The following is a 42,684-nucleotide window of genomic DNA, read 5'->3' as shown; positions in this document are numbered from 1 at the left end:
CTTGATAAGTACATCTTTGAGAATATCGACCAAGTAAGAGAACAAACACAAGATTGATGTATGATTATAACCATCATGGACCCCATGACAGACTGGGTAGATAATCACCGATAAAATACGCAGAAATTAATTCTCTTGGGGCTAGCCCCAAGAGAATTAAAAGTTATAATTTTATGAAATATTAGAAATTTATGCAGTTCTAATTAGGGGAAGCTTACAGAATAGGAGCCAATATCTTCTTCTTAACAAAAGTATTAACTAAAGATTATATAGAAGATTCTGTAAAAAGTAGAATTATAACTATAATTGATAATGCTATACAATTCTTTTTAAAATACGAACAACAAATTAATGAAAAAATCTTCAGCTTTTATCCGGTAAAAATGGAATATGAAGATTACGTTAATAAAAATATTGTAATTCAAAATTCTAGACTAGGATGGTGTTATGGAGATTTGGGTATTTTGTATACATTATTGTTTGCATCCAAAAAAATTCATAATGAATCTTATGTTTCTAAAATAGTAGAAATGTTAAAACATGTTGCGAGTCGAAAATTTGAAGATGAAAATCATAAAAAATTTATTATTGACGCCGGATTTTGCCATGGAACAAGTGGAATAGCAATTCTCTTTCGTAATATTTATGATATTACAGGAGATGATTTATTTTTAAAAACATCTAATTATTGGATAGAAAAAACACTAGTACAGAGAAAGAAAGAACAGGGAGAGGATTCGATAGACTACGGTCTTGATATAAAAGGTACAGACAAGCAAAATATCTCAGTTTTAGAAGGGCTTGCTGGAATATTATTATGCTACAATAAATTTCTAGGAAAAGACACAACTGCATCAGAAGAATTATTAATGATTAAATATTAAAACTAAATGAATTTCAAGAAAATTATAGTTTTAAATATATGGTGTATGCTATATGTTTTTCAAGCCAATGCTTTTCAAAATGAATTTCAACAAACTACAAAATATAAACAGTTCGGCCTTGTTTGGGGATTGTTAAAATATCATGATCCTGATATAAGTAAAGGAAAATATGATTGGAATGCTGTATTTCTAGAAAACATTAACAAAATAGAAATCGTTAAAAATCAAGGTGAGTTAAATAACTTTTTGTTTGGATTTATTTCTGAGTTTTGTAGTAAGAATGAGTTGTCTTATAAGAAACAACAGGAGGAATTATTTGAAAAAAATAAGGATTATGAATGGATTCAAAAACTTCCTTTTACTCATGAAATTAAAAAAAAATTAGAAGCCCTAAGTAACAATTCTGATATAGGAAATTATTACCCTTCTATATCAAAGTTGGCTATGATGCCTTCTTTTAAGAATGAAACAGAGATTGCCAATTTTAACTCTGCTAACAAATCTCACAGATTACTTACTTTTTTTAGTTTTTGGAATGCTATACAATATTATAATGTAAATAAATATTTGATGGACATTCCTTGGTATGAGCAAATTGATAATTATATACCTCACTTTTTAGTTGCAGATTCAACACTAAAATATGAAAAAGTAAAATCTGAATTCATTGCCGCTTTAAATGACTCACATGCGTTTTATGTTTCTCCAGTGGTTAATGATTCACTATTTCAATATAAACCTGCATTTGGTGTAAAAATGGTTAATGATACCTTAGTTGTAAATTCCATACGTAATAAAGCACTTGCTCAGGTAAACAATATTAAATTGGGAGATTTGATTGTTGAAGTAAATGATCTGGACATTCCGTCAAGTCTTAAAAAAAGAGTAGGATCTATAATTTCACACTCTAATAATTCTTTTTTAAAAAAATGGGCTACTTGGATTTTCTTTAATCAGTACGATTCTATTAAAATAAAACTAAAAAGAGGAAAAGATATTGAAAGTCGTTATATCAAATTGTATAATAATATACAAACAGAGGACTATTCCTATTTAAAACCAAAACAAATTCTAACAAAAAAACAGTTGGTTAATGATGGTATAGGATATATAAATTTAGGTTCAATTTCAAAAGAAGAATTAAAGGCAGCATTTAAAAAATATGCAACAACAAAGGCTATTATTATTGATTTAAGAAATTATCCAAAAAATATTTTGGAAAGAGATATTGTAAAATATTTATATCCTACAAAGAAAAGATTTATAAAAGTTCTTTTTCCTCTTAAAGGGCAACCTTCTTATGCGAATTTTGAAAAAACAGCACTTAGCTACATTAAAGACCCTTTTATTGCAGGGTCTAAAAACTCCAATTATTATAAAGGTAAAGTTATCCTATTAGTAAATCACACTACTCAGAGCAAAGCAGAATTTATAGGAATGGCTATTCAAGCAGCTCCTAATTGTATTACTGTTGGTGAGCAAACTGCTGGTTCTGTAATGAATATAACTACGTATAAATTGCCTGATGGTACCCCGGTTAACTTTACTAGTTTAGGTGCTTTTTATCCAAACGGAGACGGAGCACAAAAAAAAGGTCTCAAAATAGACTATGTTGTTAATGAAACAATAACTAATTTTCTTAACGACCCTTACATGATAAAAGCAATAGAATTAATTGAAAAAAAGGACTAATTGAATGTATAAAATTTTTGACACGTATATACTTAGAACCCCTTTATTTCCAATAGATTTTTTTCTAAATATTACTAGGGATGAAGAAGTTTCTGATAATCAACTTAAAGAGGTTTTTCAGAATCCTTTAGTAAAGGAATCGATTTACTTGGCATCTCCTATTTTATTTGAAGAAATTAAAAAATGGACTGAAGGAAAAAAGACAGATGATGCTAATAAAATAAAAATTTCTTTTCTAAAATATTTGTCTAGAATGAGTTCTAGACCCACTCCATTCGGATTGTTTTCCGGTTGCTCAATAGGCGCGTTTGATCAGCAAAATAATATTGAAAGAAAAAACGTACTGAATAATAGACATACAAGACTTGATATGGATTTAACAGGAATCATAGTAAAACGTATCGAGAATAATTTAGCCTTAAAAGAACAGCTACTTTTTTATCCTAATAATAGTTTATATACTATTGGAGGTGTAATTAGATTTGTTGAATCAACCTATAATAGTAGCAATAAATTAATCCATAAAGTTGTAGAAGTAGAAACATCAGAATATTTAGAAAATAGTATAGAATTTTCTAAGGAAGGTAAAACAATTACGGAATTAGCAAATCGACTTGTTGAGCCAGAAATTAGTATTGATGAAGCCAAGGAATATATTTTTGAACTCATAGATAGTCAAATATTAACTAGTGAGCTTCAACAAACCGTATCAGGAACTGAGAATCTTGAAAATATTATTTCAACATTAAAAAAACTTAAAGATGTTGATCAGATTTTGGTTGTTCTTGAATCCATAAAGAGTAAAATTACGGATTTAGATCATCATGTTCAAAACGAAGTATCGCTCTATTATGATGTTTTAGCATTATTACAACAACTGGAAATTAATGTAAACCCTAAATATGTTTTTCAAACCGATCTTGTGATTGGTAATGAGTATAATACATTGAGTGATGAGTTTATTAATCATATTGAAGAAGGTCTTAGAGTTATTAACAGTATTAGCTTACAAAAAAATCATAGTCAAAATACAGACTTGAATAAATTTAAAGAAGCTTTTTATGAAAGATATGAAACTCAAGAAGTACCATTATCTTTAGTCTTAGATAAAGAATTAGGGTTAGGATATCCGGTGAATACCGGAACAGGAGATGTAAATCCGTTAATTGATGATTTAAATATACAAAGCGTTTCTGGGAAAAGCTCAGATCAGTTTAGTTTGTCTTCTTTTGAAAAAATGCTTTTAAACAAAATTATAGAAGCAAAAAACAATAAGGAAATTACAATTGAAATTAAAGAAGATGAAATTCCTGAAGAGGGAAATCTAAACGATTTAACAGATACGTTTTCTACATTAGCACAAGTAGTTAATCTTGAAAAAGAAAACTATGTACATCTTAACTTTTTTACAGGATCAAGTGCAGGAAACCTGATTGGTAGATTTTGTAATGGAGATGTAAAAATGAATGAATTTATTAATGAAATAGTAGAAGTTGAAAAAAAAATAAATTCAGATAAAATTTTAGCAGAGATTGTTCATTTACCTGAAGATCGATTAGGAAATGTATTAATGCGTCCTTCTGTCAGAAATTTTGAAATACCTTATTTGGCAAGGTCTCTAAAAAATAATGAACATCAAATACCTATAAGCGATTTACTAATTTCTATTAGAAATAATGCAATTTGTTTAAGATCTAAAAAGCACAATAAAGAAGTTTTACCAAGATTAACAACAGCTCATTATTTTAAATCGAGCACACTTCCTATTTATAGATTTTTATGTGATCTTCAAGGAGAAAATAAAAGAACTATGATTAGATTTGGTTGGGATTCTTTGAGTAATTTTTCAGATTTCTTTCCTAGAATTATTTATAAGAAGATTATAATATCGACGGCTAAATGGAAAATGAATATAAAAGATATTAAGCATTTATACGATATTAAAAATAATAAGATCCTTTTAAAAGAGATGCATAAGTTTAGAACAAATAAATCAATTCCTAAAATTGTTTATTTTGTTGAGGGAGACAATAAAATTTTATTAAATCTTCAGAATACCTCTTCGATACAAACACTTTTTAATCTTGTTAAACATAAAAGTAATTTCTTGTTAGAAGAATGTCTTTTTAATGAACATACGATTTGTACGAACTCAGAAAAGGAACATTATGTTAATGAATTTATTTTTTCATTTTATAAAAATCAAATATAGATATGGAAACTTCTGGCATTAAAAGAACTTTTATTTTAGGAGAGGAATGGGCTTTTTTTAAGATATATACAGGCGTAAGAACAGCAGATGATATTTTAGTTAATCAAATTTCAACATTGATGACTAACTGGTTGGAAAAAAAATACATTGATCAGTGGTTTTTTATCAGATACTACGATCCTAAATTTCATTTAAGATTACGTTTTCATCTTACAGATACTAAGTATATAGGAGAATTAATTAAAGACTTAAATGTTGTTTTTTCACTGTTAATTCAACAAAATTTAATTTGGAAACTACAATCAGATTTTTATATAAGAGAACTAGAAAGATATGGTAGTAACAGAATAGCAAATGTTGAAAACGTATTTTTTTATGATAGTAACATGGTTATCCAATTATTGGAGTTAATAGAAGACACGGAAAGTCAAAACTATCGTTGGTTAATAGGTTTGTTAATAATAGATGACATATTTGACTCATTTAACTTATCTGTTGAAGAAAAACAAGAAATGACAGAGACATTCATTCATTTTTTTAAAAACGAGTTTGTTTACGATACAAACCTAAAAAAACGATTAAGTCTTAAGTATAGAAACAATAAGAAAAATATTGAGGAAATACTTTCTAGAAGTAATACGTATGAAAACATCTTAAATATAGTAAACTACAAAAGTCAAAGTATTAAGCCATATATTAATGAAATCAAATCTACTGTAACAAGTAAAGAAATTTCTTCCAATTTAATTTTTAGTATATGTCATATGAGTTTAAATAGACTTTATAGAACAGAGAGCAGAAAAAATGAATTTGTGTCCTATGATTTACTTTTATGTTACTACAAATCAATTTTAGCTAGATTAAAGTATGATAAAAAAAGCTCATTAAAGTTAAAAGATAGTACATTAATTACTAATTAATAAACTTATTTTAAGATTATAAAAAGTTGAAGTGTTTTTTCTGATAAGGAAAATATTTCAACTTTTTTATGAAGTTATAAGAGCATTCATTAATTTCTAACTATAACTAAAGCTATATTTTTTTTAAAAAGGTGTAATTAGTTTGTACACCTTTTTAAAAAAAAATAAATTTTAGGTGTACAGAACTGTACAAACATTTAATCTTTTTTTATTTTCATTGTACAAACAGGTAAAAACTTTTTTGTACAACAAAATATTTTTTTTGATAATAAATTGTACAAAAAGCTACAATATCTGCTGTACACCGTTTTTCTAAAATAAATTTTAAGGTGTACAATTTTGAATAAGTATAAAACAAACAAGTCAGTTTTTAATATAATACTTAAAAAAGCTGCTTATAATAGTAATATGGTTATAACAACGGTTTGCATATGGTTTGTGATGGTATTAAAGTTAATGTTTTCGGTTTAACATAGACTTTAACAATTATAAGTGGAAGTAGATTCAGACATATCCGAATCCGCCGTAATTGCGGTTATATATTGTTGTGTGTAGTTTTTATTCTTTTCACATTTATATACTCAATTAATTTTCCACCAATAAAGACAAAAAAAGTTATAATTCCAGAAAATATCAGTCCAGTAATAAATGAGAAATTCCGTCCTGTATCTGAAATCACATTTCGCATTGCTTCTTTTTGTTCAGGTGTGATTTCATCTCCATTAAAAAGTCCATCTTTATTCAGGTCAAATTTTTGTAGAGCTAACTCCGATGAAATATCAGAGTAAGTTGCTCCTCCAACAATGAGGAGATAAATTCCGAAAAATATAGATGTGCTTATCCAAAACCATTTCCATTTTACATTCAAAAATAACTTTTTTCTATTCAGAAAGATTACTCCTAAAATCAGAATTGAAATTAGACTTGGAATAATTAAATGATATGGTAAACTTTTTTCGTTCATTTAATTCGGGTTAGGTTTGGTAAATTACTGCCAACGTATTTATGTATGATTTTTCGCAGGAAAAGGATGCGAGTTCATTTCCCACGAAAAATAATTAATTGTAGTGTGTTATTTTTCTAATTCATTTATAATTTCCATAGGAAACTCAGAGTTAGCATAATTATAATGACCTCTAATTGAGTATTAATCTAGCAATTATTTTTATACAGTGTTAGCAAATGTTAATATCCAATTGTAGTTTCGTTACTTTCTATTTTTAGTTTAGTTAATTTATCTTTTAACTTACTTTGTTCGGTACCTATTTTATTCATAATCCATTCAGATAGCTCTTTGGTGGAATCATAAATCACTTTTACTTGTGTTATTTTTGAACTATTACAAATTACGTCGTATAAATTCCCTTTTAATTCTAATTCAATTTCTGATTTTGCTTTGACTGTAATTATATCTGTTTCTGCCCTTTTTATTATTGGAGGCTCAGATGCTTCAGTTATACTTTGGTCTTCACATTGATATTTAACATTAAAGAAATCCATTTGATACCCATATTCAGTAGAGGGTTTTAATATTGTTATATCTTGGTTAGAATCATTTTTAATGGTAATATATAGTTTAACCCAATGATTGCTTTTAAATGAAGTTTTTTCAGTTTTTAAATTTATAGAAATATCCTTATAATCAATGTTTTTTGTGTTTTTATGAAGTGCACAAGATGTGAAGATTAAAAGAAAAATTATCAATTTTATTACTTTCATAATAGTTTGTTTATTATTTATAAATGGCCTCGTATAACCGTCAGTTACGGCTAAATTAGCGATAATTTTTGGTTTGATACTGATGTTAGCAATTCCGAATGGATTCGGAAGTAGTCGAATCCGTCATAATTGCGGTTATATATTGTTGTGTACTGTTTTTATTTTTAATCATTTTCAATTAGTCTTCTATGATAATTTATTTGTCCTAAATGATAGGTCAAATGAGTTGTCAGATGCACTAATAAATACCCGGTCGAAGTCTTACGGTCAAATACTAAAATTGGATATTCGTTTTCTAAAATATTTTCATCCAAACTGTCCAATGTTTTGTTAATCATTTCGATAGTATTTTCAATCATTTGAATTAATTCTTGCCTTGGAACATTTTTTAAAGAAAACTCCAACTCTCGTTTTCTTACATAACCTGTATAGCCTAATTCTCCTCCAACGTAAGTGTTTAAATTGCCTATCAAATGCAAACAAAGATTACCTGCTGAATTATTTACTTGTCCTTTAATCTTCCAGATATCTGCTTCGATTTTATATTGTTCAACTTCCGTTATCAAACGTTTCAAATCTCTGTTGAATAATATTTTTAAAGTGTCAATAATCATATCTATAAAATAAATTATCCTTCTAAAACTGTTACTGCTTCTCCCAAAATAAAAATTTTGTCTTGTAAAAATTCTGTACTCATTGTTCCAGTTCTTAATGAGGACTGATAAGCGTTTAATTTTGATTTGTTCAATTTTGTCGCCCAATATTTTGTCAAGAACGTTTGGATAGCACCAGTTACAGGGCCTTCATTGATTCCCGCCCAAGGCCAAAAATATCTGTAATGAAAATCAAACTTTGGGCTATCAGAAATGGCTGTTACTAAGACACCATTTATTCCTGTATATGAATTTATTAATGTTGCAAAATCAGGTTTTAAATTAGCCAATTCTACTGCACTTTTAATCTCTATTAAAATTATTTTATTATTCGGGCTGTATCTTTTATTTACAATTTGAGAAATTCCAAGAGCCTCTAACATTTTTTGAGGTACGTCAATTTCTTCTGTGTCATAAACAGGAAATAGCATTTTGATTTTACCCTCTACTTTCTCAATAAAAAGTTCAACATTGTTACAGTTGATAAATTTTATACTCTCAAATGAAGTTGTGTCGAAAATAATTTTTGATGATGCTAACGTGGCATGACCACATAAAGGAATTTCAATTTTTGGAGTAAAAAACCTAATGCTATACGTGTTGTTAGCAATTTGTTTAATAAATGCAGTTTCAGAAAAACCAATTTCAGTAGCAATTTTTTGCATTGTGCTAACTGTAAGTTCTGTGTCAGGAAGACAAACAGCTGCTGGATTTCCTTTAAATTTTTCATTTGTAAAAGAGTCAACGAAATATGTTTTCATTTTAGAAATTTTCTATGGAATTTAAAGTTTGTTCAAAATAGCACCCAACGGTTTCGGCTATAAGTAGTTGCGTGGGTTAGTACTTACTTTTGCAAGTACACACCAAACTGAAAATTCGCGAGGATTTTCAGAAGTAGGCGAGAACAAGCAATTACTTATAGCCATTGTTGTAAACAGTTATTTTTAGTTCAAATTTTGTTTAAATTCTTGAATTTCTGATATATAAATCTCATTCAAAAACTCGTTATAAACATCATCACGTTTGTAATGAATATTATTTTCTGCTTTTAATAAATTCTCTTTTGCTTTTTCGATTTGTCTAAGTTTTTGGTAGGCTTTTGCCATTCCAAAAAAAGATTCAGGAACATATTCCGATTGTTTTAAAGCTCGTTCAAATTCTGAAATTGCTTTTTCGTAATTCCCGAGTTCGTATTCGCAAAGTCCGAGATAAACAAATGATTGAACGTCTGCCCAATCCTCTTTTTGGTTTTGGATGTTGCGATTAAATAGTTCAATTGCTCTTTGATATTCCTTTTTTCCGAAAAAACATTCTCCTCGCAAAAAGTCGATATCTTCTCCCCAAGGTGCATCTACGAAGTTTGGTGTCAAACTGTCAAGTCTGTCAAAATCTTCGAGAGCTTTGTCAAAGTCTCGTATTTTTCTTAACCTTATCCAACCTCTGTAACCTAAATGTAATTTTGGGTCGAGTTCTACTGCTTTATTTAAAAATTTAAAGCCTCTTTCAAAATCTCCAGCTTTGTTTAAATGGACAGAGTATTCCATATATTCATTACTGTCTTGTGATTCAAAATTTTCAATCCGTAGGGATAATTCTTTAGATTTCACAATCCTATTTTCGTTCCAAAAATAGACATAGATTCCAAAACCTATTGCAATGACTAAAATAGCACCAATTATGTAGCCAAATATTTTAAAAAATTTCTTCAATTTGTCCGTCTTTAATTTTTAGCCTAATTAGGTTGTACGTGTTATAATATTTATCTCTTTTCCAATTCGTTAGTCCTATTGCAATTTGTTCTAATTCTTTAACTAATTGTCCATTATTAAATTCAGTACTTTTATAATTTTCGTCAATTTGAAATGTTTCAATTTTGCAAAGGTTTCCTGTTTTCGAAATATTTAGTCTCAATGTTATAAATCCACTTTTTGGTTCAATTTCAGTTTCGGATAATTGAATTTCTTTGAAGGCTTTTCTTAAAGTTGGGCTTTCGCCATCAATTCTACTGTTTGTTCCATTCCACCAATAAGGCACAATTCTATCATCGCAATCATTCTTTTCTTGCGAAAAAGATTGAATAGAAAAAAGTAATATTGTTAGGACGAGAATTTTTTTCATAATTGGTTATAACTTGCTTATATAAACATAAAATACATCGTTATACCTTCCTTTTAGGTATTAAAACGATATGTTTACATGTTGTTATATAACAAATATAAAAGTTAAATATTGAAACCATCAAAAAGGCTTTTTTATTTTTTGAAGACTTGTAGCATTAACATGAGTGCACATTACATTTTTTTTTAATAAGGTATTCATCGTTAAAAAAACAATCTCTCTTTTAATAATTTATTGAATATTTTTTCAGAGCTAAATTTAAAGAATAACTCAATTGATGAGGTCTTTCAGATTTTAGTTTCTTTGATAGAATGCTATTGCCCTATAACTTTTTGTACAAACATTTAATCTTTTTTTATTTTCATTGTACAAACAGATAAAAACTTTTTTGTACAACAAAATATTTTTTTTGATAATAAATTGTACAAAAATTTATAATATCTACTGTACACCGTTTTTCTAAAATAAATTTTAAGGTGTACAATTTTGAATAAGTATAAAACAACAAATCAGTTTTTAAAATAATACAAAAAAAGCTGCTTATAATAGTAATACGGTTATAACAACTATTATTACACTTATACTCTTATATATTGAGTTTCAAGAAAAAAAGGAAGAGTAAGTTATAGTTTGGGGTATATTTATCTCATAATCAGAGTTAAAGTTTTAACAACCCCCGCAAAAATAATTCAATTCATCATGAGTGGACAACAAACCTTAGCAGGGTATGATATGGTATTAACGCTATCTCAAAATACTATAAACTACCAGTTTCAACAGTTACATAAGCTAAACATTATTCATAAAAAATGGAGTGTTTTAGCTGGCAATACTACTACCGGAGATAAAAAACCTTTTCATATTTCTAATGAAGATAAAAACTTTACAACAAAACTCAACCGATGGATTTCTTTACAAGAAGAAATAAATCAGGCAAAAACAACTAATAATTGGACATTGGTTGGGGAGTTAGTTAAAAAAGTTGAAGAAGAAGGTGTTAATTTTAATTTTGGCTGGGATGCAAATTTAGAAGCACCAATTGTTCATATAAAAGAAAAAGAAAGCCAAAGTTTATTATTAGAAATTCGATTTAAAAGCGGGAAACTCTATTACAGACCGGAAGCTATAGCGGCCGTTACAGAGTATGAACTTAAAAATATAGTTTATGCCTTTACAGTTCCCATTGGTCAATTAAAAATTAATAAGAATGCAATGATTTTAGATGCCGGAGAAAAGGTGTCAGAGATTATTCGAAATAGCGGGTTAACAGAGCAGGATTTTACTATTGAAAGCTTGTTTTTAAATTTTGAAAATGCAAATATTTCTACATTTGATAAAGCCAGAAGTACGTTGCCGCAACAAGCAGCGGAAGCATTTCAAATAGCTGTAGAAAATTATTTTAATCTAACATTAAAGAATAGTGATAACCCATATGTGTTAGGTTATGGAGTACACCGTAAAAAAATTAAGGAGACAGAAAAAGCAATGTTTCAACCAAGTTCTTTAGGCTTTTCAACTTCTTATAGTTCACATCAAAAAAAGCAAGGAATGTTTAGCGGTCTTAATTTTTTAATGATGTTGAATGATACTAAGCCACCTAATAGTAGTACATCCGGAATTTTACCTCAGAGTTTATTAGAATTAGAAAAAGATCTTACCAGTACAATAGATGGTGTTTTTGCAATTCAAAAAGAACATTTTAATAGTTACGTCTATTTTTTAGATACATATGTTCAGGAAACATTTGCAGGTCTTGATAATATGGAAATAACAAATGGTTTTTCTGATGGAAAAATGACAGCTCAAAAAAATGAAACCAGAGGAGATGATACAATTCGTAGCGTATATACAATAACCCGTGAGCGAATTAAAGAAGACGAAACAGAATCTAGTATTACGGTTCGATATAAAATTGAAATTTCAATTGATGTAAAAATTTATGCATGGTTTTTAAAGGTAGGAGAAAAAACACTTTCAACATCCGGTCAGTACACAAAAGATAAGATAAATCAAAAAGGAGCTCCCGGATATTTAGATTTTACCATTAAAGCAGGAAAAACAGGACGTTTTGATTTAGATCATACCCTTACAAAGCCTAGAGTTGCTTTTAATGAAAACCCGGACTTGTTTGGAAATGGATTTTTACAAGATTTATTAAAAATTCTTACACTTATTTTAGCTTGGATTGTTGTGGTTATTGAAGGAATTATTAATCAGATAGCAGTAGATTTAGGTAAAGAGAGCGTAACAAGAAACAATGAATTGATTAATAAATTGAATGCTATTGATGTATTAAATCAAACCAATAAAATTATTTTACCCTTAGGAAAAGTTTACACGTTTAAAAACCTACGCTTACTGTCTGATAAAGATATTGTGGCCTACGATGTGGCTTATGCACCTGTTGTAGAAAAATAAAAAGATACCTCATGAAAACAGATACTCAATTTAGAATCACCAAAGAAGATAATGTTACGGTTGACTGTTACAGTGAATTAATGAATAATTATTTTCCTGAATCTTCTATTGAAGCAAAAGAAGATATCAGATCCTTAATGATAGGTCCTGAAAAACCTATGATTTTTTACCTAACCAAAGAGCGCAAATTAAATGCTGTTGTTAGAAGTGAGGGAGTAACTTCAGGATGGACGCAATTAAGTTTATCACAAAACGAGGTAGCTTCTTTTGAAATAGAATACAATGTTGAAGAAGATTCGTTTCAAATTGCAAAAGTTGAAGATAATAAAGTGTGGATATCGCACGAGATTACTTTAGGAACTACTCAATTTCAAACGTTAGATAAAAGTATAACTTGGACTAGCTTAACGGCAGCAACCAAAGAAGAGCAAATTAATAAAGTATCTTTAGGAGTTGAACATGTGCTTTTTGCAACAACTACTAAAAATAAAGATGCTACATACTACATTTCCCGATTAGATGAAATGGAAGTTAAACAATATACACTTCCGGAAAATGGAATGAAAGTAGCTCAGTTTGAGCTAGGAAATTTTTTATACAATAAAGGAGTGTTTTTATTGTATGACTTAGGTAAAGAACGCTCGTTGTTATTTCAATCATTTCCGGATCCGATATATGATAAAACTTCTAAAACTCGTTTTGAGCTAAATGAATTTATCAATTGTTTTACGTTACTAGAAGATAAAGAAGGAAATGATATTGTGTATGCTGCCGGTAATACCATACGCGAATTTGCAACCATGGAAGGGAGTGAAGATTTTAACGTAACAGATCTTCCGGTCGCTTTAAATAAAATCCATAAAATAAGAGCTGCTAGGCATGAAAATGAACGTAGTGTATGGGCGTTGGATTCACAAGGACTACACTACCAAACAAATCATTTTTTTGATCAAAGCACCCATGAATTTGTACACAATACATGGACGCAACCTATTTTAATGGTAAAAGAGGCAGAACAGTTTAGTTGTTTGAGAGGAAAAGATATTCGAAATCAATTGTTCTCTATCAATACAACTCATGGAAGTGAAGTAACGTGGTTATGGCAAGATGCTGTTACAACACTATGGAATCAACAAAATATTACGGTAAAAGCCGCAGACAGTATAAAAGAAATAGAAACGTATTCTGCACATATTCGTTTTAAATCTACCACAGTAACCAAAACATTTGCCGGAACTAAGGTAAATATAAGTGCAGATACTAATTTGTTTGTTTACATTGACAGTGAAAGTTATCGTATAGGACCTAATCAACAAGCAACAATAACACTAGGAGTTGTACCGGAATTTACAGTTATCTGTCCGGTTTCAGATATAGCATCATCAAATATTGTATTAAAAGCTGACTTTTTAAAAAATGATAAAGCTATTAGTTTAAACGGAAAAGTTTTAGACCGATTACAGGAAAGAATAGATTCCGGAGGAGGCTTAGAAGGACTTAAAAAACCTAATGGAAGTACTTTGGTACCTGAAGGAACAGATTCAGGAACCTTAAAAAGTGCTGCGGAAGGTTTAAAACAACTATTTTCTGTAACCAAAAACATGGAGGTAGAAGAAAAAAGTAGTATGCAACGAGCCACTTTTAATATACAACCCACTAATACAGGAGCTATTTCTTTATCACAAAATGCATTAGCTTTTAACGGAATTACTTTAGGAGACTTTTTTCATTCAGTTTGGGACACCGCCAAATCAGCATTTGAATTTGTAGTTGAAAAAATAAAAGAAGGCGTAAAGATTATTATTAAAGTAGGAGAACAGGTTTTTAATTGGATAGTAAAAACACTGCATGAAATAGGGAGGTTTATTCAAAAAGTATTTGATTCTATAAAAGTGTTTTTTAAAGACCTATTTGAGTTTTTAGCTTTTCTGTTTGATTGGGATGCTATATTAGAAACTAAAAACGCTTTTAAAGCTTTTGCTAACAATGCCATTATTAGTTTAAAAGATGAAGTAAAACATATTAAAAAGTTTATAGACGATACCTTAAATAAAGAGATAGAAAAGTTTTCTCCGGAATTGGTAAAAGTACCGGATACTCTATCTGAAGTAGATCCGTCTCAACCAGCAGAAGAACGAGAGGCTGATCCTCGCTCAAATTGGTTAAACTCTAAGAAAGATTTTATCAGGGGAGGACAAAATTCCTCAACAACTCCACAAATACCAACAGAGTTTTCTGATGTGTTGGAACGATTTTTTAAAGAAATGGGAAGTATCTTGGCTGAAGCCGGTAACGGATTTAAATTACAGGTTGATATTGTTTTTGATGGTTTTAAACGAGTCATCAACGGGCAACTCCCTTTTGTAGACTTCTTAAAATTACTACTTCAAAAATTAGCAGGACTTAGCTTGTTTTTAATTAAACAGTTAATGGATGCAGTGTTAACTTCTTTGGTTGCATTATTAGAAGTGGCTCAGGTAGGATTAAATAAAGAATGGAATATTCCTTTAATCTCTGATTTGTATAAAACCATTACTAAAGGAGATTCCTTAACATTTATTGATGTAATTTGTTTATTTATAGCCATTCCTACTACTGTTTTATATAAAATAGGAGAGGGAGAAGCTCCTTTTAGTAACCATAAATCGAAAGAAGCTTTTATAGCTTCAGGCACTACCATTTTTAAACTAACCTAAATCAATTTAATTATGTCAAATGAAGATGATGAAATACTAGATGATATTTCAAAATTTGTAGCCTATACAGGAGTAGGGTTATCTGCATTAGGAATTTTATTTTATCCTGTAGAAGAAGTTGGTAATGTAACTGAAACTGATTTAGGTTTTATACCAACCGTATCTAAAGTAATTACCGGGTTAGGTTTGGTAACTAGCACTTGGGGAGTAATAATGCTTTATAAAAAGCATGTAAACCTTCCGGATTCTGTAAAATGGATTTTAATTCCTTTACTTATTTTAGATGTAGTACTTTTAGCAATATTAGTGGCTGTAATGCTAGGCCTGAAAAAATTAAAAATAGCAGGAAATTTTGTAAGTAAATATTTACAACCGGCGGTTTTTAGTTTAGGAGGAGCCGGATTAATAGTAGGAATGGCGGTTTTTCCGGAATACTTATTAAAAACTTCATGGATAGGAAAAATAATTCATTATTTACCGGCAGGTTTAGGGTATGCACCTATTAATAAACATCCGTTTTATGCCATTGTGATTCTTGTTCGTACAGGAGGTTTAATAACAGCAACCGCAGGAGGTTTAATAGAAGAAATGACCGAAAACCAGTAATTTGTAATGAATAATAAAAAATAAAAACTCTCAGTATTTCTGGGAGTTTTTTGCATTCTACAGTATTGTTAGGTTGATAGTTAAGTTTTTTTAGTAAATTTAAACATTAACCCTTATGGATGGACTTAGAACTACTAGTTAAGAAATTTAGAGAAAAAGATGCGTATGCATTTGAAACCTTATATGAAATGTATTACCAAAATATTTCAGGGGTAGTATTTAATATTGTTAGAGACTCTGAAATAGCAGAAGAGGTAACACAAGATGTGTTTATAAAAGCATGGAATAATGCTGCTTCTTACTCCGAACAAAAAGGACGATTTTTTACATGGATGTTAAACATAGCACGTAATGCCGCTATTGATAAAACCCGCTCTAAAGAATTTAAGAAGAAATCTCAAAACCTTGATGCTCAAATTTTCGTAGATATAATACAAGACCATGAAAATTTAGATGAGCGAACCAATGCTATTGGTATTAGAAACTTTGTGAATAAACTGGCAGATACCTGTAAAAAGCTAATAGAGCTTTTGTATTTTAAAGGATATACACAAAAAGAAGCTTCTGAAAATCTTGAAATACCGTTAGGAACGGTAAAAACAAGAAGCAGAAATTGTTTGAACACTTTAAGAACGATGTTGGAATAATATGAATGTACAAGAATATATAGAATCGGGTATTTTAGAATTATACGTAGCAGGTTCTCTTACCGAAAGAGAAAATGCTGAGGTATATGAAATGCTACAAAAATACCCGGAGTTATTGAGTGAGATTGAAAAGATTGAACAAACAGCCTCTGTGTTAACGTCAAGTGTTGCTCCTCAACAAAATAAAGCTTCGTTTAAAAAGCTTTTAATAAAAATGATTCAAGAACAAGAAACGCCTGCCAAAGTAGTTTCTATAGGAAAAACACCATCTAAATGGATGCAATATTCAGGTTGGGCAGCTTCTGTACTTGTGGGAAGTACCCTATTGTTTACGGTACTTAAAAATACTTCTTTAAAAGATGAGTTGAAAGTAAGTACAGTTGAAAAGAAACAGTATGAAGAGTTGTTAAATGAAACTAAAACAACGTTGCAAATCAATGAGGATTTATTAACAGCACTTAGAGATAAAAACATAATTACCATTCCGTTGCAAGGACAAAAAGTAGCGCCGGAAGCCTATGCTAAGGTATATTGGAATAAAAGTAAAGAAACACTGTATGTTGATGTACAAGGATTACCGGAACCGCCAAAAGGAAAAGTATATCAATTGTGGTCTTTAAAACTCGATCCGTTAACTCCTACAAGTTTAGGAACTATGGATACTTTTGTAGGCTCGCATAAAATATTTACAGTGAAAAACCCAAATGATTCTCAGGCTTTTGGAATAACATTAGAACCTGAAGGAGGTAGTGTTTCTCCTACCTTGGAACAACTCTACACTTTAGGAGCAGTAACCTCATAAAAATTGAAATAGCCGTTTGTAAAATCGGCTATTTCTTTGGGTTAATTATAAATCCCCCCGATTTATAATTAACAATTGTATATATCAAAAAACGAATACAAACATTTTAAAAACGATAGGTTACCGTAGCTTTTGCAAAAAATGGTGTGCCGGGAGTAAAATGTATTTCAGTTATCGGAGCTGGTTCATTTTGTAACCTTGAAGTCGTGGCAAACTGTGTTTCATTCCAGGCTACATCAAAAATATTATCAATAGAAACACCAAAAGAAACCTGTTTTCTATGGTAATTAATCGAAAAATCATTTACAAAATACCCTTTAGCAACAATACTGTTATCTTCATTAGCAGGTCTGTTATCAATATACCTAAAATTAAATCCTCCGGAAAAAGCACCTAAATTAGTAACGTAAAGTCCTCCGGTAACAGTTACATCCGGAGCTAACGGAATATAATTTTCTCCGGTTTTATCTTCTACACTTCTGGCATTGGTATAGGTAGCATCAGTATTTATATATAACCATTTAGCTATTTGGTAGCGTATGCCTAAATCTATTCCGTAACGTCTGGATTTTCCTGAAGGCTCTACAACACCGGCATCGCCCACATAAACCATTTCTTCTTCAGAAAATAGATACCAAAGAGCTGAGTTTAAAATAATATTTTTAGTAGGTTTCCAAATACTACCTATATCTACTCCGTAAGCTCTCGGTAGCATTTTTTTGGTATTATCCTGTAAAATAACGCGAGCGTCATTAGAATGAAAACCTATTCCTGATTTTATAAAAAACTGTAAATCGCTATGCATGGTGTAGGTAATATTCAGTTTTGGATTAAGAATAGCCTTGTTTTTAGACAAAACGGTATATTCCGGTTGTAATTGATCGTTATATAAAAACTTAAAATAATCTAAACGAAGCGAAGGGTTAATCGTTAACTTTTCAAAGTCAATTTCTGTATTAAAAAAAGCATACATATTAGTTTGTTTGATATTTCCTAATTGTACCTTTTCTAGGATTTCGCTTCTGTTTTTTGTTTTTGAAAGTGCTATGTTATTAATTTTGTCGTATCGAATACCTAAACCAGCATGGTAATTAATATGACTGTCAGCATAGTTTTTAGTGTTTTTTATAACGGAGTTAAACCCGTAAATTTCTCTGTTTTCTTGCTGTTTTATTTGATCACCGTTAATAGGATCTTCTAAGAAAAATGTAAAGTTTGAAAACAATTCAAAGTTGTATTTTGTATAAAAAACATTGCTTTGTACTACGGTGTTTTCTTGTAAGTTTTTAAAATATTCAAGGTTAACATTACTTCTAGATGTTTTTCCGCCTTCTGTATCATCAATAGCTCCAAAGCGAGTTATGTTTCCGTTGTCAACTTCTCTTTGTGGAATTTGTCCTGAAGCATCCCAACTACTGGTAAAGTGAGAAGCTGTTAAAGTTACTTTGTCAAAATTACTAAGCGTTGTAGTATATTTTCCGAAGATATTAGTTCGATTGAAGTTCTGTGGCGATTCAAAGGGACCGTCATTTTCTATATATTCAAAGGCTATGTACGCATTTTCATTGCTTTGAGGTTGCATGAGATTAAACATACCTAAAGTACGCAGTGAATTAAAATTACCGTAGGTAACACTAACCTGACTTTGGTCAAGGCTTTTTTTGGTAGAAAAATCTACATAACCCGCAGTATTAAAATCACCCTGATTGGCTGTATAAGGCCCTTTACCATAGTTTATCTTTTGAATTGTTTCAGGAATAATAAAATGTAAATCGCTATACCCTTGTCCGTGAGCATGAGATACCATATTTACCGGCATTCCATCTACAGAAATTCGAACATCGGTTCCATGATCTACGTCAAATCCACGTAAAAAAATTTGTTCAGCTTTTCCACCTCCGGCATGTTGTCCGATAATTAACCCCGGAACTTTTCGTAAAATTTCCTGAGATGAATTTACCGGGTTTGTTTGTAAATCTATTTTGGTAACCGATTGTAAGGGGTTAGGAACTTGTTCTATAATTAATTCTTCTAATTCTATTGATTTAGGAGTTAAAGGGATGGTAACAACCTTGTTAAAATGGTCTTTATCTAACAAAAACTCAAGTTTTTTATAACCTAAAAGCCCTATATGAACAGTATTACCTATAAAATTATCTTGTAAAATAAACATTCCGTTACTATTTGAATGGGTATGCTTACCGGTAGAAGAGTTATAGATATAAACGTTTTCTAAAGGAATATTTTTAGCATCCGTAATTTGCCCTTTAAAAGGTTGTCCGCTTTTGGTTTGAGCGCAAACAGTAACAGAAATTAACAGTAATAAAACTATGTGACTAACCGTCTTCATATTTTAAATATTTTGAATTTTAGCAATCATTGTAGGGCCTAATTCATAGCTGCTTTCTACTAATTCTTTCTTTAGTTGAAAAGCTTTTTCAGGTAAATTATTGGCCTTGTAAATTTGAGCTAAATTATATAAAACTTCTGGCTCGTGCGTTTTTTTAACAATAAATTGATCGGCTATTGCCAGGGCCTTTGAATAGTTACCTTCTTTATAAAATAGCCATGCTAATAAATTATAAGTTTCAGGAGTGGGTCTGTTAATTATTTCTTGCTCAATTATAGGTAAAGCTTTCTCATTTTGATTAAATTCATTTAGGTATAATTTGATGAGGTGCTGGTTGTACATAGCTCCGTAAAGTTTGTTTTGTACAGAGGTTAAAAAAAGCTGAATATTTTTATTTTTCATAGCTTCATTATTCATATACTCTGCAATCTCAGCTTTTAATAAATAATAATCCGGAGAGTAATGTGTTTCCTGCACTTTATTAATAATTCTAAGAGCTTCCTCAGCATTTTTTTCATGAGAAAAAACAATCCAGGCAATTCCTTTTTTAGCATAAGCATTATCCGGATCGATGGCTAATGATTTTAAATAGAAAGTATAGGATTTTTCTAGTTCATTGTTATGACCATAAAAGTCGGCCAGATTGGTATACGTCCATAAGAGCAATGATTTATTTTTAGATGCCTCGGCTATTTTTAAAGCTCTTTCTAAAAAATGAATGGCTGTTTTTAAATCTCCTCGGGTATCGTTCCATTTAGAAGCACGTATATAGTAATCAAAATCATTGTTTTCTATTGTAGTTAAATAGTGGTGTGCTTGTTCATAAGCTCCTACTTCTAAATACACATCAAAAAGCATTTTTTGAGTGTCAAGTATTTTTTCACCGTCAGCTTCTGCCTTTTTTAATAAGCTTAAGGCTTCCTGAAATTTATGTTGTGAAATATAATTTCTGGCTAAGGCTCTTAAATAGGCTGCGGAAGATGCTTTTTGGTTAATCTCTAATAAATTGGTCTCTGCATTTTTTAAATATTGAACCTCTCCTGTAAGAGAAAAAAGAGAATTATTAACCGTTGCAATTTTAGATAAATAGGGGTATTGACTAGGTTGTTGCTCTAGCTTCTGTGTCCAAAAATATAAATTAGCCTCTTGCTCTTTAAACGCAGTAGGGGTAGTATGGTTTAAATACGCATTGTAATCGTTGGTATTCGTAGAAAAAGGGGAGGTATTATTGTGAGTGCAACTATACAATACCAAAGCTGAAATTCCGAAAATAAGTTTTGTAAGTTTCATAATATTGTTTTTTTGATATATATAAAATAGGTGGTGAGGTATTGGGGGCTCACCACCGTGGTTGTAATCTTACCAAGGAGAAGCAAGATAAGGGAATGAACTTAGGAAGGTTTTATCATTCTGGTCTACATGATCATCAGATAAAGAAGGATTTTCAGAAAAATCTTCTCCACCAAAGATTAAAAGAAGCTCTACCGTAATTACATCATCAGCTAAAGCCCTTCCGGTAAGTACATTGGTACCATCATAAAAAGTAGTAGTTCCGTCTAAAGAAACACTTAACACATCGGTAGCTAATACCGTAGTAAAAGTAGTTGCATCTAACCCTAAAGCATTTTTATCGCCATCATTTGCATAGGCAGGGCTTAAGGCTTTTAAGTTGGTTTCAAACATCATTTGAAAACCGGCTTTTTGTTGTGACGGAATGGTGGTGTTAAAGTTGTCTTTTTGACCCGAGTTTACAAAAACAGTATTAATGGCGGGTCTTCCCATTTGGTCTTTTTGTACATAGGTTCCTGAAAAATCAGGGTTCGGATTTTCCGGAATCATAGTATCATTATCATTACTACAGCCAATAAATGCTGCTATTGCTAAAAAGGTTATAAATAAATATTTTGAATTCATAATTGTAAGATTTAGAATTGGAAGTTTTACGATTTAGTTTTTGATTCTACCCAAGTGTTAATGGTTCCGGTGCTACCAATTTTATTTTTAGGCACCTCAACAACAATTGATAAAACATTGGTTCCGGCAAAAGTGTCGCTACCCGGGTTGTTGAATCCGGAAGCTTTTCCTGAAATAATTTCACCGTATCTGGCAAAATCCATAAAGAAAGGATCGTCTCTAGGGCCGGCAAAAAACATCATACCATTGCTGGTGGTAATTAAAGGTTCTTTACCGTAAGGGGTAATTGTAGCGGTAGCAGTAGGTGCTCCGGTATTAATGGTACTGTTTAAGCCTGTAGTAGCAGGTTGGTAAGGACCAAAGAAATACATTTGACCATCTCTGGGAGTTGCCTGAATAACTAAATCTTCTATATAATCTCCATCAGTGTCAATGTTAAATTCAATTAAAACATTTTCATCAAAAGAAGCAGAAGCCGTTTCAGAAGGACTCATTAATCCTTTTACGTTGGCTACAAATACAATATTATTGGTGTCTTCACCCTGGAAGGCATAATAATCAGTAATGTCTGAATAACTACTGGCTACATCCGGAGCATCAATATGGTCTGCTGCGATAAGCAAGCCAACAAAAGCCGCTAGTATAAAAGCTTTTCCTAAATGTTTTGTTTTTTTCATAATGGTAAAAATTTTAAAGTTAATTACTTATTTCAGCTTTATATACGAGGTAATTCACCAGTCGGTTTTTAAAACATGAAAAAAAATGTAATTTTTTATAAAAAAGAGAAGATAAGGTAGGGAAGGTACTTCTATAATAGTAGGTAGTTAGAAGGCTTAGTGAAATAAACTAATTGATTTTCTTTTTGTTAGCTGTTAAGTTTTGATATCGTTTATTAAATACGTACCTTTGTGCCATATGATAGGTTCTCTATATAAAAAAAGAAATCAGCGAGTTTTCACATTTAACTACTTAGTTTTTCGTGTCCAGTCGGACAAGTTTATCCCACCGGGATTATAAGTTGTAGTTTGACTCTTCGTTTATAGCGACTTAATTTTTTAATCCTATTTGTAATACCGCTTATTAATTTGATTATGCGGTTTTAACCTTTTATTACCTATACAAATACTAAAAAAGTATTTGTATATAACTTTTAATTTAAAAATAAGCCATGAAAATACTATATATCAAAAGAAGAGTAAAGAAAAGTTCTTTGCAAAAACATGAAGATTTAGGAGTACGAACTACACAGATAAAAAAATACTTTTTAGGAATTCCTTTAAAAACTTTATATAAGTATCAGGAAGTATTTCCTAAAGAATTAAAAAACAACCATAACTATCATTTATTCATATAAAACTAAAAGCATGACATTAAAAACTTACGACGCATTTAATCGTATAAGTCCACTAGAAATGGAGAGAGTAACTAACTTTCTTTTTACTCACCTAGAAAATTACGGTGATAAAAAAAGTGCTATCAGAAAAGCTATTGACTATGCGGCAAAAGAACGAACCGGTTTGGGCGGCTATGTATTTACAATGGAAGAAGCTAATGAATTAGTAGGAGCAGTAGTTATTAATAAAACCGGTATGGATGAGTATATACCGGAAAACATTCTTGTTTATATAGCCACTCATAAAGACTATCGAGGAAAAGGACTGGGGAAAAAAATAATGAAACATGCCATAGAGAATTGTAGAGGAGATATAGCACTTCATGTAGAAAAAGATAATCCGGCTAAATTTTTATATGAAAAGTTAGGGTTTACGAATCCGTATTTAGAAATGAGATTAAAACGATAGTATGAGACAGCTAAAAATAATAAAGCAGGTAACCAATAGAGAATCCAGATCTATAGAAAAGTACTTGCAAGATATTGCCAAAATAGGCTTGATTACTGCCGATGAAGAAGTAGAGTTATCACAAAAAATTAAGCAAGGAGACCAAAAAGCATTGGAAACCTTGGTAAGTGCCAACTTAAGATTTGTGGTATCTGTTGCTAAGCAATACCAAAACCAAGGGCTTAAGCTATCTGATTTAATTAATGAAGGAAATATAGGATTGGTAAAAGCTGCCAGACGATTTGATGAAACCCGAGGGTTTAAATTTATATCCTATGCCGTTTGGTGGATTCGTCAATCTATTTTACAAGCATTGGCAGAGCAATCTCGTATTGTAAGACTTCCTTTAAATAAAATAGGAAATATTAACAAAATTAATAAAGCAATAGCTAAGCTTGAACAAAATAACGAACGCCAACCTACAGCAGAAGAAATTGCAGCAGAGTTAGACATAACGATAACGGAAGTTAAACAATCCATGAAAAATACAGGGCGACATATATCTATGGATGCGCCTTTGGTTGAAGGTGAAACTTCAAGTTTATACGATGTTATGCGTTCTTCTGATACGCCCAATCCGGATAAAGAGTTAATAAGAGAATCACTTCAACAAGAAATTAATAGGAGTTTAGAAACCTTATCACCTAGAGAAAGTGATGTACTAAAACTTTTTTACGGTTTAGAGGGGGGTAAACCTATGAGTTTAGTAGAAATAGGAGAAACATTTGATTTAACCAGAGAAAGAGTTCGACAAATAAAAGAGAAAGCTATAAGAAGATTAAAACATAAATACAGAACAAAAATTTTAAAAACCTATTTAGGGTAATTATGCATAGAGGAGTACAGCCGTTTTTTTGTTGTACCCAATAATACGTAACACATAAAAACAAAGAATATATGTTAATAATACAAGTAAAAGAAGGCGAAAATATTGATAGAGCTATCAAAAGATATAGGCGAAAGCACAGAGATGTTAAACTTTTAAGAGAGCTTAGAAACCGTAAAGAATTTAAGAAACCATCGGTTCAAAAAAGAGAACAAACAAAAAAAGCACAGTACAAAGAAAAATACCTTTTAGAACAAGAAAAATAGATGATGGATATACATATAATAGACTTAATTATTTTTATTGTTTACTTGATCTTTATGCTGGGAGTTGGGGTTTATTTTTTAAATAAAAATAAATCACATGATGATTACTATGTAGGAGGTAGAAATATGTCTGCCGGACACATAGGGCTCTCCGTAGTAGCTACCGATGTTGGTGGGGGGTTTTCAATAGGTTTAGGTGGTTTAGGATTTTTAATGGGATTGTCAGGAAGTTGGATGTTATTTACCGGTTTATTGGGAGCGTGGATTAGTGCAGTTTTTTTGATTCCTAAAATATATCCAATAGCTAAAAAACATCACTTTTTAACCTTTCCGGAATCGTTAGCTTTTCACTATAACACTAAAGTAGCTTTTATTGCCGGAATCATTTCTTTAATAGGGTATATAGGATTTACCAGTTCTCAAATTTTAGCAGGAGCAAAATTAGCATCCGCTACTTTTCCGTCTATATCCATTACCAATGCGGTTTTAATCATGGGAGTTATAGCGGTTATTTATACTGTTATAGGGGGTATAAAAGCTGTTATTTATACAGATACCATTCAGTGGATTATCTTAATGGTAGGGTTAGTAGGTATTGGCATTCCTATAGGTTATATAGAAATAGGAGGATGGCAAGCTATAAAAGAAACAGTACCTGCTCATTTTTTATCGCTAACCAACGTTCGGTTTATTGATTTGTTTAATTGGGTAATAACTATTGTGCCTATTTGGTTTGTAGGAATGACTTTATACCAAAGAATTTATGCCTGTAAAGATGAACAAACCGCTAAAAAAGCATGGAAAATTGCCGGACTTTTTGAATATCCGGTAATGGCATTTATGGGCGTTGCTTTGGGGTTATTTGCCAGAGTGGCTTTTGAACAAGGAATGTTTACAGCTATTGGCTATGCTCCGGGTACAAAAATGGATGCCGAATTAGGACTCCCTTTGTTACTACGATCAATACTTCCGGTGGGATTAATGGGACTTATGATGTCGGCCTATTTTTCAGCCATCATGTCTACAGCAGATAGTTGTTTAATGGCGGCTTCCGGTAATTTAAGTACTGATATTTTTGGGTATTTTGGAAAAAAAGTAAGTATTAAAAACTCGCAGATAATAACGTTTTTAATTGGTGGTTTGGCTATTATACTGGCAACTATGATGCAAAATGTATTGGAGTTAATGTTATATTCCTATGCCTTTATGGTGTCCGGTTTATTAGTTCCGGTGTTAGGAACGTTGTTGTTAAAGAAACCCTCTTCAATAGCTGCATTTTATGCCATGATAACCGGAGGGATCACTACGTTAACTCTTATTATTTCAGAAGTTAAATTACCTTTAGGGTTAGATGCCAACTTTTTTGGAATAGTACTGTCGGTACTTGTTTTTTCTTTACTACAGAAGTTGTACGGCAGTGAAAAAATATAAAGATACAATGGAAAATTTAAGTACCACTTTAGAAACACTTCGTAAAGAACTACATGCAAATCCTGAGGTATCAGGGCAAGAATATCATACGCAAAAGTATATACAAACATTTTTAAAAGAACATACAGTTGGCAAGGTACAAGCAATAGCAAACACCGGAGTTGTCGCTGTTTTTGAAGGAAACGCAACCGGAGATACGATATTGCTGAGAGCAGATATAGATGCGTTGCCCATACAAGAAAACAATGAGTTTTTACATAAGTCTAAAAAACAAGGCGTTTCTCATAAGTGTGGACATGACGGGCATACCGCGATACTGTTAGGGGTTGCCATGAGGCTTTCAGAGAAACCAATACCTAAAGGAAAAGTTATATTACTTTTTCAACCGGCAGAAGAAACCGGTAAAGGAGCACAAGCGGTATTAAATGATCCGTTTTTTAAAGAGTTGTCTATAGATTATGCGTTTGCATTGCATAATTTACCCGGATTCGCTAAACATGAGATTGTAGTAAAAGAAAATGAATTTACTGCTAATGTTAGGAGTATTATTATACAATTAACCGGAAAAACAGCTCATGCGGCAGAACCGGAAAAAGGAATCAATCCGGCGCAAGCGATTAAAGATATTATCACGTTTGCTGAGCAACATACCTATACAAATTCAAATTCAACAGATTTCTTTTTAATGACACCTGTATATATCAGTATGGGGGAGAAAGCTTATGGTGTTTCTGCAGGGTATGGTGAAATTCATTTTACGCTCAGAAGTCAATCTACCCTTTTAATGGAAGCCCAGTGTATTGCCTTACAAAACTATTTACAAGAAATTGAAAAAGAATATCAGCTAAAGGTAGCCGTTTCATGGTTAGAAGAATTCTATGCAAGTATAAACAACAAAGAAGCGGTAAGCATTGTAAAAAAAGCAGCAAGAAACCATATGTTTTCTGTACAACTTAAACAAATTCCGTTTAAATGGGGAGAAGATTTTGGTCTTTTTACACAACAATACAAGGGAGCAATGTTTGGGCTGGGAGCAGGAATAGCTGTACCGGCCTTACATAACCCCGACTACGATTTTCCGGATGATATTACCATGACCGGAGTAAGCATGTTTTATAGTATTGTTAATGAAGTACTCAAATAAATGACACACACCTCATACATAGAACTGTCTGAAAAGGCAGTACAAAATAATATAGAGTTTATACAAAAAATGCTGGGAGATGACGTTACCTTTTCATCGGTAGTAAAAGGCAATGCTTATGGGCATGGAATTCATCCGTATTGCACATTAGCTTACGCCAGTGGAGTAAGACATTTTAGCGTGTCTGATGCTAATGAAGCTTATGAAGTGTTAAAAACATTGCCACACCAAGATGTTACGATTATGATTATGGGCATGATAGATACAAGTCAACTAGCATGGGCCATAGAAAATGGTATAGAATTTTATGTGTTTGAAAAAGACCGGTTGCAAAGAGCCAATGAAGAAGCTCAAAAACTTAAAAAGCAAGCTAAAATTCATATAGAGATAGAAACGGGGATGAACAGAACGGGTTTTGAGCCTAAAGAACTATCAACCGTTTTACAGTATATAGAAAAAAATACAAGCCACTTAAAAGTACAGGGTATTTGCTCACATTTGGCAGGAGCAGAAAGTATTTCAAACTATAAAAGAGTAACCGACCAACAAAAAAAGTTTACCGGAGTACTTAAAAAAATAGGCAATCAAAAACCCATGGTAACGAAAGCCCATTTAGCGAGTTCAGCAGCAACGATTCGTTATCCTAAAACCCGACTTGATTTGGTACGAATAGGGATTTTACAATTTGGCTTTTTTCCTACGCAAGAAATTTTAGTACACTATTTAAGTAAGCACAAACTGGTAGCCTCACCTTTACAAAGGGTCATTTCATGGAAAACCCAAATCATGGACATACGAACCGTAAAGGCAGGTCAGTTTATAGGCTACGGAACCTCGTATTTTACCAATCATGTAACCAAAATAGCAATTATTCCCGTAGGGTATTCATCCGGTTATAACCGATCATTAAGTAACAGAGGTAAAGTACTTATCCGTGGAAAACGATTTGATGTTATTGGTACCATAAACATGAATATGATGGCGGTAGATGTAACGCATGCTGAACAAGTAGAAAAAGGAGATGAGGTAGTATTAATAGGACAGCAAGGAGAACAGGAAATAACCGTGTCTTCATTTAACGACGCAATACAAATAATTAATTACGAATTACTAACAAAATTACCGGAAAATTTACCGAGAATTATAACTAAATAAAATGGCAGAATTAATTATCTATTCTGAAAGAATAAAAGAAAATATAAAATATTTAAGTGATTTTTTTGAAGCAAATAAAATAGCGTGGAGTTTAGTAACCAAAGTATTCTCAGGAGATAAAACTTTTTTAAAAACTATTTTAACAAAAGATGTTATAAAAAAAATAAACTCAGTAGGAGATTCACGATTAACCAGTTTACGAAACCTACGTGAGGTAAACCCGGATATAAAAACCATTTACATAAAACCTCCGGCAGAAATTTATGCTGAAGACATAGTGGAGTACGCCGATATTTCTTTAAATAGTTCTTTGTCAACTATTTTAGTGCTAAACGAAGTAGCAAAAAAGAAAGGCAAAGTGCATAAAATTATTATTATGATTGAGCTAGGAGAGCTGCGAGAGGGAGTGAAAAGAGATAACATACTTGAGTTTTATGAAAAGGTATTTAACCTTTCTCATATAGAGGTAATAGGTATTGGCTCTAACTTAGGATGTATGTACGGAGTGGAGCCTACCTTTGATAAATTACTACAACTTTCTTTGTACAAAGAGCTGATTTCTGCCAAGTTTAATAAAGAGCTTAAATATGTATCCGGTGGTACCTCAATAACCTTACCGTTGATAGAAAATACGATGCTTCCTAAAGAAATTAACCATTTTAGAATAGGAGAAGCTGCGTTTTTCGGGATAAGTCCGTTAGACAATAAGCCGTTTAAAAAACTGCATACAGAAACTTTTGAGTTTTATGCTAATATTATTGAGCTAAAAAAGAAAAAGATAGTGCCAGATGGTATTATTAGCGATGCTAATGTGGGGCATACCTCCGAATATGACAAAAACAACGTACAAGAAACCTCATATAAAGCTATTTTAGACTTCGGACTGTTAGATGTAGATAAAAACGATTTATTTACAGATGATAAAGACATTTCTTTTGTAGGTATTACCTCTGATATGCTGGTGATAGACGTAGGAAATAACAAAACCAGTTCAGGTGAAACTAAATTTAAGGTAGGCGATAAGGTAAACTTTAAGCTCAATTATATGGGAGTAGCAAGACTGTTAAGTTCTAAGTTTATTGATAAGATTTATAAAAAAGATAAATAGGATTTATATTCTGGTATCACTATCATTAGACATCCGGTGTAAGCATCGGATGTTTTATAGAAATGCACAAGATAATTTTTGTTTACTATGTTACTATAAACTGGTGATGAAAGATTATGTATTATTTCTTTAAACATTTATTACCTGATAAATGTTTACTTACCATTAAAGGTTTTTATTATTATTAACCTATTTTTGATAAAAATTATAGTAATTAATGTTAAAAACAATCCAAATAATAGCGGTTATTCAAGGTGTCTTTTTATTACTTCTGTTATTTCAGAATAAGAAAAAATATAAAAACGTAACATTTTGGTTGTTTACACTAACGGTTATTTCTATAGTACTATTTATTATTGGTGACGATGATAATAACCTGTTTCAGGCTAATGCTGATTGGTATTTATTTGATATAACGCTATTCATAACTTTCCTGTTTTTATTCTTTAAATACTTTAAATCTGGCATAGAAAAGTTTAATAAAAAAGACCTGCTTTTTTTTATACCCAACATCATCTATTTAATAATAGAGGTAATTGAATTAAAGACAACGGATGAAGTATTTTTGGTAGAAGTAGCAGAACTTACTATAAAATTTACATTTTTGGGGTATCTCGCATATATTTTGATTGATTTGTTTAAAAATAAAAGTAGATATTGGATTCTCTACATGGTATTACCTATTGTTTTTATACTAGGATTATCTCATATAAATGAACTACTAATACTTTTTAATAAGCAACCGGTTATTATTTCTAATGATAAAGATTATAACAGCTATGTGCTAATTATCATAGCATTTCTATTCTATTTTATAACGTTTTATTCTATTACTAAGCCCGATGAGTTTTTACCAACAGAAAAACAGAAAAAGTATAAAACTTCAAATTTGAATAGTGTATTGGTGGAGGAATATATAATTGCTTTAAAAGAAGCGATGGAAAAAGATAAACTTTATACAGATCCTAAATTATCCATTCATAAAGTATCCGAAAAACTTAACATTCCACGTCAATATATTTCAGAAGTTTTAAATCTTCATTTACATAAAAGCTTTCTTGATTTTGTGAATGAGTACCGTATTAATGATTTTATTGAGAAGGTACAAAACGACCAATATGCTCATTTCACACTCTTAGGTATAGCTAATGAAGTGGGGTTTAATTCTAAATCAACCTTTAATGCTACTTTTAAGAAAATCAAAGGATTAACACCGTCTGAGTTTAAAAATTCATTAAGCTAATAGTAGCAATAAGTCCGTAATAATTAATCTGCACCTCCTTAAAAAAAATTAACCAAAAATAACCGTTTACTTTGGGTATCATTAAGCCGCAATAAGGTAAAAAGTACAGTTGTTTTTGTAGTTGTTGAATTCTTTTTCTAATCAGTACACTATACTATACCTATTTGACTTAAAACCTAAGTTCAATTATTAATAAGTTGAAAGATTATCTGGTAACTCTTCATTGTTCTGTTGAGCAATTTAAAAGAGTACTTAGTATTAATTTTTATTCTGAATAAATAGTTGGGCTTAGGCTTTAAAAATGATAAAAAAGTTGATTTATTAATAATTATAGGAATATGGAAAATACAGGCATATTAAACAAAGTAGCTCAAATAACGCTGTTGTTTTGGTTGATGAAAATTGTAGCTACCACTTTAGGTGAAACTTTCGGAGATTTTATTTCAATGACTTTAAATTTTGGTTATTTAATAAGCTTAGGCATTACAGCTGTTGTTTTTGCTATACTGTTGGTCATACAACTTAACAGTAAAAAATACATTCCTTATGTGTATTGGTTAGTTATTATAGCTACTACTACTTTAGGTACAGAAATATCTGATTTTATAGACAGAACTTTACATCTAGGTTATATAGGCGGTAGTATTTTGTTATTTACCGGATTACTTTTAACACTTGTACTGTGGAAAAAAAAGTTTAAAGATGTAAAAGTATATCCTATTACCAACAAAAATAAAGAGCTGTATTACTGGATGGCAATTTTGTTTTCAAATAGTTTGGGTACAGCATTCGGCGATTGTTTAAGTGATGTTATGGGGTTGTCGTATATACAAGGAGCTCTGGTTACAGCATTTATTATAGTTGTTGTAGTAGTAGTACATTATGCTACCAAAATAAATGAGGTATTGCTGTTTTGGTTAGCCTTTATTTTTACCAGACCTTTTGGTGCCACTTTTGGCGATTTTTTAACAAAGCCAATCCATAAAGGAGGGTTAAATCTAGGTACTTTAAATGCTTCTGTAGTAGCTTTAGTAGTTATTATTATACTTATTTACATAGAGCATAAAAGGCATCACAAATCATTAGAAACCAATACCAAATAGTTAATTTAAATTTATTTATTATGAAAAAACTAAATGTTTTATCGTTTATGGCTATTGCTTTAGCCATTACATCTTGTGCACAAAACAAGAAAAAAGAAAATGTACCTCAGGAGGTAACTGTCAGTTTTAATCAAAAATTCCCGAAGGCTAAAAAAGTAGAATGGGCTAAAGAGAATGATAAAGAATGGGAGGCCGAATTTAAAATGAATGGTGTTGCCTATGCTGCTAATTTTTTAAACTCAGGAACATGGATAGAAACCGAATACGAAATTAAAGAAAAGGAAATACCTAAAAATATTAAAGCAATTTTAGATCAAAACTTTAAAGATTATGACATTGAAGCATCTGAAATTTCAATAACTGTTGAAGGGAAATCGTATGAATTTAAAATAGAGGTTGAAGAACAAGAATTTGAAGCAGTAATTGACCCTAAAGGAGTTTTAACTAAAAAAATAGTAGAAGAAAGTCAATCGGATGAAGATTAAAACAGCATTTAGTGTGGTCATAAGTTTATGGTCGGTATTCGTATGGTCACAAGCTAAAAACATAACGGTTTCAGGAAAAGTAGTTGATGCTTCTTTAAATGAACCATTGACTTATGTAAATGTAATTTTAAAGAAAAATAAAGGAAACAATGAGTTTGTTGCAGGGGTTATTACTAATGATAAAGGAATATTTTCGTTTGAAAATAGTACCCCTGGTAATTACTTCTTAGAAGTTTCATACCTTGGTTATAAAACCTATACAATTCCTGTTTTTATAGGATCAGCCTCAACTTATTTGAATTTAGGAGATGTTAAACTTGAAGAAGATGTTTCACAGCTAGATGAAGTGATAATTACCACTAAAAAAGATGAGATAAGCGACAAAATGGATAAACAAACCTATGCTGTTAGCACTAATCTATCTCAAAGTGGAGGTACAGTACTTCAAACCTTAAAAAATCTTCCGGGAATTACTACCCAAGAAGGAAAAGTTCAGTTAAGAGGTAGTACTAAAGTATTGATACTTATTGATGGTAAACAAACCGCAATTACAGGTTTTGGTAATCAAAACGGATTGGATAATATTCCGGCATCAGCTATTGACAAGGTTGAAATTATAAACAACCCGTCATCAAAATTTGATGCAAACGGTAATGCAGGGATTATTAATATCATCTTAAAAAAAGAAAAACAAAATGGGTTTAACGGAACTATAAGCATAACTTCAGGTTTAGGAGCGTTATGGGAGCGAAAAGCAAATTTACCAGGTATTAGACCTCAATACAAAATAACTCCTAAAACGAACCCATCTGTTGCTCTTAACTATAGAAAGGAAAAGATAAACCTATTTTTTCAAGTTGATAATTTGTATACAGAAACCTTAAATAAAAATGAATTTGTAACACGAAGTTATAATGACGGAACGGTAATTAATCAACAATTAAAACATAACAGAAATACTAATTTTTTTACTTCAAAAGCGGGATTAGATTGGTTTATAAATGATAATAATACATTGACTGTTTCCGGATTGTTTAGTAAAGAGAGTATTAAAGATTATGGCGATCAGCCTTTTTATAATAAGCAGCTAACACAGCAATTAAGACTATGGCAATTTTTAGAAGATGAAGTAGTAACAGCTGGTATGGTTTCAGCTAATTATGAACACAAATTTTCAGATCCGGGACATACATTAAATGCCTCTTTTAATTACACATTTGACCGTGAGGATGAGAAGTATTTTTTTACTAATACTATGCCTTCATTTACTGCTAACGAATCTTTTTTTCTAATAGCAGATCAAAAAGTTGTTGATGTAACAATAGATTATTCTAAACCCTTAAAAAACGGACGTTTAGAAACCGGGGTTAAATTTAGAAACCGAGTTATTCCAACCAATATGCAGTTTAACCCGTCTGCTGAAAATTCAGTATTAGATACAGGCGCAGATGGTAAAGCAGAGTATAAAGAAGTTATTCCTGCACTATATGTAAACTATACTTATGAAACTGAAAAATGGGAAGCAGAAGCAGGCTTACGGGTAGAGTATGTAGATTTAAAATATCAGGTAGATCCTAATCATAATACTTATACAAGCGATGGTTATACATATTTTCAACCATTTCCTAATGCTCGAGTGAGCTATAAAATAAATGATAAAAACAAACTATCTGCATTTTATAACAGAAGAGTTGATAGACCTGACGAGGTAGATATTCGTATATTTCCTAAATATGATGATGCAGAAATTATTAAAGTTGGAAATCCTGCACTACAACCACAGTTTACCAATTCGTTTGAGTTAGGCTATAAAAACCAATGGCATAAAGGGTATTTATATACAGCTTTATATCATCGTATAACAAATGGAACCATTACACGTATAGCAACCAAAGGTGATAATTCTAATCTTATTTATAATGTATCACAAAACGGAGGCAAAAGTGCTAACACAGGTTTGGAGGTTGTCATGAATAAAAAATTATCTAACGTTTGGTCAGCAAACTTAAATATGAATGGTTACTATAATAAAATTAATGCCTTTTCAGTAGTGAATAAGTATCCGATAGAAAGTGTTTTTTCTGCACAAGAGCAAATGACGTATAGCGGAAATGTAAAACTAAATATATTGGCAACACTCCCTAATAATTTTGAAGCACAGGTAAGTTCAATTTATCTGGCACCCGATATTATACCACAAGGTAAAATTCAATCACGATTTTCTGTAGATTTAGGAATTAAAAAAACAATTCAGAAAGGTAAAGGAGAATTGTTTTTAAATGCAACAGATGTTTTTAACACCTTGGTTGTTAAAAAGAAAGTTAATGGAGAAACATTTAATTATGTTGGTAATGATTATTACGAAACGCAGGTGATTAGGTTAGGGTATAAGTATAAGTTTTAACTTGGATTTTGTTGATGAAATGTAGTATGATGCTAAAATAAGAGGATTCATTTTTTTGAATCCTCTTATTTTTTAACTAGTTATGAACTGTATTTTATAATACAATATTTAACAATACCTTTCCGGAGCGAAAGGAGTCATATCTAAACTTGTTTTTTTCTCTGAAATCAGTTCAGAAACTAACTTTCCGGTAGCAGGACCTAAACTCCAACCCATCATGGCATGACCGGTAGCTACTGTTACATTACTACAATGTGTAAGTTTGCCTATATAAGGCAAACCGTCGGGTGAACAAGGGCGTAAACCGGAGTCAACATTTTCAATATCCTGAGAAGGAATGTGTAAGTCTTTATAATAATTTTCAGCAGCTTTAACAATAGTACGCACTCGGGTAGTATTGATATGTGTATTAATACCCGCTATTTCCATTGTTCCGGCAAATCGGGTAAATCCGTTCATTGGCGTTACAGCAACTTTAGCTTCCATTAAAATAGCCGGAATGGTAATTCCGGTTTTTTCTTTCACATTAATACGGTATCCTTTTCCGGCCTGTACAGGAATTTTTATTCCTATTTTTTTGGCCAGTAAAGGTGTCCAGGAACCGGAAGCCAAAACAAACTCATCCGCTTTTATTTCTTGGGTATGTGTTTGTATGCTTACTACTTTAGTACCCAATTGGGTAATGTTTAATACTTCTTCATTGGTTATTATGGTAACCCCTTTTTGTTGAAGATAGGCTAGTAGCTTTTTCATAAACTCATCCGGAGTCATATGAGCATCCGAACGGTAATGAATGGCACCTTTAATATTTAATGCTACTTCAGGCTCTAATTGCTGTACTTCTGCCAGCGTTAAATTATCAACAGTTAATCCCTCTTTAATAGCTCTCTGGCCAACACTCCATTCTTTCTCTCCGGCTTTATCTGTTTGATAAAACATGAGTAAACCTTTATCTTGATAAAAAAAATCAAAGTCGCTAGACTTTTTAATATCCTCATATAGCTCTTTACTCAGCAGATTGATATTTTTAATAACAGGAATTGATTTGGCTACTTTTTCATGAGTAGAAGCTTTTTTAAACAGTAAAGACCATTGTAAAAAATCAATATCTAATCGAGGTTTAATAGATAGAGGGCTGGAAGAACTTAACATCCATTTAAGTCCTTTAGTAATCATACCCGGAGCAGCTAATGAAATAATATGACTAGGGGTTATAATCCCGGCATTTACACGAGAAGCCCCTGAAGTCATATCAGACTTATCAATAACGGTAACTTGGTGCCCTTCTTTTTGTAGATAATAAGCAGAACACAACCCTATAATTCCACCCCCAATAATAACAACACTTTTACCCATGCTTGTTACAACTTGTTTTTAAAGTAAATAATGAAATTTATGTCAGTTTAAGTAATGTATATGTCGTTTTAAATAACTTGAAAACCAAAAGCATACGGATCCTCTTCATCATCAATAATAATAGTATTATATCCATATACCTTTGCCCAACCTTGAATGCTAGGTACTATGGCTTTATGACCGGCTAACGTAGTTTCTTCAACAATACGACCAATAAACTTACTACCAATAAAACTTTCATGAATAAAATCTTCTCCAGGTTTTAAACGGCCTTTAGCATACAGTTGTGCCATTCTGGCTGAGGTTCCGGTACCACAAGGACTTCGGTCAATAGCCTTATCTCCATAAAAAACAGCATTTCTTCCAGAGGAGCTAGGATCTATAGGATTACCTGTCCATAACATATGTGTTACGTCTCTGATAGTATCGTTTTCTGGATGAATAAATAAATCAGGATACTTTTCATTAATTCGCTTACGAACCACTTGTGAATACTGAATTATTTTAGAGGCAGTAAAATTATGAATACCACTAAAGTTTTGCTGAGGATCCACAATCGCATAATAATTACCTCCGTAAGCAACGTCAAAAGTAAGTTCACCTAATTCAGGACATTCTATACTTAAGTTTTCAGCAGCTAAATAACTTTTTACATTGGTAAGTTTAACCCAGTCTACTTTTTTTCCGGTTTGTTGGTATTCAATATGAACCAATCCTGCCGGAGCTTCCATTTTTATGATTCCGGGAATTTTTGGAGTAATTAACCCTTCTTCTACGGCTATGGTAATGCTACCTATAGTTCCATGTCCACACATGGGGAGACATCCGGAAGTTTCAATGAATAAAATTGCAACATCATTTTCAGGATTATGAGGCGTATATAAAATAGAACCACTCATCATGTCATGGCCTCTGGGTTCAAACATCAAGCCTTTTCTAATCCAATCAAACTCTTTAAGAAAGTGTTGGCGCTTTTCACTCATGTTAGCGCCTTTTAAATTTGGTCCACCGCCGGCAACTACTCTAACAGGATTACCGCAAGTGTGAGCATCTACGCAAAAAAATGTTTTTTTCATGGTATATTTTGTTAACCCCAACCTAACCCCCCTTAAGGAAAAACACCCTTCTAAACTTTTCCTTTCAGGTGAGGTATAGGTTAGTATATTGTATTTTTAGTTAATTGATTGTTTACCAATCTTAATATACCTAATGGATTTTCATTTTTTAACTCGTTAGGTAGCAACTCATTTGGCCAGTTTTGGTAGCTAAAAGGTCGTACCCATCGTTTTATAGAACTTGTTCCAACAGCAGAATATCTGGAATCTGTTGACGAAGGATAGGGGCCACCATGAACCATTGACGGACATACTTCAACCCCCGTAGGAACTCCGTTAAAAATAACTCGCCCTACCTTATTACTTAAGAGCGAAAGTAAATAATTATACTCATTTATTTCTAAAATATTTCCTAAAATTGTACCTGTAAGCTGACCTTCTATGTTAAAAATAGCCTTTTCAAGCTCTTGTTTATCCTTGCATTTTACAAGTAATGAAAACGGACCAAAAACTTCTTGATGTAATTTGGGGTTCTTAATAAAATCTTCTCCGGTAACTACCGCAACGGTTTGTTTTGCATAGTTAGCATTAGGCTCATTAGGATATTCTGCAATAACCGTAACATTATCTTCATTTAAAATAGTTGCTCGGTTATGCTGATATGCTTGTTTGATTGCAGGATGCAACATACAAGTAGGGTTTACCTTTATAATTTCTTCTGACAATAGTTTGGTGAACTTATGAAGCTCTTCGCTGTCAATACCTAAAATTAAGCCCGGATTGGTACAAAACTGCCCCGTACCAACAGTAATAGAACCGGCGTAGGTTTTTGCTAATTCTTCTCCTCTTGTTTTTAAAGCTTCCGGTAAAACAATTACCGGATTAACACTTCCCATTTCTGCAAAAACAGGAATAGGCTCTTCTCTTTTAGCAGCTAAATCTAGTAAAGCTCTTCCGCCTCGTAAACTTCCGGTAAAACCTACAGCTTTAATGGACGGGTGTTGTACTAATTGCTGGCCTACCTCAATTCCACTTGAGTTTAAGTTTGAAAATACACCCTCAGGCATATCTGTTTTTTGAGCAGCTGCTATAATTGCTGAAGCAACCAATTCACCGGTACCTGCATGCATAGGATGCGATTTTACAATAACCGGGCATCCTGCCGCTAGGGCAGCAGCGGTATCTCCACCTGCGGTTGAATAGGCAAGAGGAAAATTACTGGCACCAAAAACAACTACAGGACCTAAAGGTACATTCATTCTTCTTAAATCCGGTTTTGGTAGCGGTGTTCTGTCCGGTATAGCAGTATCTATGCTGGCTTCAACCCACGAACCCTCTTCTACTAACTCAGCAAAAGAACGCAATTGAAAAACAGTTCTTCCTCGTTCACCAATGGCTCTTGCTTCGGGTAATCCGGTTTCAGAACAATAGGTTTGTAGTAGCGTATCTCCAAGATTTAGTATTTCATCAGCTATAGCGTTTAAAAATGCCGCTTTTTTTTGTCCGGGTATTGTTTTAAAGCTTTCAAAAGCTTTGGTAGCTAATGAAACAGCTTCATTGATTTCTTCAGAAGAGGCCTCAAAAAAAGTAGGTTCATTGTCTGTGTTTAGCTCCGGATTAAATGTTTTATAGGTAATAGTCCCTTTGGCTGAAATACGATATCCTATGTGGTTTTTTCCTGTAATTTTACTGGCAGCTGCAGTTGTCATAATTAATATGTTTTGAAGATGAGTTTATGAAACATCATCTCAGTTTTTAAAAGAATCTTATTTATACAGTTAGTTCTAAACTTTTATAGTCTGGTAAAGTTGGTCTGTTTTTCATACCTTCTTCTATAACTTGTAATACACGATTACGTTCTTCACCAATTAAAGGAAGTCTTGGTGCTCTTACATTTTCAGTTCCTATACCGGTAGCAACTTCTGCTAACTTAATATTCTGTACTAATTTAGCATTAATATCTAATTCAAGCAAAGGTAAAAACCAACGATAAATAGCTAAAGCTTCATCAATACGACCTGCTTTAATTAAACTGTATATAGCAACGGTTTCTGCAGGAAAAGCACATACTAAACCGGCAACCCAACCTTCTGCACCCAAAACTAAACTTTCTAAGGCAAGTGTATCTACTCCCGTTAACACGGCTAATCTGTCACCAAAACGATTTTTAAGTCTTGTAACATTAGAAATATCTCTTGTTGATTCTTTTACAGCTTGAATATTAGGACACGAAGTAAGTAAATCTTCAAACATATCTAAGGTAACTTCTATCCCATAATCTACCGGATTGTTATACACCATAATAGGTAAATTAGTAGCATTAGCTGTTTGTTTGAAATATTCAATAGTTTCTCTTGCATCTGCTTTATAACGCATCGGAGGTAGCATCATTAAACCTGCTGCACCATCTTGTTCTGCTTTATTTGCAGCTAAAATAGCTCCTTTGGTAGTTTGTTCTGCTATATTCATAATAACAGGAACTTTACCGTTAGCTATACGAACGGTTTCTTGTATAAGAATACTTTTTTCTTCGGTTGATAAGGTAGAAGCTTCTCCTAAAGTACCTCCTAAAATAATTCCGTGTACACCTGCCTCTAATTGTGCTTTAATGTTAACCTCAAACATGGCAAGGTCTAACATATCATCATTTGTAAATTTTGTGGTTACTGCAGGCATAACGCCTTTCCATTGAATGCTCATTGTGTTTGTTTTTGTTACAAAGTTAGAGGGAAATACTACAGTTGTTTTCCTTAGTATTATCACATATTGATACTATATTACCTTAAATAGTTGTTTTTTATATTTTAAATGTGAATATTTGATAAATTTGATAAAAAAGTATCATGAAAGTACTACCGTTTAAAATACCTAAGGCAAAAAATATAGGTCTGATTTATCAGGAAGATAAAGGGGCCTACTTTTATGATAAATTGCATCAACATGATGAAATTCAAATATGTTATGTAGTTAAAGGTGAAGGAACTTTATTAGTAGGAGATTTAGTAAATGAGTATGCAAGTGGCGATATTTTAGTTATAGGAGGAAATCAACCTCATGTTTTTAAGAGTGATACATCTACCATACAAGAATCATTTATGATGTCGCTTTTCTTTACAAAAGAATCTTTTGGAAAAACGTTTTTTGAGCTGGATGACTTTAAGGAAATTGAGTCTTTTTTTGATCATGCTAAAACAAGTTTTAAAGTACTTACTAATAAAGAAATTCTAATTAGTTATTTTAATAGGTTGCCTAAGAGTGATGATTTTGAGCGTTTTATTGTTTTTTTAGAGCTGTTAAAACTAATCATTCAGTCTGATGTTGAACGATTGTCAACATTTTTATACCATAAAAAGTTTACAGATAATGAAGGGAAAAGAATGGGGAAGGTGATGGATTATACCTTATCTAATTTTGACAAAAAAATTGACTTGGATGAGGTTGCGGGTATAGCCAATATGACTCCGAATGCTTTTTGCCGATATTTTAAGCAAAGAACCAATAAAACCTATTTTACTTTTCTTAATGAAATTAGGGTAGAAAGGGCGTGTAAATTATTACAAAATAAAGAGCTTTTAATTACAGAGATTTCAGAAAAGTCCGGTTTTAAAAATATTTCTAATTTTAACAGAAAGTTTAAAGAAATAAAAAAGGTTTCTCCTTCAGAATATCGATTAAATTACTAAAACAAAGCTGATAAGTTTGGTTTTTTAAAAAATTAACAAATTTTTAGTTGTGGTTGTTTTATATTTGAGGCGCCTATTACATACGCTTTATGAAAAAAAACATCACACCCTTACTACTACTTCTATTTTTTTTTAATTTAAAAATAAAAGCGCAAGAAACATTACCTATATATTTTGATTATTTATCAGACAACATTTTTTTAATTCATCCGGCTTCAGCGGGGATTGGAGAATGTGGTAAAATCAGGCTAACTGCAAGACAGCAATGGGTAGGCGTTAAAAATGCTCCGGAATTACAAACATTAAGTTTTCATGCTAAAGCAGGGGAGTATTCTAAAGCTGGGTATGGTTTTGTATTATTTAATGATAAAAATGGTTACCATTCACAAAAAGCATTTCAAGGTACGTATGCCTATCATTTAGATTTAGGAAATGAAAACCTTTTTAACCAGTTATCATTTGGTTTATCGTTGGCAGTTGTACAAAATCAGGTTGATCAAACTACATTTTTTAACGATCCTACCGTGAGTCAGGTGGTAGAAAGTAATATGTATTTTAATGCTGATTTTGGTATGGCTTATCACTACAAAGGTTTTTCATCATACTTTACAGTAAAAAATATCTTATTGTCTGCCAAAAGCAATTTAAACTCAAACTTTGAATCTCTTAATTTAAGAAACTATATTATTGGCGGAGCTTACTTTTTTGGAGATGAAGACAAGATTCAATTTGAACCTTCTCTGATGCTTCAACTTAAAGAACAAACAAGTGAAAAAATTGCTGATATAAACTTTAAAGTGTATAAAAAGTTGTCTAATATGCAACTTTGGGGAGGTATTTCTTACAGACGCAGTTTTGACGGACAGGTTTTTGGAGATTCTCATTATGTAACTCCTTTTGTTGGAATTAACTATAAAAGATATATGTTTGGATATACTTACACCAAACAAACAGGCGACTTAATTTTTACCAATGGAAACTTCCATCAAATATCATTAGGTATGAATGTATTGTGTAGAAAGCGTAGAGCATCAGCTTGTCCTAATATCAACGGAAGCCTTTTTTAAAAAGCGGTTTCTTCAATAGAAATATTAATACCGGGAGGCACATGCTCTTCCAGTATTTCTGTTAATACAGTTTTATCTATATTAATACAAAACTTATGAGAGGCTTTTAGGTTTTCTAAATTAAGTAAGTTATGTTGCTTAAGGATATTTTGCGTTTGCATGGCCACAGCATAACCTGAATCTATAATTTTAACAGACGGGCCAACAATTGCCTCAATTTGATTTTTAAGGTAAGGATAATGTGTACAACCTAGCACAATACAATCTACATTAGCCTCTATCATAGGAGTAAGGTATTTCTCAAGAAGCAAAGTCATTTCACTTGAATAAATTTTACCTTTTTCTATTAAGTCAACAAGGCCTTCTCCAACGCGTTCCATAATAGTTAACTTACTATCTAAGTTAGCAGAGGTTTTTTCAAAAAGCTCACTGTTTAGGGTTCCTTTTGTGGCTAAAATACCAATAACATTGGTTTTGGTTTGTAAGGCTGCAGGTTTAATGGCAGGCTCAATACCAATAAACGGTATGGTATATTTTTGTCTTAAAACTTTGATGGCATTAGTAGTTGCAGTATTGCAAGCCACTACAATAATTTTACAATCATTTTTAAGTAAAAACTCGGTATTTTTAATAGAGAGCTCTATTATTTCTTCCTTGGTTCTATTACCATAAGGAGCATTTTTACTATCTGAAAGATATAAGGTGTTTTCTTTGGGTAAGAGTTGTTGAATTTCTTTCCATATAGAGGTGCCTCCAATTCCTGAATCAAATATTCCTATTGAGTTTTTCACTTTTTGCATCATAACATTTGTGTCGTCCTAAAAAACCATTACAGTTTTTTAGTATGATTAAAGATATAAAATCTCTCAACAAACACATGTTTGTT

General features: G+C 31.6%; 38 protein-coding genes and 1 pseudogene. 24 read left to right on the top strand and 15 right to left on the bottom strand.

From position 1 onward, the window contains the following. The 5 genes and pseudogenes from ACQY1Q_RS14185 to ACQY1Q_RS14165 form a co-directional block, all read left to right on the top strand. Positions 1 to 185 (top strand): annotated as a pseudogene (locus tag ACQY1Q_RS14185) (integrase core domain-containing protein); the annotation flags it as partial. Between the two features lie 36 nt (positions 186 to 221). After that, positions 222 to 884 carry a lanthionine synthetase LanC family protein gene (locus ACQY1Q_RS14180; RefSeq protein ID WP_431005982.1) on the top strand — a complete coding sequence of 221 codons (663 nt, stop codon included), beginning with the start codon at positions 222 to 224 and terminating at the stop codon, positions 882 to 884. A gap of 6 nt (positions 885 to 890) precedes the next feature. After that, positions 891 to 2,576: a S41 family peptidase gene (locus tag ACQY1Q_RS14175; RefSeq protein WP_431005980.1), complete on the top strand. Its 1,686-nt coding sequence runs from the start codon at positions 891 to 893 to the stop codon at positions 2,574 to 2,576. A 4-nt stretch (positions 2,577 to 2,580) separates the two neighbouring features. Further along, entirely contained in the window at positions 2,581 to 4,788 is a 2,208-nt protein-coding gene (locus ACQY1Q_RS14170; RefSeq protein WP_431005979.1) for a lantibiotic dehydratase family protein, read from the top strand. A gap of 2 nt (positions 4,789 to 4,790) precedes the next feature. Beyond that, a complete protein-coding gene (locus ACQY1Q_RS14165) occupies positions 4,791 to 5,708 on the top strand; it encodes a thiopeptide-type bacteriocin biosynthesis protein (protein ID WP_431005978.1) in 918 nt (305 codons plus the stop codon). 535 nt (positions 5,709 to 6,243) lie between these two features. Here ACQY1Q_RS14165 and ACQY1Q_RS14160 read toward each other — a convergent pair. The 6 genes from ACQY1Q_RS14160 to ACQY1Q_RS14135 form a co-directional block, all read right to left on the bottom strand. Next, on the bottom strand, positions 6,244 to 6,672 hold the full coding sequence (locus ACQY1Q_RS14160) for a hypothetical protein (RefSeq protein WP_431005977.1): 429 nt from the start codon (positions 6,670 to 6,672) through the stop codon (positions 6,244 to 6,246). A gap of 221 nt (positions 6,673 to 6,893) precedes the next feature. After that, positions 6,894 to 7,427, bottom strand: coding sequence for a hypothetical protein (locus tag ACQY1Q_RS14155; RefSeq protein WP_431005976.1), 534 nt, complete (start codon positions 7,425 to 7,427; stop codon positions 6,894 to 6,896). Between the two features lie 164 nt (positions 7,428 to 7,591). Beyond that, positions 7,592 to 8,041: a DUF1572 family protein gene (locus ACQY1Q_RS14150; protein ID WP_431005975.1), complete on the bottom strand. Its 450-nt coding sequence runs from the start codon at positions 8,039 to 8,041 to the stop codon at positions 7,592 to 7,594. A gap of 14 nt (positions 8,042 to 8,055) precedes the next feature. Further along, positions 8,056 to 8,841: a PhzF family phenazine biosynthesis protein gene (locus tag ACQY1Q_RS14145; protein WP_431005974.1), complete on the bottom strand. Its 786-nt coding sequence runs from the start codon at positions 8,839 to 8,841 to the stop codon at positions 8,056 to 8,058. A gap of 183 nt (positions 8,842 to 9,024) precedes the next feature. Beyond that, positions 9,025 to 9,789 (bottom strand): tetratricopeptide repeat protein, encoded by a 765-nt coding sequence (locus tag ACQY1Q_RS14140; protein WP_431005973.1) that lies wholly within the window; start codon positions 9,787 to 9,789, stop codon positions 9,025 to 9,027. Further along, entirely contained in the window at positions 9,773 to 10,198 is a 426-nt protein-coding gene (locus tag ACQY1Q_RS14135) for a hypothetical protein (protein ID WP_431005972.1), read from the bottom strand. The genes ACQY1Q_RS14140 and ACQY1Q_RS14135 overlap by 17 nt, the downstream gene beginning before the upstream one ends. A 699-nt stretch (positions 10,199 to 10,897) precedes the next feature. Here ACQY1Q_RS14135 and ACQY1Q_RS14130 point away from each other — a divergent pair. From ACQY1Q_RS14130 to ACQY1Q_RS14110, 5 genes are all read left to right on the top strand, one after another. After that, positions 10,898 to 12,616, top strand: a complete 1,719-nt coding sequence (locus ACQY1Q_RS14130; protein WP_431005971.1) for a hypothetical protein — start codon at positions 10,898 to 10,900, stop codon at positions 12,614 to 12,616. Positions 12,617 to 12,627: 11 nt separating this feature from the next. Then, positions 12,628 to 15,312 (top strand): hypothetical protein, encoded by a 2,685-nt coding sequence (locus tag ACQY1Q_RS14125; RefSeq protein ID WP_431005970.1) that lies wholly within the window; start codon positions 12,628 to 12,630, stop codon positions 15,310 to 15,312. 12 nt (positions 15,313 to 15,324) lie between these two features. Further along, positions 15,325 to 15,918, top strand: coding sequence for a hypothetical protein (locus tag ACQY1Q_RS14120; protein ID WP_431005969.1), 594 nt, complete (start codon positions 15,325 to 15,327; stop codon positions 15,916 to 15,918). Between the two features lie 119 nt (positions 15,919 to 16,037). Beyond that, positions 16,038 to 16,565 carry an RNA polymerase sigma factor gene (locus ACQY1Q_RS14115; RefSeq protein ID WP_431005968.1) on the top strand — a complete coding sequence of 176 codons (528 nt, stop codon included), beginning with the start codon at positions 16,038 to 16,040 and terminating at the stop codon, positions 16,563 to 16,565. 1 nt (position 16,566) lies between these two features. Further along, entirely contained in the window at positions 16,567 to 17,367 is an 801-nt protein-coding gene (locus tag ACQY1Q_RS14110) for an anti-sigma factor (RefSeq protein ID WP_431005967.1), read from the top strand. Between the two features lie 106 nt (positions 17,368 to 17,473). Here the strand turns inward: ACQY1Q_RS14110 and ACQY1Q_RS14105 are convergent, their stop codons facing one another. The 4 genes from ACQY1Q_RS14105 to ACQY1Q_RS14090 form a co-directional block, all read right to left on the bottom strand. Then, positions 17,474 to 19,717, bottom strand: a complete 2,244-nt coding sequence (locus ACQY1Q_RS14105) for a TonB-dependent receptor (RefSeq protein WP_431005966.1) — start codon at positions 19,715 to 19,717, stop codon at positions 17,474 to 17,476. Positions 19,718 to 19,720: 3 nt separating this feature from the next. Continuing rightward, entirely contained in the window at positions 19,721 to 21,007 is a 1,287-nt protein-coding gene (locus ACQY1Q_RS14100) for a tetratricopeptide repeat protein (protein WP_431005965.1), read from the bottom strand. Between the two features lie 69 nt (positions 21,008 to 21,076). Next, positions 21,077 to 21,631: a DUF4331 family protein gene (locus ACQY1Q_RS14095; protein WP_431005964.1), complete on the bottom strand. Its 555-nt coding sequence runs from the start codon at positions 21,629 to 21,631 to the stop codon at positions 21,077 to 21,079. A gap of 26 nt (positions 21,632 to 21,657) precedes the next feature. Beyond that, the gene (locus ACQY1Q_RS14090; RefSeq protein ID WP_431005963.1) at positions 21,658 to 22,308 is read right to left on the bottom strand and encodes a DUF4331 family protein; all 651 of its coding nucleotides are present in this window, start codon (positions 22,306 to 22,308) and stop codon (positions 21,658 to 21,660) included. Between the two features lie 491 nt (positions 22,309 to 22,799). On the opposite strand from ACQY1Q_RS14090, the gene ACQY1Q_RS14085 reads away from it, so the two are divergent. The 12 genes from ACQY1Q_RS14085 (at position 22,800) to ACQY1Q_RS14030 (ending at position 34,637) form a co-directional block, all read left to right on the top strand. Next, entirely contained in the window at positions 22,800 to 22,985 is a 186-nt protein-coding gene (locus ACQY1Q_RS14085; RefSeq protein WP_431005962.1) for a hypothetical protein, read from the top strand. 10 nt (positions 22,986 to 22,995) lie between these two features. Next, positions 22,996 to 23,433: a GNAT family N-acetyltransferase gene (locus ACQY1Q_RS14080; protein ID WP_431005961.1), complete on the top strand. Its 438-nt coding sequence runs from the start codon at positions 22,996 to 22,998 to the stop codon at positions 23,431 to 23,433. Position 23,434: 1 nt separating this feature from the next. Next, on the top strand, positions 23,435 to 24,298 hold the full coding sequence (locus tag ACQY1Q_RS14075) for a sigma-70 family RNA polymerase sigma factor (RefSeq protein WP_431005960.1): 864 nt from the start codon (positions 23,435 to 23,437) through the stop codon (positions 24,296 to 24,298). A 71-nt stretch (positions 24,299 to 24,369) separates the two neighbouring features. Beyond that, positions 24,370 to 24,564, top strand: coding sequence for a 30S ribosomal protein S21 (gene rpsU / locus ACQY1Q_RS14070; RefSeq protein WP_431005959.1), 195 nt, complete (start codon positions 24,370 to 24,372; stop codon positions 24,562 to 24,564). Beyond that, the gene (locus tag ACQY1Q_RS14065) at positions 24,565 to 25,995 is read left to right on the top strand and encodes a sodium:solute symporter family protein (protein ID WP_431005958.1); all 1,431 of its coding nucleotides are present in this window, start codon (positions 24,565 to 24,567) and stop codon (positions 25,993 to 25,995) included. A gap of 7 nt (positions 25,996 to 26,002) precedes the next feature. Then, positions 26,003 to 27,139 (top strand): amidohydrolase, encoded by a 1,137-nt coding sequence (locus ACQY1Q_RS14060; RefSeq protein ID WP_431005957.1) that lies wholly within the window; start codon positions 26,003 to 26,005, stop codon positions 27,137 to 27,139. After that, a complete protein-coding gene (gene alr / locus ACQY1Q_RS14055) occupies positions 27,140 to 28,294 on the top strand; it encodes an alanine racemase (RefSeq protein ID WP_431005956.1) in 1,155 nt (384 codons plus the stop codon). A 1-nt stretch (position 28,295) separates the two neighbouring features. Then, a complete protein-coding gene (locus ACQY1Q_RS14050) occupies positions 28,296 to 29,402 on the top strand; it encodes an alanine racemase (RefSeq protein ID WP_431005955.1) in 1,107 nt (368 codons plus the stop codon). Between the two features lie 217 nt (positions 29,403 to 29,619). Next, the gene (locus ACQY1Q_RS14045) at positions 29,620 to 30,645 is read left to right on the top strand and encodes a helix-turn-helix domain-containing protein (RefSeq protein ID WP_431005954.1); all 1,026 of its coding nucleotides are present in this window, start codon (positions 29,620 to 29,622) and stop codon (positions 30,643 to 30,645) included. A gap of 338 nt (positions 30,646 to 30,983) precedes the next feature. Next, positions 30,984 to 31,748 carry a COG4705 family protein gene (locus ACQY1Q_RS14040; protein WP_431005953.1) on the top strand — a complete coding sequence of 255 codons (765 nt, stop codon included), beginning with the start codon at positions 30,984 to 30,986 and terminating at the stop codon, positions 31,746 to 31,748. Positions 31,749 to 31,768: 20 nt separating this feature from the next. Beyond that, a complete protein-coding gene (locus ACQY1Q_RS14035) occupies positions 31,769 to 32,233 on the top strand; it encodes a PepSY-like domain-containing protein (protein WP_431005952.1) in 465 nt (154 codons plus the stop codon). Continuing rightward, a complete protein-coding gene (locus ACQY1Q_RS14030; protein ID WP_431005951.1) occupies positions 32,223 to 34,637 on the top strand; it encodes a TonB-dependent receptor domain-containing protein in 2,415 nt (804 codons plus the stop codon). Before ACQY1Q_RS14035 ends, ACQY1Q_RS14030 begins: the two co-directional genes overlap by 11 nt. A 108-nt stretch (positions 34,638 to 34,745) precedes the next feature. Here the strand turns inward: ACQY1Q_RS14030 and ACQY1Q_RS14025 are convergent, their stop codons facing one another. The 4 genes from ACQY1Q_RS14025 to ACQY1Q_RS14010 form a co-directional block, all read right to left on the bottom strand. After that, a complete protein-coding gene (locus tag ACQY1Q_RS14025) occupies positions 34,746 to 35,993 on the bottom strand; it encodes an NAD(P)/FAD-dependent oxidoreductase (protein ID WP_431005950.1) in 1,248 nt (415 codons plus the stop codon). Between the two features lie 68 nt (positions 35,994 to 36,061). Then, positions 36,062 to 37,069: a 4-hydroxyproline epimerase gene (locus ACQY1Q_RS14020; RefSeq protein WP_431005949.1), complete on the bottom strand. Its 1,008-nt coding sequence runs from the start codon at positions 37,067 to 37,069 to the stop codon at positions 36,062 to 36,064. Between the two features lie 80 nt (positions 37,070 to 37,149). Beyond that, positions 37,150 to 38,757, bottom strand: coding sequence for an aldehyde dehydrogenase (NADP(+)) (locus tag ACQY1Q_RS14015; protein WP_431005948.1), 1,608 nt, complete (start codon positions 38,755 to 38,757; stop codon positions 37,150 to 37,152). Between the two features lie 61 nt (positions 38,758 to 38,818). Next, the gene (locus ACQY1Q_RS14010) at positions 38,819 to 39,748 is read right to left on the bottom strand and encodes a dihydrodipicolinate synthase family protein (RefSeq protein WP_431005947.1); all 930 of its coding nucleotides are present in this window, start codon (positions 39,746 to 39,748) and stop codon (positions 38,819 to 38,821) included. A gap of 143 nt (positions 39,749 to 39,891) precedes the next feature. Between ACQY1Q_RS14010 and ACQY1Q_RS14005 the strand changes: the two genes are divergently transcribed. Both ACQY1Q_RS14005 and ACQY1Q_RS14000 read left to right on the top strand, forming a co-directional pair. Then, positions 39,892 to 40,731: an AraC family transcriptional regulator gene (locus ACQY1Q_RS14005; RefSeq protein ID WP_431005946.1), complete on the top strand. Its 840-nt coding sequence runs from the start codon at positions 39,892 to 39,894 to the stop codon at positions 40,729 to 40,731. An 89-nt stretch (positions 40,732 to 40,820) separates the two neighbouring features. Then, positions 40,821 to 41,798 (top strand): PorP/SprF family type IX secretion system membrane protein, encoded by a 978-nt coding sequence (locus ACQY1Q_RS14000; RefSeq protein ID WP_431005945.1) that lies wholly within the window; start codon positions 40,821 to 40,823, stop codon positions 41,796 to 41,798. On the opposite strand, the gene murI is transcribed toward ACQY1Q_RS14000, so the two are convergent. Further along, positions 41,795 to 42,598 carry a glutamate racemase gene (gene murI / locus ACQY1Q_RS13995; RefSeq protein WP_431005981.1) on the bottom strand — a complete coding sequence of 268 codons (804 nt, stop codon included), beginning with the start codon at positions 42,596 to 42,598 and terminating at the stop codon, positions 41,795 to 41,797. The genes ACQY1Q_RS14000 and murI overlap by 4 nt on opposite strands. Between the last annotated feature and the right edge of the window lie 86 nt (positions 42,599 to 42,684).

It is taken from the genome of Tenacibaculum sp. TC6, assembly GCF_050606265.1.
Classification (GTDB): domain Bacteria; phylum Bacteroidota; class Bacteroidia; order Flavobacteriales; family Flavobacteriaceae; genus Polaribacter.
This window is presented reverse-complemented; position numbering and strand designations above follow the sequence as displayed.

Coding starts and splice junctions, on each gene's coding strand:
- ACQY1Q_RS14030 (WP_431005951.1), top strand. CDS start 32,223: ATGAAGATTAAAACAGCATTTAGTGTGGTCATAAGTTTATGGTCGGTA.
- ACQY1Q_RS14075 (WP_431005960.1), top strand. CDS start 23,435: ATGAGACAGCTAAAAATAATAAAGCAGGTAACCAATAGAGAATCCAGA.
- ACQY1Q_RS14135 (WP_431005972.1), bottom strand. CDS start 10,198: ATGAAAAAAATTCTCGTCCTAACAATATTACTTTTTTCTATTCAATCT.
- ACQY1Q_RS14050 (WP_431005955.1), top strand. CDS start 28,296: ATGGCAGAATTAATTATCTATTCTGAAAGAATAAAAGAAAATATAAAA.
- rpsU (WP_431005959.1), top strand. CDS start 24,370: ATGTTAATAATACAAGTAAAAGAAGGCGAAAATATTGATAGAGCTATC.
- ACQY1Q_RS14160 (WP_431005977.1), bottom strand. CDS start 6,672: ATGAACGAAAAAAGTTTACCATATCATTTAATTATTCCAAGTCTAATT.
- ACQY1Q_RS14040 (WP_431005953.1), top strand. CDS start 30,984: ATGGAAAATACAGGCATATTAAACAAAGTAGCTCAAATAACGCTGTTG.
- ACQY1Q_RS14145 (WP_431005974.1), bottom strand. CDS start 8,841: ATGAAAACATATTTCGTTGACTCTTTTACAAATGAAAAATTTAAAGGA.
- ACQY1Q_RS14100 (WP_431005965.1), bottom strand. CDS start 21,007: ATGAAACTTACAAAACTTATTTTCGGAATTTCAGCTTTGGTATTGTAT.
- murI (WP_431005981.1), bottom strand. CDS start 42,598: ATGCAAAAAGTGAAAAACTCAATAGGAATATTTGATTCAGGAATTGGA.
- ACQY1Q_RS14035 (WP_431005952.1), top strand. CDS start 31,769: ATGAAAAAACTAAATGTTTTATCGTTTATGGCTATTGCTTTAGCCATT.
- ACQY1Q_RS14045 (WP_431005954.1), top strand. CDS start 29,620: ATGTTAAAAACAATCCAAATAATAGCGGTTATTCAAGGTGTCTTTTTA.
- ACQY1Q_RS14065 (WP_431005958.1), top strand. CDS start 24,565: ATGATGGATATACATATAATAGACTTAATTATTTTTATTGTTTACTTG.
- ACQY1Q_RS14110 (WP_431005967.1), top strand. CDS start 16,567: ATGAATGTACAAGAATATATAGAATCGGGTATTTTAGAATTATACGTA.
- ACQY1Q_RS14085 (WP_431005962.1), top strand. CDS start 22,800: ATGAAAATACTATATATCAAAAGAAGAGTAAAGAAAAGTTCTTTGCAA.
- ACQY1Q_RS14115 (WP_431005968.1), top strand. CDS start 16,038: ATGGACTTAGAACTACTAGTTAAGAAATTTAGAGAAAAAGATGCGTAT.
- ACQY1Q_RS14130 (WP_431005971.1), top strand. CDS start 10,898: ATGAGTGGACAACAAACCTTAGCAGGGTATGATATGGTATTAACGCTA.
- ACQY1Q_RS14170 (WP_431005979.1), top strand. CDS start 2,581: ATGTATAAAATTTTTGACACGTATATACTTAGAACCCCTTTATTTCCA.
- ACQY1Q_RS14105 (WP_431005966.1), bottom strand. CDS start 19,717: ATGAAGACGGTTAGTCACATAGTTTTATTACTGTTAATTTCTGTTACT.
- ACQY1Q_RS14010 (WP_431005947.1), bottom strand. CDS start 39,748: ATGAGCATTCAATGGAAAGGCGTTATGCCTGCAGTAACCACAAAATTT.
- ACQY1Q_RS14165 (WP_431005978.1), top strand. CDS start 4,791: ATGGAAACTTCTGGCATTAAAAGAACTTTTATTTTAGGAGAGGAATGG.
- alr (WP_431005956.1), top strand. CDS start 27,140: ATGACACACACCTCATACATAGAACTGTCTGAAAAGGCAGTACAAAAT.
- ACQY1Q_RS14095 (WP_431005964.1), bottom strand. CDS start 21,631: ATGAATTCAAAATATTTATTTATAACCTTTTTAGCAATAGCAGCATTT.
- ACQY1Q_RS14125 (WP_431005970.1), top strand. CDS start 12,628: ATGAAAACAGATACTCAATTTAGAATCACCAAAGAAGATAATGTTACG.
- ACQY1Q_RS14155 (WP_431005976.1), bottom strand. CDS start 7,427: ATGAAAGTAATAAAATTGATAATTTTTCTTTTAATCTTCACATCTTGT.
- ACQY1Q_RS14000 (WP_431005945.1), top strand. CDS start 40,821: ATGAAAAAAAACATCACACCCTTACTACTACTTCTATTTTTTTTTAAT.
- ACQY1Q_RS14025 (WP_431005950.1), bottom strand. CDS start 35,993: ATGGGTAAAAGTGTTGTTATTATTGGGGGTGGAATTATAGGGTTGTGT.
- ACQY1Q_RS14175 (WP_431005980.1), top strand. CDS start 891: ATGAATTTCAAGAAAATTATAGTTTTAAATATATGGTGTATGCTATAT.
- ACQY1Q_RS14005 (WP_431005946.1), top strand. CDS start 39,892: ATGAAAGTACTACCGTTTAAAATACCTAAGGCAAAAAATATAGGTCTG.
- ACQY1Q_RS14120 (WP_431005969.1), top strand. CDS start 15,325: ATGTCAAATGAAGATGATGAAATACTAGATGATATTTCAAAATTTGTA.
- ACQY1Q_RS14150 (WP_431005975.1), bottom strand. CDS start 8,041: ATGATTATTGACACTTTAAAAATATTATTCAACAGAGATTTGAAACGT.
- ACQY1Q_RS14090 (WP_431005963.1), bottom strand. CDS start 22,308: ATGAAAAAAACAAAACATTTAGGAAAAGCTTTTATACTAGCGGCTTTT.
- ACQY1Q_RS14060 (WP_431005957.1), top strand. CDS start 26,003: ATGGAAAATTTAAGTACCACTTTAGAAACACTTCGTAAAGAACTACAT.
- ACQY1Q_RS14015 (WP_431005948.1), bottom strand. CDS start 38,757: ATGACAACTGCAGCTGCCAGTAAAATTACAGGAAAAAACCACATAGGA.
- ACQY1Q_RS14020 (WP_431005949.1), bottom strand. CDS start 37,069: ATGAAAAAAACATTTTTTTGCGTAGATGCTCACACTTGCGGTAATCCT.
- ACQY1Q_RS14080 (WP_431005961.1), top strand. CDS start 22,996: ATGACATTAAAAACTTACGACGCATTTAATCGTATAAGTCCACTAGAA.